Origin of the sequence: Nocardia carnea NBRC 14403, assembly GCF_000308515.1 — a bacterium.
Lineage (GTDB): Bacteria > Actinomycetota > Actinomycetes > Mycobacteriales > Mycobacteriaceae > Nocardia > Nocardia carnea.
In genome coordinates, this window is sequence record NZ_BAFV01000113.1 from 1 (window position 1) to 41,196 (window position 41,196).

General features: G+C 68.0%; 36 protein-coding genes. 19 read left to right on the forward strand and 17 right to left on the reverse strand.

The window, feature by feature from the left end; translation table 11 throughout:
* The 5 genes from ON22_RS28150 to prpD all read right to left on the reverse strand — a co-directional run.
* Window positions 1-1,343, reverse strand: a 1,343-nt coding sequence (locus ON22_RS28150) for an MDR family MFS transporter (RefSeq protein ID WP_043740831.1), incomplete at its 3' end; no start/stop codon positions are given.
* On the reverse strand, window positions 1,336-1,827 hold the full coding sequence (locus ON22_RS28155; protein ID WP_033242811.1) for a MarR family winged helix-turn-helix transcriptional regulator: 492 nt from the start codon (window positions 1,825-1,827) through the stop codon (window positions 1,336-1,338). The genes ON22_RS28150 and ON22_RS28155, both read right to left, overlap by 8 nt.
* A 591-nt stretch (window positions 1,828-2,418) precedes the next feature.
* Entirely contained in the window at window positions 2,419-3,597 is a 1,179-nt protein-coding gene (locus ON22_RS28160) for a bifunctional 2-methylcitrate synthase/citrate synthase (protein WP_081595899.1), read from the reverse strand.
* Window positions 3,597-4,511 carry a methylisocitrate lyase gene (gene prpB / locus ON22_RS28165; RefSeq protein WP_033242812.1) on the reverse strand — a complete coding sequence of 305 codons (915 nt, stop codon included), beginning with the start codon at window positions 4,509-4,511 and terminating at the stop codon, window positions 3,597-3,599. Before prpB ends, ON22_RS28160 begins: the two co-directional genes overlap by 1 nt.
* Window positions 4,511-6,013 carry a 2-methylcitrate dehydratase PrpD gene (gene prpD / locus ON22_RS28170; RefSeq protein WP_033242813.1) on the reverse strand — a complete coding sequence of 501 codons (1,503 nt, stop codon included), beginning with the start codon at window positions 6,011-6,013 and terminating at the stop codon, window positions 4,511-4,513. The genes prpB and prpD overlap by 1 nt, the downstream gene beginning before the upstream one ends.
* Window positions 6,014-6,165: 152 nt before the next feature.
* On the opposite strand from prpD, the gene ON22_RS28175 reads away from it, so the two are divergent.
* The 9 genes from ON22_RS28175 to ON22_RS28215 all read left to right on the forward strand — a co-directional run bounded on the left by ON22_RS28175 (window position 6,166) and on the right by ON22_RS28215 (window position 13,414).
* Complete coding sequence (locus ON22_RS28175) at window positions 6,166-7,599, forward strand: short-chain fatty acyl-CoA regulator family protein (RefSeq protein ID WP_174375637.1); 1,434 nt, start codon at window positions 6,166-6,168, stop codon at window positions 7,597-7,599.
* A 44-nt stretch (window positions 7,600-7,643) separates the two neighbouring features.
* A complete protein-coding gene (locus ON22_RS28180) occupies window positions 7,644-8,780 on the forward strand; it encodes an NAD(P)-binding domain-containing protein (RefSeq protein WP_051158193.1) in 1,137 nt (378 codons plus the stop codon).
* Window positions 8,781-8,870: 90 nt separating this feature from the next.
* Window positions 8,871-9,215 carry a YciI family protein gene (locus tag ON22_RS28185; protein WP_033242815.1) on the forward strand — a complete coding sequence of 115 codons (345 nt, stop codon included), beginning with the start codon at window positions 8,871-8,873 and terminating at the stop codon, window positions 9,213-9,215.
* Window positions 9,212-10,435: an RNA polymerase sigma factor gene (locus ON22_RS28190; RefSeq protein ID WP_033242816.1), complete on the forward strand. Its 1,224-nt coding sequence runs from the start codon at window positions 9,212-9,214 to the stop codon at window positions 10,433-10,435. The genes ON22_RS28185 and ON22_RS28190 overlap by 4 nt, the downstream gene beginning before the upstream one ends.
* On the forward strand, window positions 10,432-11,049 hold the full coding sequence (locus tag ON22_RS28195) for a maleylpyruvate isomerase family mycothiol-dependent enzyme (RefSeq protein WP_033242817.1): 618 nt from the start codon (window positions 10,432-10,434) through the stop codon (window positions 11,047-11,049). Before ON22_RS28190 ends, ON22_RS28195 begins: the two co-directional genes overlap by 4 nt.
* Before the next feature lie 239 nt (window positions 11,050-11,288).
* On the forward strand, window positions 11,289-11,792 hold the full coding sequence (locus ON22_RS28200) for a hypothetical protein (RefSeq protein ID WP_231508306.1): 504 nt from the start codon (window positions 11,289-11,291) through the stop codon (window positions 11,790-11,792).
* Window positions 11,782-12,558 (forward strand): MarR family transcriptional regulator, encoded by a 777-nt coding sequence (locus ON22_RS28205; protein ID WP_033242818.1) that lies wholly within the window; start codon window positions 11,782-11,784, stop codon window positions 12,556-12,558. Before ON22_RS28200 ends, ON22_RS28205 begins: the two co-directional genes overlap by 11 nt.
* Complete coding sequence (locus tag ON22_RS28210; RefSeq protein ID WP_231508307.1) at window positions 12,555-13,022, forward strand: roadblock/LC7 domain-containing protein; 468 nt, start codon at window positions 12,555-12,557, stop codon at window positions 13,020-13,022. Before ON22_RS28205 ends, ON22_RS28210 begins: the two co-directional genes overlap by 4 nt.
* 20 nt (window positions 13,023-13,042) lie before the next feature.
* Complete coding sequence (locus ON22_RS28215) at window positions 13,043-13,414, forward strand: hypothetical protein (RefSeq protein ID WP_033242819.1); 372 nt, start codon at window positions 13,043-13,045, stop codon at window positions 13,412-13,414.
* 44 nt (window positions 13,415-13,458) lie between these two features.
* On the opposite strand, the gene fadD11 is transcribed toward ON22_RS28215, so the two are convergent.
* From fadD11 to ON22_RS28250, 7 genes are read right to left on the reverse strand one after another with little or no spacing between them, the layout of a single operon-like run.
* Window positions 13,459-15,282, reverse strand: coding sequence for a fatty acid--CoA ligase FadD11 (fadD11, locus tag ON22_RS28220; RefSeq protein WP_033242820.1), 1,824 nt, complete (start codon window positions 15,280-15,282; stop codon window positions 13,459-13,461).
* Window positions 15,283-15,298: 16 nt separating this feature from the next.
* A complete protein-coding gene (locus ON22_RS28225; RefSeq protein WP_051158194.1) occupies window positions 15,299-16,234 on the reverse strand; it encodes an alpha/beta hydrolase in 936 nt (311 codons plus the stop codon).
* Window positions 16,231-17,106, reverse strand: a complete 876-nt coding sequence (locus tag ON22_RS28230; protein ID WP_033242821.1) for a short-chain dehydrogenase/reductase — start codon at window positions 17,104-17,106, stop codon at window positions 16,231-16,233. Before ON22_RS28230 ends, ON22_RS28225 begins: the two co-directional genes overlap by 4 nt.
* The gene (locus ON22_RS28235; RefSeq protein WP_033242822.1) at window positions 17,103-18,581 is read right to left on the reverse strand and encodes a flavin-containing monooxygenase; all 1,479 of its coding nucleotides are present in this window, start codon (window positions 18,579-18,581) and stop codon (window positions 17,103-17,105) included. Before ON22_RS28235 ends, ON22_RS28230 begins: the two co-directional genes overlap by 4 nt.
* The gene (locus ON22_RS28240) at window positions 18,578-19,087 is read right to left on the reverse strand and encodes an SRPBCC family protein (protein ID WP_051158195.1); all 510 of its coding nucleotides are present in this window, start codon (window positions 19,085-19,087) and stop codon (window positions 18,578-18,580) included. Before ON22_RS28240 ends, ON22_RS28235 begins: the two co-directional genes overlap by 4 nt.
* A 21-nt stretch (window positions 19,088-19,108) precedes the next feature.
* Window positions 19,109-20,140: a PDR/VanB family oxidoreductase gene (locus ON22_RS28245; RefSeq protein WP_033242823.1), complete on the reverse strand. Its 1,032-nt coding sequence runs from the start codon at window positions 20,138-20,140 to the stop codon at window positions 19,109-19,111.
* Window positions 20,137-21,018, reverse strand: coding sequence for a metal-dependent hydrolase (locus ON22_RS28250; protein WP_033242824.1), 882 nt, complete (start codon window positions 21,016-21,018; stop codon window positions 20,137-20,139). The genes ON22_RS28245 and ON22_RS28250 overlap by 4 nt, the downstream gene beginning before the upstream one ends.
* A 98-nt stretch (window positions 21,019-21,116) precedes the next feature.
* On the opposite strand from ON22_RS28250, the gene ON22_RS28255 reads away from it, so the two are divergent.
* Window positions 21,117-21,740: a TetR/AcrR family transcriptional regulator gene (locus ON22_RS28255; RefSeq protein ID WP_051158201.1), complete on the forward strand. Its 624-nt coding sequence runs from the start codon at window positions 21,117-21,119 to the stop codon at window positions 21,738-21,740.
* A 114-nt stretch (window positions 21,741-21,854) separates the two neighbouring features.
* Here ON22_RS28255 and ON22_RS35005 read toward each other — a convergent pair whose 3' ends face one another.
* The gene (locus ON22_RS35005) at window positions 21,855-22,481 is read right to left on the reverse strand and encodes a hypothetical protein (RefSeq protein ID WP_051158196.1); all 627 of its coding nucleotides are present in this window, start codon (window positions 22,479-22,481) and stop codon (window positions 21,855-21,857) included.
* A 462-nt stretch (window positions 22,482-22,943) separates the two neighbouring features.
* Here ON22_RS35005 and ON22_RS28265 point away from each other — a divergent pair, with 462 nt between their 5' ends.
* Together ON22_RS28265 and ON22_RS28270 are read left to right on the forward strand one after the other, a co-directional pair.
* Window positions 22,944-24,338 carry a glucose-6-phosphate dehydrogenase gene (locus tag ON22_RS28265; RefSeq protein ID WP_197039635.1) on the forward strand — a complete coding sequence of 465 codons (1,395 nt, stop codon included), beginning with the start codon at window positions 22,944-22,946 and terminating at the stop codon, window positions 24,336-24,338.
* The gene (locus ON22_RS28270; RefSeq protein ID WP_081595901.1) at window positions 24,335-24,895 is read left to right on the forward strand and encodes a gluconokinase; all 561 of its coding nucleotides are present in this window, start codon (window positions 24,335-24,337) and stop codon (window positions 24,893-24,895) included. The genes ON22_RS28265 and ON22_RS28270 overlap by 4 nt, the downstream gene beginning before the upstream one ends.
* A gap of 8 nt (window positions 24,896-24,903) precedes the next feature.
* On the opposite strand, the gene ON22_RS28275 is transcribed toward ON22_RS28270, so the two are convergent.
* Window positions 24,904-26,070: a lipase family protein gene (locus ON22_RS28275; protein WP_425339827.1), complete on the reverse strand. Its 1,167-nt coding sequence runs from the start codon at window positions 26,068-26,070 to the stop codon at window positions 24,904-24,906.
* A gap of 504 nt (window positions 26,071-26,574) precedes the next feature.
* The gene (locus tag ON22_RS28280; RefSeq protein WP_033242826.1) at window positions 26,575-28,065 is read right to left on the reverse strand and encodes a flavin-containing monooxygenase; all 1,491 of its coding nucleotides are present in this window, start codon (window positions 28,063-28,065) and stop codon (window positions 26,575-26,577) included.
* Window positions 28,066-28,102: 37 nt separating this feature from the next.
* Here ON22_RS28280 and ON22_RS28285 point away from each other — a divergent pair, with 37 nt between their 5' ends.
* The gene (locus ON22_RS28285) at window positions 28,103-28,768 is read left to right on the forward strand and encodes a TetR/AcrR family transcriptional regulator (RefSeq protein WP_051158197.1); all 666 of its coding nucleotides are present in this window, start codon (window positions 28,103-28,105) and stop codon (window positions 28,766-28,768) included.
* Between the two features lie 64 nt (window positions 28,769-28,832).
* Window positions 28,833-29,993: an alpha/beta fold hydrolase gene (locus ON22_RS28290; RefSeq protein WP_033242827.1), complete on the forward strand. Its 1,161-nt coding sequence runs from the start codon at window positions 28,833-28,835 to the stop codon at window positions 29,991-29,993.
* Here ON22_RS28290 and ON22_RS28295 read toward each other — a convergent pair.
* On the reverse strand, window positions 29,959-30,552 hold the full coding sequence (locus ON22_RS28295) for a TetR/AcrR family transcriptional regulator (protein ID WP_051158198.1): 594 nt from the start codon (window positions 30,550-30,552) through the stop codon (window positions 29,959-29,961). The genes ON22_RS28290 and ON22_RS28295 overlap by 35 nt on opposite strands.
* Window positions 30,553-30,651: 99 nt before the next feature.
* Here ON22_RS28295 and ON22_RS28300 point away from each other — a divergent pair, with 99 nt between their 5' ends.
* The 4 genes from ON22_RS28300 to ON22_RS28315 all read left to right on the forward strand — a co-directional run bounded on the left by ON22_RS28300 (window position 30,652) and on the right by ON22_RS28315 (window position 35,064).
* Window positions 30,652-31,797, forward strand: a complete 1,146-nt coding sequence (locus ON22_RS28300) for an FAD-dependent oxidoreductase (RefSeq protein ID WP_033243088.1) — start codon at window positions 30,652-30,654, stop codon at window positions 31,795-31,797.
* 42 nt (window positions 31,798-31,839) lie between these two features.
* Window positions 31,840-32,580, forward strand: coding sequence for a hypothetical protein (locus ON22_RS28305; protein WP_033242828.1), 741 nt, complete (start codon window positions 31,840-31,842; stop codon window positions 32,578-32,580).
* A gap of 591 nt (window positions 32,581-33,171) precedes the next feature.
* Window positions 33,172-34,011 (forward strand): DUF2382 domain-containing protein, encoded by an 840-nt coding sequence (locus ON22_RS28310; protein ID WP_033243089.1) that lies wholly within the window; start codon window positions 33,172-33,174, stop codon window positions 34,009-34,011.
* A 198-nt stretch (window positions 34,012-34,209) separates the two neighbouring features.
* Window positions 34,210-35,064: an alpha/beta fold hydrolase gene (locus ON22_RS28315; protein ID WP_033242829.1), complete on the forward strand. Its 855-nt coding sequence runs from the start codon at window positions 34,210-34,212 to the stop codon at window positions 35,062-35,064.
* Between the two features lie 70 nt (window positions 35,065-35,134).
* On the opposite strand, the gene ON22_RS28320 is transcribed toward ON22_RS28315, so the two are convergent.
* Window positions 35,135-39,787, reverse strand: coding sequence for a cation-translocating P-type ATPase (locus tag ON22_RS28320; protein ID WP_081595903.1), 4,653 nt, complete (start codon window positions 39,785-39,787; stop codon window positions 35,135-35,137).
* Window positions 39,788-39,871: 84 nt separating this feature from the next.
* On the opposite strand from ON22_RS28320, the gene ON22_RS28325 reads away from it, so the two are divergent.
* Entirely contained in the window at window positions 39,872-40,969 is a 1,098-nt protein-coding gene (locus tag ON22_RS28325) for a DNA glycosylase AlkZ-like family protein (protein WP_033242830.1), read from the forward strand.
* Window positions 40,970-41,196: the final 227 nt, after the last annotated feature.

The following is a 41,196-nucleotide window of genomic DNA, read 5'->3' on the forward strand; positions in this document are numbered from 1 at the left end:
CCGAGTTCGGCGAAGCGGGCGCTGGACAGCTCGCCGACGCGGGTGGCGAGCACCGAGCCGAGCACCGAGACGCCGATCGCGCCACCGAAGGTGCGGAAGAACGCGACACTGCTGGAGGCGGCGCCGATGTTCTGCACACTCACGGTGTTCTGCACGGCCAGCACGAGGTTCTGCATCATCATGCCGACACCGAGACCGGTGACGGTGATGAAGGCGCCGATCAGCCAGATGTTGGTGGCGTGGTCGACGGTCGACAGCAGGGAGAATCCGATGACCAGCAGCGCGGCACCGGCGACGACGAACGGCTTCCACTTGCCGAATCGGGTGATCAGCAGACCGGACGTCACCGAGGCGACGAGCATCCCGGCGACCATCGGCGAGGAGAGCAGGCCTGCGGCGGTGGGGGAGTAGCCACGCGCGGTCTGCAGGTACTGGCCGAGGAAGGTGGTGGCGCCGAACATCCCGACACCCACGGCGATCGAGGCGAGGATGGCCAGCGCGGTGGTGCGTTCGGTGACGATCTTCAGCGGGATGACCGGGTCCTTGACCTTGGCTTCGACCAGTACGGTGGCGATCAGCAGCAGGACACCGCCGCCGACATACAGCGCCGATTCGGTGGACCACCAGTCGTAGTAGCCGGCTTTACCGGCGAACGAGACCCAGATCAGCAGGACCGACACGCCGGCTGTGAGCAGTGTGGCACCCAGCCAGTCGATGGATACGTTCTCTTTGCGGGCGGTGGGCAATTTCAGCGTCCGCTGCAGCAGGAACAGGGCGATCAATGCCAGCGGTACGCAGATGTAGAAGCACCAGCGCCAGCCCAGCGGGCTGTCGACGATGACGCCACCGAGGATCGGTCCACCGGTCATCGATACGGCCATCACCGCACCCATATAGCCGGAATAGCGGCCGCGTTCGCGGGGCGGGATGATGCTGCCGATGATCGCCTGCACGAGCGCGGTGAGCCCGCCCATGCCGATACCCTGCAGGGCGCGGGCGACCAGCAGCACGGCGACGTTGTGGCTGAGGCCGGCGATCACCGATCCGATGACGAAGATGACGATGGCGGATTGCACCAGCGTCTTCTTGTTGAACAGATCGGCGAGTTTGCCCCAGATCGGCGTGGAGGCGGCGTTGGTGAGCAGCGCCGTGGTGATGACCCAGGCGTAAGCAGTCTGCGATCCTTGCAGGTCGCCGATGATGGTGGGTAGCGCATTGGCGACGATGGTGGTGCTGAGCAGCGCCGTGAACAGCGCCGCGAGCAGGCCGGTCATCGCTTCGAGGATCTGGCGATGGCTCATGGCGAGCGGGTCGCGAGATGGCGGTGCCTCGGTATCAGACATCAGTTCTCTCTTTCGGAACCTGCGGATTCTCGCTCGTCGAGGCGCAGCGGGAACGGGCATTGAGGGAATTACGGAGTCGTCGTACGGCCAGATACGCCTGTTCGGCGTCGTCCTCGGACCAGTCGTCCAGGGTTTCCTGAAGATGCCGGGTATGGGCTTGTCGTGCCCGGTTCAGGAGATCCAGGCCCTCGTCGGTGAGCTGAACCAGCGCGGCGCGGCCGTCGCTGGGGTCGGCCCGGCGGACGATATATCCGGCGGCGACCAACTCGGTGATATGGCGGCTCAGCGCCGATTGGGTGATGCGCATATCGGCGGCGAGGTCGACCTGCCGGCAGGGGCCGGATGCGTCGAGGGTGGTGAGAACGGCGAGTCCGCCGGGCGGTAGCTGACCTGCGTCGGTGAAGAACAGGGCACTGCGGAGGGCTCGGCCGATTTGGAACATCTCACCGAGGAGGTGTTGAGCAGTATCGGATGAGATGGGCACTCGGACTCCAATAGGGGAATAGTTTCTTTCGCTAATCAACTTTAGAGCAGTTGCTTTCGCTAATCAACTAACTGGGCCCGGCGAACGGGCTCGTGAGGATGTGGCGTTGTGCACAACGAAGAAGCCGGGACGGCCGCCGCGTAACTCGGGCGCGAGGGGTGCTCCGGAGGCGCCAGGGTAGTACCCGGATCGAGTGCGCCGGGCGGCGGGGCGGTGCGGGAGCGCGGCGGTGGCGTGTTGGCGGCGATAAGCCTGGGCAATATGAAATACCCTGCACTGCACGAGAGTTGGACATTCCTGGCATTCGTCCCGTTCGGGGAATCCGTAGGTGCTGTCGACCGGTGCGCCTAACCGGACATACAAGACATGCTGCGCACCTATCTCGCGCGGGGATCGGGTAGGTGCAGTCGTGCCTGTCGGGATCGGTCCGCCGTGCCCGGGCGCGGCGGCCCTCTTGGTGTCGTAGACCTCAGCAGGGATAGGCGGAAGACGAGCAGCGCGACAGCCGCCCCGTCGCGCAGCCGCGCAGATGGCGGTGCTCGACGGGGCGGTGTGGGTGGCGAGGTGGTGGCGGTGGCCGGGATATACGGATCAGGCGACGACCGCGCGCTGCGGGACGCCGATGTACTCGCTGAGCGGGCGGATCAGCGCATTCGATTCGCCCTGTTCGATGATGTGCGCGGTCCATCCGGTGATCCGGCTCATCACGAATATCGGCGTGAAGGCCTCGGTATCGAATCCGAGCAGGTGGTAGGCGGGCCCGGCCGGAAAGTCGAGGTTCGGTTTTATGCCGGTGGCTTCGTCCATGGTGCGCTCGAGCGTTTCGTACATGCGCACCCACTTCTGCCCGCCGGTAGCGGCCGCGATATCGAGGAATGCCTGTTTCATGGTGGGCACCCGCGAATCGCCGTGTTTGTAGACCCGGTGGCCGAAGCCCATCACCTTCTCCTTCGCGGCCAGCTTGGCGCGCAGCCATTCCTCGGCCCGGGCCGGATCACCGATATCGAGCATATGGTGCAGCACGGCTTCGTTGGCGCCACCGTGCAGCGGCCCTTTGAGTGCGCCGATCGCCGCGGTGACCGCGCTGTAGATATCCGACAGCGTGGAGGTGACCACGCGGGCGGCGAAGGTGGAGGCGTTGAAACTGTGCTCCGCGTAGAGGATCAGCGAAACCTCGAACGCCCGCACCAGCTCCGGCGCCGGAATGCTGCCGAAACACATGTTCAGGAAGTTCTCGGCGTAACTCAGTTGTGAGTGGGGTGCGAGGGGATCGAGGCCGTGGCGGCGGCGGTGGTCGGCCGCGACGATGGTGGGCAGGACGGCGAGCATCCGTAAGGCCTTGTCGCGGTTGGCGTGAGCCGAATTATCGTCCTCGGCCGGGTCTTCGGCGCCCAGATAGCTGATCGCGGTCCGTACGACATCCATGGGATGGCAGGTATCGGGCAGTTTCGTCACCAGCGACAACAGCGATCGGTCGGCCCGCCGGGCGGCGCGTTCACGCTGCTGGAACCGTTCGAGCTCGGCGTAGGTGGGCAGTTCACCGTTCCAGAGCAGGTAGGCGACCTGTTCGAAGCTGCAGTGGGCGGCCAGATCCTGTACGGCGTATCCGCGGTAGGTGAGCGAGTTGGTTTCCGGTACCACCTTCGAAATCGCGGTGGTGTCCACGACGACCCCCGCCAATCCCTTGGAAATGGCCGGTATCGCGGTCACCGGCCCCTCGGAAGTGGGGCCACCGCCTGTTGTCGAACCGCCGAGCGATGCCTTGTCCATCACCGGCCCCTTTCCGCGGTGAAATCGTAAATACCGGAATCGAATTCGTTGTAGCTCTCGTACCGCAACAGTTCGTAGAGGCGGCTGCGGTGCTGCATCCGATCGAGCACACCGGACTGCGTTCCCTCGGCGAAGATCTCCCGCAGTCCCGCTTCGGCGGCATACATCGCCAGCCGCAGGGTCGAGACCGGATAGATCACCGCGTTGTAGCCGATAGATTCCAGCGTCGCGGCCGGAATCAGTTCGGATTTACCGAATTCGGTCATATTCGCCAGCAGCGGCGTCGATAGCGCCGCACGGAACTTCTCGAACTCGGCCGGGGTGCGCAGGGCCTCGGTGAAGATCAGATCGGCCCCCGCCTCGGCGTAGGCTTTCGCCCGCTCGATCGCGGCATCGAGGCCTTCGATCCCGGCGGCATCGGTGCGTGCACAGATTACGAATCCGGGGTCGCGGCGGGCCGCGACCGCCGCATGCAGCCGGCGGATCATTTCCTCGGTGGGCACCACCGCCTTACCGTCCAGATGACCGCAGCGCTTGGGGTTGACCTGATCCTCGAGATGACAGCCGGCCAGGCCGGCGTCTTCGAGCACGGTCACCGTGCGCGCGGCACTCATCGGCTCACCGAAACCGGTATCGGCATCGATCAGTACCGGCAGATCGGTGACCCGGGCGATCTGGTGGCCGCGCCCGGACACCTCGGTGAGCGTGGTGAGACCGATATCCGGTAACCCCAGATCCGCGGAGAGCACCGCGCCGGAGACATAGACGCCCTCGAACCCGATCTCCTGGATCAGCGTCGCCACCAACGAGTTGAAGGCTCCGGGAAATCGCTGGATACGGCCGGATTCCAGACCGGCACGGAACGCGGCGCGCTTCTCCGTTACCGGCCTCGGCGCCGCGAACAGGCCGGCCATCAGAACAGTCCTTCCGGGCTACCGGCAGCACGGGCGAGCACATCCGGCGACACGGTGAAGGTGAGTTCCGCCAACTCGCCGGCGGACAGCTCGCCCGCGCGCTGGACCACCTCGAGGAAGCGGTCCTGTTCGGGCGGGTCGACAACCCCCTCGGCCAGTGTGCGGAACTTGGCGATGTACTGGTCGCGGGCGAACGGCCGGGCGCCGAGTGGATGCGCGTCGGCGACGGCGAGTTCGCCGACGATCACCTCACCGCTTTTCAGCGTGATCTCGGCGCGGGCGCCGAACGCTTTCTCGGCGGGGTCGGTCGAGTGGTAGCGGCGGGTCCATTCCGGGTCTTCGGCGGTGGAGATCTTGTGCCACAGCGCCACGGTGTCCGGACGCTGTGCCCGCTCGGGTGCGTAGGAATGTTCGTGATGCCAGATGCCGTCCTGCAACGCGACCGCGAAGATGTACATCACCGAGTGATCCAGGGTTTCCCGGGACGCCGTGGGATCGAACTTCTGCGGATCACCCGATCCGGTCCCGATCACCACATGGGTGTGATGGCTGGTGTGCAGGACGATCGACGCGATCTGGTCCAGGTCGCCGATACGTTCCCGCATCCGGCGAGCCAGGTCGATCGGCGCCTGGCTCTGGTATTCGGCGGAATGCTCCTTGGTGTAGGAATCCAGGATCGCGCGCTTGGGCTCGCCCGGGCCGGGGAGCGGGACCGAGTACTCCGCGTCCGGACCGCCGAGCAACCAGGCGATCACACCGTCTTCCCCCTCCCAGATCGGGCCCGGTGCACCTTCTCCGCGCAACGCCCGGTCCACCGCCTCGACCGCCATCTTCCCGGCGAACGCCGGCGCGTAGGCCTTCCAGCTGGAGATCTCGCCCTTGCGGGATTGCCGGGTCGTGGTGGTGGTGTGCAGGGCCTGGCCGACGGCCTGATAGATCGTCGCGGTATCGAGCCCGAGCAAGGTGCCGATACCGGCGGCCGCCGAGGGCCCGAGATGGGCGATATGGTCGATCTTGTGCTCGTGCAGGCAGATCGCGCGCACCAGATCGATCTGGATCTCGTATCCGGTGGCCAGGCCGCGGATCAGGTCACGTCCCGACCGCCCGGCATGCTGGGCGACCGCCAGAATCGGTGCGATGTTGTCACCGGGATGGGAGTAGTCGGCAGCCAGGAAAGTGTCGTGGAAATCCAGTTCCCGCACCGCGACCCCGTTGGCCCACGCCGCCCACTCCGGGGAATAGCGGCCGCCGGCACCGTAAACGGTCGCACCCGGCCGATACGGGTGTGCGAGTGCCTGGGCCCGGGCATTGGCGACCGGGCGCCGGGTCAGCGCCGCCGCGGCGACCGCCGCATTGTCGATGATCCGGTTGACGATCATCTCCTCGGTCTCCGGCGCCACCTCGACCGGGTCGCGGGCAACCTCCGCAATACGCCATGCCAGATGCTGTTCGCGCGGGAACTCCGCGGCGGACCGGTGTGTGCGGACGAGATGATTCTTCACAGACGGCCTCCGGGGCTCGGCGGAAATTCGCTTGATTCGCAAGCTACTCATGGCGAATCAGTGATTCAATACCTCGCATTTGTCGATTTATGCGTAGGACGACCTGCAAATTTGCGGAAGTTGCGAATACCATGCGTGCTAGATTCGCGACCGTGCAGAAGATGTATGCGGGAGGCCGGCTGCGTGCATTGCGGGAGCAGCGCGGATTGTCCCAGTCGGCGCTGGCGAAGGAACTCGGGTTATCGGCCAGCTACGTCAATCAGCTCGAAAACGATCAGCGCCCGCTGACGGTCCCGGTACTGCTGCGGTTGAACTCCACCTTCGATCTGGAGATGGGTTTCTTCGCCCCCGATACCGATGCCCGGCTGCTCGCCGACTTGCAAGAGGTGTTCGCGGAGGACCCCGATGCGGCCGCTGTCACGGGCAGCGAACTCGACGATCTGTTGTCCCGGATCCCGGCCGCCGCTCGGCTGCTGGTGAGCCTGGACCGGCGGCTGAAAGCGGCCACCGGGCGCCTCGAACAGTTCTCGGCCGGGGTCGATACCGAGCCCGGTGAGCGGGGTGCCGCGATGCCCTATGAAGACGTCCGGGATTTCTTCTACGACCAGCGCAACCATATTCCGGCCCTCGATACCGCCGCCGAACGCCTGTTCGCCGAGAACCGGCTGACCATCGGCGGACTCGATCTGCAGCTGGCGCGAATTCTGCGCGAACAACACGATATCGCCGTGCGGATCCGGACCGACGACCCGAACCGGCCCGGGCCGAAACGCCTCTACGATCCGGGTGCCCGCCTGGTGTTGCTCGCCCGGCGGCTCGCACCCGGCCAGCGCGCCTTCCAGCTGGCCACCCAGCTGGCCTTCCTCACCCAGGGGCCGGCGCTGGACGCGATCCTCGCCGGGGCCGAGGCGATGCCCGCCGAATCGCGCCGGCTGCTGCGGATCGGCCTGGCCAACTATTTCGCCGGTGCCCTGATCCTGCCGTATACACTGTTCCGCGAGGCCGCCGAATCGCTGCGCTACGATATCGACCTGCTCTCGGCGCAATTCGAGGTCGGATTCGAAACCGTCTGCCATCGGCTGTCCACCCTGCAGCGGCGCGGGCAACGCGGCGTACCGTTCTTCTTTGTCCGGACCGACCGCGCCGGCAATATCTCGAAACGACAGTCCGCCACCGCTTTCCACTTCTCCCGCGTCGGTGGGAGCTGCCCGCTGTGGGTGGTGCACGACGCGTTCGCGACCCCCGGTCGGATCCGCACCCAGATCGCGGAGATGCCGGACGGTCGGACGTACCTCTGGCTGGCGCGGACTGCCGGTGAGAGCGCGCCCGGGTATCTCACGCCCACAAGGGAATTCGCCGTCGGTCTCGGTTGCGATCTCGCCCATGCCGACAAGCTGGTGTACTCCCACGGCCTGCCGCTGCACGACAGCAGCGCCGTGGTCCCGATCGGGGCGGGATGCAAAGTATGTGAACGCACCGACTGCGCACAGCGTGCGTTCCCGCAACTGGGCCGCCCGCTCGCCGTAGACGAGAACCGCGCCGCCGATATCCCGTACCTGCCCGCGTGGGGAAGCGCACCGCGCTGAACCGAGGCGCACCCTGTCACCGGCCGGGGCTAGCATCGGCGGTCATGGTGACCGACGCAGCGGGCCCGGCCGGACCGGATTTCCAGATCCTGGTGATCGGGGCCGGTCAGTCCGGTTTGTCGGCCGGTTATCATCTGCAGCGGCGCGGGCTGGTTCCCGGACGCGATTTCCTCATCGTGGACCACGCCCCGGGCCCCGGCGGAGCCTGGCAGTTCCGCTGGCCGTCGCTCACCCTGAGCACCGTCAACGGGGTGCACGATCTGCCGGGTATGTCGTTCGCGGAGAACCTGCCGCCCGGTGCCACCGTGACCGCCGACGTACCGGCCGCGACAGCCGTCCCGTACTACTACCGGCGCTACGAGGAACATTTCGGGCTGCGCGTCCACCGGCCGGTGACCGTCCGCGTGGTCTGCGATCGCCGCGAACGCGACGGGCTGCTGCACGCCGAAACCGATAATGCCGGAACCCTGCGCGTCCGGGGCCTGATCAACGGCACCGGCACCTGGGAACGCCCGTTCATCCCGCACTATCGCGGTGCAGACGTCTTCGCCGGCCGCCAGCTGCACACTCGCGACTATCGCGATCCGCAGGAGTTCGCCGGGCAGCACGTCGTGGTCGTCGGGGGTGGTATCTCCGCCGTCCAGTTGCTCGACGAGATCTCCCGGGTCACCACCACCACCTGGGTGACGCGGTCCGTGCCGGTCTTCCGCGAAACCCCGTTCGACCAGGACGCGGGCCGGCGCGCGGTGGCCATAGTCGAAGACCGGGTGCGCCGCGGGCTACCGCCGGGTTCGGTGGTGTCGGTGACCGGCCTGGTGCTGAACGAACGCCTGCGTGCCGCCCGGGATCGAGGTGTCCTGCACCGGCTGCCGATGTTCGAGCATCTCGAGCCGGACGGTGTGTGCTGGCCCGACGGGACGTTCCAGCCGGCACAGGTGATCCTGTGGGCCACCGGTTTCCGCAGCGCCCTCGACCACCTGGCGCCACTGGCGCTGCGGGGGCCCGGCGGCGGGATCACCATGACCGGCCGTTCGGCAACCGGGGTCGCGGCGGACCCGCGGATCCATTTGATCGGTTACGGCCCGTCCGCCAGCACCGTCGGCGCGAACCGGGCCGGTCGTTCCGCGGCCGTCGAACTCACCGCACAACTCGGCCTCGGGGACAGTCCGGCCCGCAGGTGATGGCGCGGCCTGTCCGACGGCGCGGAATCCGCCGGCCTGTCGGATTCCGGGTGGTGCCGATCGTCTAATGGGTGAAGGAGGTGTTCGAGCATGAAATACGTGCTGATGTTCTGTGAGACCGAGCAGTGGGAGAAGGACTGGGAGGCCCTGGACGATACCGCGCGCGAACAGGGATTTGCCCGGGTCCAGGCCTGGCTGGCCGAGTACGGCGACAAAATCCTGCACAACCGCAAACTCGCCGGCGGCGATACCGCGACCACGGTCCGGCTCGACGCGGCCGGCGGTGCCCTTGTTACCGACGGCCCGTTCGTCGAGGGCAAAGAGATCGTCAGCGGGTACGTCGAGGTGGAGGTCGCCGATCTCGACGAAGCGCTTGCCATGGCCCGGACCTGGCCGGGCTGCCCGCTGGTGGAGATACGACCGGTCCTGATGTGACCGGCGCCGATCCCGGCCGGGTGCTCGCCGCGGTGCTGCGCGAGCACGGCAGCCGGCTCGCCGCGTCGCTGGTCACCTTGCTCGGTGATTTCGCCGCCGCCGAGGATCTGGTGTCCGACGCGGTCGAGAAGGCGTTGCGCACCTGGCCGGTCGACGGTGTCCCGGACGATCCGCAGGCGTGGTTGTTCACCGTCGCCCGCCGCCGCGGCCTCGACATACTGCGCCGGGAAGCCAACTATCGCGACAAACTGCGGCAGGTGCGGTGGCCGGTGCCGGCGGAGACCGACGACCGGTTGCGGCTGATGTTCATCTGCTGCCATCCGGCGCTCCCGCGCGAAGCGCAGGTGGCGCTGACCCTGCGGATGGTGTGCGGATTGGACACCCGCCAGCTGGCGCGGGCGTTCGTGGTATCGGAAAGCGCTGTCGGCCAGCGCATCACCCGCGCCAAACGCAAGATTTCGCAGGCCGGTATCCCCTTCCGCACTCCCTCGGACGCCGAACTCGCCGAACGCCTGGACGAGGTATTGGCTGTCGTCTACCTGCTGTTCAACGAGGGCTACCTGGCGACCGAAACCGCCGGCGACCCGGGTCTGGCCGCCGACGCCGAATGGCTGGCGGCGCTGCTGGATCGGTTGCTGCCCGGCGAACCGGAGGTGATGGGGCTGCTCGCGCTCGTCCGGTTGCATCGGGCGCGTGCCGGGGCGCGTTTCGACGGTTCGGGCCGTATCGTGCTGCTTCGCGACCAGGACCGCACCCGCTGGGATCACGCCGCCATCGGGCGGGCGATCGACCTGCTCCTCGCTGCCGGCCGGCTGCGACGGCCGGGCCCGTACCAGGTGCAGGCGGCGATCGTGGCCTGCCATGCCGAGGCGCCGGACTGGGCCGCCACCGACTGGCCACAGATCGTGGTGCTCTACGAGCTGTTGTCGGCGATGACGCCCTCACCGGTGATCCGGTTGCATCAGGCGATAGCCCGCGCGCAAGTGGAGGGTCCGGAAGCGGCATTGGCGACTGTGGACGAACTCGCCGCCCAACTCGCCGGGTACCACTTGTTGCACGCCACCCGGGCCGAGTTGCTCCGCGAACTCGGTCGCGCGGACGATGCCGCAGTGGCGGACCGGAAGGCGCTGGCACTTACGCGAAATCCGGCCGAGCAGGCCTTACTGGAACACCGCCTGCACCGGCCTGCCGCAGCACCGAGGGAAGGAGGATCGCGATGAATGTCATGGCTATGGCACGCGCCGAGCGCGATGATATCGCCGCCCTGCTGGCGACTTTGACGCCGCAGCAATGGGAGGCGCCGACCCTGTGTGCGGGCTGGCGAGTGCGCGATGTGGTCGCGCATATGGTGAGCTACGACCACTTGAATGCACGCGGTCTGGCCGGGCGGTTCGTCCAGGGCCGTATCGTGCACGCCAATCAGGTCGGTGTCGACGAGTTCCGCGCGTACAGCACCGGCGAACTGCTGGAATTCTTCGACCGCCATCGGCAACCGCGGGGACTGACCGCCGGTTTCGGCGGGATGATCGCGCTGGTCGACGGCCTGATCCATCACCAGGACATCCGCCGTCCGCTCGGCTTGCCGCGCAGTATTCCCGAGGACCGGTTGCGTTATGTGCTGGCGCGGACACCCGGCAACCCCCGGCTCGGCGCCCACCGGCGGATCCGCGGGCTGCGGTTGTCGGCAACCGATCTCGAGTGGTGCCACGGCCGCGGCGCCGAGATTTCCGGACCGGCCGAATCGCTTCTCATGGCAATATCCGGGCGGCACGGTATCACCGGTGAACTCACGGGCCCAGGGGTTCCGATCCTGGCGGCACGGATCGGCGACTGACCGTGCGGGCTTTCTGCCCGGGCAGTCCGAATCCGGCTGCCGCTGTGGAAAATTCCGATTCCGCAGTGCTGTGATCCGTTGAGCGCTACTTTTCGTCACGCCGCGAACGTGTCCTTTCCGGGTCGCACCCCGCTCCGAATGGCGCACTCGGGACGCACTACTGCGTTCGCACGACATAGTTCGCAAGTCTGTGTAGTGTTTCTGCAATCTGAAACACGCATGAACAAAGTAGGGGCGTAGTGATCGGTATCGATGGATGTCTGGAACGCATCATGGACATCCCGGGCGCGCGCAGCGTGACCTTGGTCGACGGGGCGAGCGGGCTGGCAGTGGCCGGGGCCGGACGCCATGAACTGGTCGACCAGCACGAGGACGCAGCCACCACCACCGATGTCGTGCGCGCCGTACTCGGCTGTCCGGCGCTCGCGACCGGTGCCGACGACGACATCACCGAAATCATCGTGTGCGGTAGCGGGGGATACCACCTGATCGACCTGGTCCGCGGCGATTTCGAGGGGCGCCTGTTCGTGCACGCACTGTTCGACGAGGATTCCGGCAACCTCGCGATGGCCCGATTCCGGCTACGCGGCATCCTCGCGGACCTGACCGCAGACGATCGCGGACCGGAACCGGCGACCGAGGGCGGTCGTGCGCCGGCGGGACCGGCCGGGGGCGGCCATGGAACAGAACCGGACCAGGGCGGTCATGGGGTGGAACCGGCCGAGGACGGTTATGGGAACTGAGCTCGTGGACGAGCTGCAGCGGCTGGAAGACGAGGGAAGCACCGGCGTGCTGCACGCGGGCGACGGGGTTTTCCATCTCGCGGACGGCGCCATAGCCTCCGCCGAATGCCGGCGCACCACCGGGCTGGATCGGCTGGCCGCGGAAGCCGGGGTGGCCGCCGCCGACGAGTGGCAGCGCGCCGCCGCGGGTGACCCCGGGCCCGTGCTCGGCCGCCCCGTATTCGAAACCTTGGCGCTGCTCTCGGTGTTCGACGCCGCCTATTTTCTGCTGTCCGGGCCGGTGGTCGCCGAATTCCGGCCCGCGCCGCCCCATTGGCTGTCCCCGGTCTGCCATATCCGGCCGCGGGTATTGGTCCGCGAATGCGCACGACGTGGGGACCCGAATACCGGGCCGTGGCCGGCGCAGCTGGTCGACCGGTCACCCGTGGTGCCGGTCCGCCGGGTCCGCCGCAATCGTGTCGTACTCACCGGCGGCCAAGCCGAAGTACTCGCCGCCGCCGATACCCACCGCAGCGTCACCGTTATCGCCCGCGACCTCGGTCGCACCGCGTACGGCTGCCTCGAGGCAGTCCGCGACCTCACTGCGGCGGGGCTGATCGAACCCCCGGCGGACCGGCGAGCGCAGGCCTCGCCCCGGTACGCCGCCGAGCCGGTCCTGCGCCGGCGGATTCGGCAGCCGGTGCCGGTTCCCGAGGACGGCGAATGGGAGCCGGTGGATCAGCAACTGCTGCTCCGGCTCCGCACGGCACTGGAGGACCTCGCGTGACAGCGCGCAGGAAATTGCTCGGCGATCTGATGGGGAGGTTGACGAAAGTGCCGATGCCCGAACCGGACCCGGCGGTGCACGCAGAACTCGCCGGACTACGGGCCCGGGTGCCCGGGCTGATCGGGGCGCTCGTGGCGTCCAGCGACGGCCTGCTGGTCACCCACGACCTACCCGGACATATCGAACCGACCGGAATGGCCGCGCTCGCCGCGGCGCAACTGTCGCTATCGGACCGGCTGGCGGGTGTCGCGCACGGTGGCGGGTTCCAAGAGGTCGTGGTGGACGGGTCGCGCGGGCACGTCGTCATCTACGCGGCGGGCTGGGCATCGCTCACCGTGCTCGCGGAACCGGACGTGAACGTCGGCCGGTTGCATCTCGAATCCCGTCCGGTGGCGCGCAGTATCGCCGAACATCTCGCGGGCACCGCCCGTGATCCCGGCCGAACCAACGGAAGACCCGGATAACCCATCGAAAGGAAACACCTGTGTCCGATATGGACTTGGCGCTGAAGGATATGATGTCGATCGACGGCGCCGTCGGCGCGGCCGTCGTCGACTACAACAGCGGTATGGCGCTGGGGATGCTCGGCAGCTCGAAAGCCCTCGACCTCCACGTCGCCGCCGCCGGTAACACCGAGGTGGTGCGCGCGAAACTGCGGACCATCGAACAGCTCGGCCTGCAAGAGGATATCGAGGACATCCTGATCACGCTGAGCTCGCAGTACCATCTGATCCGCCCGATGACCGGCCGGAAATCGAAAGGTTTGTTCCTCTACCTCGCGCTCGACCGCGGCCGCGCGAATCTCGCGATGGCCCGGCACAAGCTGCGCGGTATCGAAGAAGACCTCGAGGTGTGACCCCCGCCGGATCGCGGTGTGTCACCGCGATCCGGCCATCGGTTCTATCGGCTCGCCGGTACCGCAGTAGTCGCGGGTTCGCGGACCTCGGCGGGTGGTTCGGTGCGGTAGAGATCGGTGATCCGGTCGGCGTACTTCTCGGCCACCACCGTGCGTTTCAGTTTCATGGTGAGGGTGACCTCGTCGCCGCCGGCTTCCCAGAAGACCGGCAGGACGATGAAGCGTTTGATCTGTTCGACGCGGGCGAGCCGTGCATTTCCGGCGGCGATACCCGCGGCGATCGCTGCCGGCACCGCAGGGGCGGCGGCGAGTGCGGCGGGCGTGGCATCCATGAGACCGTGCTGTGCGGCGTAGGAGCCGGCGGTTTCGGCGTCGAGGACGACGAGGGCGGTGTTGTAGGGGCGGCCGTCACCGATCACCGCCATGGCGCCGATGAGCGGCGTGGCTGCCTTGATGGTGTTCTCGATATGCGTCGGCGACATGTTCTTCCCCGACGCGTTGATGATGATTTCCTTCTTGCGGTCGACGACGGTGAAGTACCCGTCGGCATCGACGGTCACGATATCGCCGGTGGACAGCCAGCCGTCGGCATCGATCGCCTCCGCGGTTTTCTCCGGTAGGCCGCGGTATCCCTTCATCACCAGCGGCCCGCGTACCTGGAGCTCGCCGTCGGATGCGGTCCGGGCGTGCATACCCGGCAGCAGCGTCCCGACCGTACCCAGCCGGACATTGCGGGGGTGACTGACTGTGCCGATACACGACAGTTCCGACATCCCCCAGATCTCGGTGATCGGCACCCCGAGACCGGCGAAGAACCCCAGTGTTCCCGGCGGGATCGGCGCGGCACCCGACATCGCCCAGCGCATCCGGTCGAAGCCGAGTGCTGCCCGCAGACCCTGCAGGACCAGCGCGTCGGCGCGCTGCCATTCGGCGGCCAGATCGGCGGGGAGCTCACGGCCGGACAGGGCGTATTCGCCGCGGGTGGCGGCCACCGACAGCGCCCACTGCAGAGCGGCACGCCGTTCGGCGTCGGGCTCGGCGGCGACCTTGAAATCGACAGCGGCCCGGATCTTCTCCCAGACCCGGGGCACCGCGCCCCAGATGGTCGGATGCAGATCGGCCAGCGCGGCCGCGATTCCGGACGGGTCGGGGACACAGGTCACCTGGACGCCGAGCACCTCCTGTGCATAGAGCGCGGTGAGCCGATCGGCGATATGCGCCGAAGGCATATACGAGGTGATGGTGTCGCCGAATTCGATACCGAGCACCTCGGCCACCCCGTAGACCTGAAACAACAGGTTGGCATGGGTGGTCTCCACGCCCTTCGGGGCGCCGGTGGTGCCAGAGGTGTAGATCAGGGTCGCCACATCGCCGGGGCGCACGGCCCGCCAGGCCGCCTCGAAATCGAAATCCGCCGCGCCCGCGTCGCGTAACCCGGCCACCGGCAGAGTCCCGGCAGGGGCGTCGTCGAGACAGATCAGATGCTCGAAGGCGATCCCGCACTCACGCAACCGCGGCACATACTGTGGTTCGCAGATCACCACGCGGGCCCCGGCGTTGCCGAGAACGTATCCGAGCTGATCGGGCGGCAGGGTGTTGTACACCGAGAACGAGGTCGCGCCGAGGTGCTGAGCGGCCACCTCGAGTGGGTAGAAGTCCGGCCGGTTACCCATCATCAGCGCGACCGTGTCCCCGCGGCGGACGCCGAGCGCGGCGAGTCCGGCGGCGAATTCGCGGACCTGCCGGGCGTATTCCCCCCAGCTGACCGTGCGGGTGTCGCCTGGGGTGCGGAGCGCGACGGCGGCCGGCTCCACGGCGGCGATATGCTGGAACGCGGCGGGCAGGGTGTCGAAACGAACTGTGCTCACGGGGGAGTCTTTCGGATCAGACCGCGGCTGCGGTGGTATCGAGAACAGCGGCGGCGAAGCGGGCCGCGGACCGGTAGGCGAGCCGCGATTCCGGAATCAGAACGGGCAGTACCTGGAAGGCATGGATCTGGTCGGGCCACACCTGTAATTCGCAGACCGCGCCGGCGGCGGTCCACCGCTGGGCAAGGGCGAGAGCGTCACCGCCGAAGAATTCGGTATCGCCGGCGTGGATGAGCGCCGGTGGTAGCGGTTTACCGCGGGCGGGCAGCAACTCGTAGGGGTCGGGGGTGAAATGGGTGACCGCGCGCCGCGAGAGACCGGCCGACAGCAGGCCACACGCCCGCGCACCCTCGTAACCGGTGGCCACACCGAGGCTCAGATCCGCCATGGGCGAGAACAACACGACCCCGGCGGGTGCGGGCAGACCGGCGCGGGCCCGGGTGATGACGAAATCGGCGGCGAGGAATCCACCTGCGGAATCTCCCGCGACGACGATCCGCCCGGGCGCGTATCCCTGGCCCGCCAGCCACCGGAACGCGTGGTCGATATCCTGCGGCGCAGCCGGATGCGGATGTTCGGGCGCCAGACGGTAGCCGAGGGTGAACACCGGCAGCCGGGTCGCGGTGGACAGTCGCGAGGCCACTCCGCGATACCCGGACGCGGATCCGGCGACGAACCCGCCACCGTGCACATACAGCACGACCGCATCGGTCCGGCCGGCCCGCGGCCCGCGCACCCATTCCCCGGTGACCCGGCCGTCGCGAACCCGCTCGACCGTGGTGCCGGCCAAGGCCGGCGCCACCGCGCGCAACGCCTGGTCGATCAGTGTCCGCGCGAGCGGGAGGGTGCAGGCGTTCACCGGTGCGGCCGCGGCGAGCCGGCGCGCGGTCAGCGCCGACACCTGCCGGACGGTGCGGGCTTGCCACGAACCACGGACCGGCGATGCGGTCATCGCCGTTTCTCGATCGCGCGCACGATGTCTTGTACCGACGAATCGGCGGCCAGCCGGCTGTCGAGAACGGTGTTGATCACCCCGCGCAGCAGCGCGTAGGGCTGCCATCCGCTGGGCGCGATGGTGCGCGGCGCGCGGCGCGAGATCCCGTCGGCGATGGTGCGCGCGGCCTGTTCGGCGGTGATCCGCACGCTCAGCGGCCACGGCAGCAGATCGTTGATCCGGCGGCCGAGATCGTCGGCGTCGAGCATGGCGTGGGTCATCGGTGTTTCCACGAGACCGAAATAGGCGATTCCGGCGGTGGCGCCGGAGGCAGCCAGTTCGACCCGCAGCGCCCGGCCGAGCTGTTCGACCGCGGCCTTGCTGATCATGTACGGCGAACCACCCATACCCGGGGCGAACGCGGCACACGACGACACCACCACCACATGCCCGCCACTACGGACGATCTCGTCGAGCGCCGGATGCACGGTGTTGAACACTCCGGTGAGGTTGATGTTCAGCACCCGGTCGAAATCACCGGGTTCCATGGTGCGCAGGGTCGCCGGTACCGGGGTGACACCGGCGTTGGCGACGACGATATCGAGCCGGCCGAACTTGTCGGTCACCTCGCCGATCACCTGTTCCATCCGGTCCCGGTCGGTGACATCGGCGCCGATACCGTGGGCCCGCGCCCCCAGCTCGGCGGCGGCGCGCGCCGCGGCAGCCTCGTCGATATCGACCGCCACGATCACGGCACCACGTCGGTGCAGGATCCCCACGAGTTCGCGGCCGATACCCTGCCCCGCACCCGTGACCAGCACGACTTTGCCCCGGATATCGAATACCGGCCCGGTGAGCCGGTCCAGCGGGGCGGGTAGCGGCGGCTTCATGAGCTCATCTCGTAGGATTCGGCGTCGAAACGCTGGGTGCGGCGGCGGTATTCGAAACTCCAGCTCGGGTACAGCCCGGCATTGCGGCCGTCGGCAGTTGTGTAGTAGGTCTGGCAGCCGCCGGTCAGCCATACGGTATCCGCGCTGCGCCGTTCCATTTCCCCGACGAAGGCGTCCTGGGTTTCCCGGCGCACCTCCACCCGGCGGGCCCCGCGTGCGCGCAGGGTGCTCAGCGCGTCGACGATATAGGCGATCTGCGATTCCAGCATGAAGATGGCGGACTGGTTACCGGCCGCACCGAACGGGCCCAGGGTGCAGAAGAAGTTCGGGAATCCGGCCATCGCGGTACCCAGATAAGTCTGCGGTTCCTCGTAGTACAGCTCGGCGATGGAGCGGCCGTCGCGCCCGGTGATCCGTTCGAACGCAGTCGGGATGGGCGTGAAGCCCGTGCCGTAGATGATCGTATCGACCTCGATCTCGTCGCCGTCGCGGGTGACGATCGAGCGCGGCCGCACCTCCGCGATACCGTCGGTGACCACCTCCACGTTGTCCTTGTCCAGCGCCGGCAGGTAGGCGTCGGAGAAGATGGCTCGCTTACAGCCGATGACGTAATCGGGGGTTGCCTTGCGGCGCAGCCGCGGATCCCGGATCTGGCGCAGCAATTGGAGGCGGCCGAGCATCTCGAAGGGGTGCCGGAACCGGTTGTCGACGAAGCCGACCAGGCCGAAACTTTCGATCAGGCCGTACCACGTGCCGCGAACGGCCTTCTGCGCCAGCGGAAGACGCCGCAGCAGACTCCGTTCCACGCCCAGGGTGGGCCGATCCATCCGCGGCACGATCCACGGCGCCGACCGCTGGAACACCGTCAGTGCGGCCACCTGCGGCTGAATCTCCGGAATGAACTGCACCGCGGACGCCCCGGTACCGATCACCGCGACCCGCTCGCTGGTCAGATCGTGGTCGTGGTCCCAGTGCAGGGAATGGAACGCGGTACCGGTGAAACTGTCCAGGCCCGGCAGATCGGGGTACTTCGCTTCCGCGAAGATACCGGCTGCCGACAGGAAGTAGTCCGCGGTGAGCGAGCCGCGGGAGGTGTCGATCCGCCAGACGGCGTCCGCCTCGTCCCAGCGTGCGCCGGTCAGTTCGGTGTTCAACCGGATAGTGCGCACCACATCGTGTTCGGTGGCGACGCGGCGCAGGTAATCGAGGATTTCCGGTTGCCGCCCGTAGGTTCGCGACCAGTCGGGGTTCGGGGCGAAGGAATAGCTGTACAGCTGGGACGGCACATCGCAGGCGCAGCCCGGATAGGTGTTGGCCTGCCAGGTACCGCCCAGATCGGCGGCGCGTTCGAGCACCACCACATCGTCGAAACCGGCCTGCCGCAGGGCGATCGCCAAACCGATACCGCCGAAACCGGCCCCGAGGACGACGATGCCGTGATGTTCGGCTACCGCGCCGGGCTCCACCGCGCTCATCGCCGTGCCCCCACCGCGTCGCGCCGGACCCGGCCGGTGATGCCTTCGGCGATGGATTTGGTGACCAGTCGGTTCACCGGGCTCGCTGCGGCCAGTAGGGGCCGCAGGAGCGGATTGCCTTCGAGGGCGAACGTCCAGACCAGCCGGGTCGCGGTACCCAGTGACAGTAGGGTGAGGTCCTCGGCGAAACGGTGCAGGCCCGGTACGGACGCGGAATCGACGGTGAAGGTCATCCGGGTGTTCTCCTCCCAGCGGTAGAAACGCTCGTCGAGACGGAGTGCGCCGCCGAGGGTGACCTGCCGGGTGGTGCCGGCGCCGAACGGGCGCGGCGAGGTCCAGCGAGCGGCCGTGATCACCGGCGACCACGACACCAGGGCGTCGTCGGCGGTGAGGGTTTCCCAGACCTGTTCCCGCGAGGCCGGGATATCGACGATATGGGTGTACCGCCGGGCCGTGGTGTTCAAGAAGGTGTCATCCGCCGGTTCGAGCGGGAATCCGGTACGCATTGTGCTGGTGGGCCTTTCGCTTCAGAGATCGAGAACCAACGGCCCGCCCGCGGACCGGGAGACACACGGAAGCATGTGGCCGGGGCGTTCGGTGTCGGTGAGGGTGCGGTCGCGGTGGTCGATATCGCCCGCGAGGACCTTGGTCTTGCAGGTACCGCAGAAACCCTGGCGGCAGGAGAAAACGGCGTCGGGGTTTATCCGGCGGATCGCATCGAGCGCGGATTCCGCGGCCCCCACCCGCACCTGCTTACCGGAGGCGGCGAGGGTGAGATCGAATTCCCGGCCGTCGACGATCAGTGGCGCCGAGAATCGTTCGGTGTGCAGCGAGCCGGCCGGGTTCAGCGTGAAGAAGCTGCGCTGGGCGGCGTCGAGAACCGCCGGCGGGCCGCAGACGTACACCGCGGCCCCCGGTGGCGCGTCCGCCAGGATCGCCGGGATATCGGGGGTGCCGAATTCGTCGTCGGGCCGGATATCGGTGCCGGTGGGGAGTTCGCCGAGGAACGGCATGGTGTCGCGGGAACGACCCAGATACACCAGCCGCCCGCGGTCGCCGGCCGCATGCACCATGGGCAGGATCGGGGTGATACCGATACCGGCGGCGACGAACAGGTAGGCGGGGGCGGTCTCCACAAAGGTGAACGCATTACGAGGACCGCGGATCCGTAGTGCCTCACCGCGGGTGAGGGTGTGCACCTCCCTCGAACCGCCGTCACCATCGGACAACCGGCGCACGGCAATGCGATAGCGCGAAAGATCCCGCGGATCACCGCACAGGGAGTACTGGCGTTGCCGCCCGGAGGGCAGGAAGACATCCAGATGCGAACCGGGACGCCAGACGGGGAGCTGCTGCCCGTCCGGACGCCGCAGGGTCAGCGAAACCACATCCGATGCCTCGGCGTGTACCGCTTCCACGGTGACGTCGATATCGAACCCGCTGCGCCGCAGCGGTTTCGGCGGAGAAAACGCGGGTGTGGTGAACACCTTCTTGTAGAGGTCCATGGCAACGCCGAGTATCTGCAGGCTCCGCGACGGCGCCGGTCCGGTGGTGTTCATCCGCGGGCCGCGGGGGAGTGCGCCAGATAGCGCAGGGCGTTGTCCATCGAACCCAGTTGCGAGGGGTGGAACCCCGGCCGCAGATAGCGCGGCATCTCGGTGAAGAACGTGGTGAAACTGGGAATCACACCGCGCACCGTCGCGCTGAGGAACTGCTGCCCCCAGAAGCGTCCCTTCGCCGGGCTCGGATCCTTGCGGTAGAGGTAGGCGGTGGACACCACGAACAACGGCAACAGCAGCCCACTGGCCAGCAGTCCGGTGCGGACCCGGCGCGCATAGCCGCCGTCGACGTGCATATAGGCGTCGAACACCACGCTGCGGTGCTCGACCTCCTCGGCACCGTGCCAGCGCACCAGGTCCAGCATGGTCGGGTCCATCCCGAGTTCCTCGAGCACCTTCGATTCGAGAAGCCATTCACCGATCACCGCGGTGAAATGCTCCATCCCGGCGAACAGGCCCATCCGCTCCTTGAGCCACTCCTGTTCGGCGCGGCCGGTGAGCCCGTGGTCGCCGAGTACTCGATCGACCAGCCAGGCGACCTTGGTGACATAGGATTCGACATCCAGCCCGATCGACTGCAGATGGCGACGTGCGCCCTCGTGGCTGCCCGCATGCATCGACTCCTGGCCGATGAACCCGGTGACCTCCTCCCGGAGCCGTTCGTCGTCGATATGGGGCAGTGCCTCGGCCAGGCAGGCCGCCATGGCGCGTTCGCCCTCGGGGAGGACCAGGTGCATCACATTGGTGACATGGGTCGCCAGCACTTCGCCGGGGATGTAGTGCATCGGGACGCCGGAGAAGTCGAAGTGCACGTCCCGCGCGTGGATCGCGTGGGCTTCCTCGCGATAGGTGCGCGGCGGTGCGCTGTCATCAGCCATGCCTGAACCGTACAATGCAACATATTGCCTTGCAATGTGGTCGCAACAAAATCTTCCGGATTGTTGCCGACCGGGTGCGCACTGCTAGCGTGTCCCGCGTGCCCGCTACCGCCCCCACCTCGAAAGACCCCCTTCCGGACGACCTCGAAGAACGTATCCTCGACGCGGCGCGACGGCAGTTCGAACGACTCGGCGTGAAGAAGACAACGATCGGAGATATCGCTCGGGAGGCGGCTGTCGACCGCGGGACGGTCTACCGGCGTATCGGCTCACGCGACGAACTGGTGCGTGCGGTCACCGCACGCGAGGTCCGCGTTCTACTCGACGAACTACACGGGATTGCCGCGCGGCACGCGACGGTCGACGCCGTCGTCGCCGACCTCTTCGTCACCGTGATCAACCGGTGGCGCGGCCACCCCATGGTCAACCGGGTACTCGCGGTGGAACCCGGCCGGTTACTGCCACAGCTCACCATCGAGGGCGGGGCGTTCTTCACGATGGCGATCAGCACGGCCACCACCGTGGTGGGTGATGCGATGCGCCGGCTACGGCTCCCGGATATCCCCGATCTCGCGACCCGGATCGAGATCGCCGCCCGGATCGTGCACTCGCTCATTCTGCAGCCGATCGGTGCGGTCGATCTCGAATCCCCGGACCGGCTCACGGAATTCGCCCACCGGCATATCGTGCCGCTGATCACCGGCGGGCATCCCGCCCACTGAGGGGCTCGGGCGGTACCGCGCACGACACCATGACACGAGTGTGCGCCGGCCGAATCCGGCCGGCGCACACTCGGATACTGCGATACCGGCCGCGTGTGACGCGGCCGGAATGGTTCAGCGGCTTGCGTAGACGACGAGAAGATCGCGCATGGCACGGATTTCGCGATTTGCCTCGCTCAATGCGGTACGCAAACGGAGATTCTCGTCGAGAAGGTCGTCGAGATCGCCCGTGGTCTCCGCGGTCCGGTCGGCGGTGCGGATATGCACGAGTTCGGCGCCGGCCGCCGTCGCGGATTCCGTCAGCGGCTCGGCTTGGGTATCGGCCGCGCCGATGGCCTCGGCCGCCGGAACCGCGGTGCTCTCGGTCACCGGAATCTCGGACTGTTCGACGGGTGTTTCCGTCTCCGTATTCTGTTCGGATTCCGGAGCTTTCGGCTCGGATTCCGGCACCGGAGTCGCGGCGGCGGGCGCCGGTTTCCGGGTCGCGGCCCGGCGGCGGCGTTTCTTCGGTGCAGCCGGTGCGGCCTCCTCTGCAGCCGGTGCGGCCTCCTCCTGGGTGGGCTCGGCTTCGGGAAGCCCCGCTGCCTTGAGCCAATTGGCGAGTGTGTTCGCCGCGGGCTGGCCACCTTCACGTTCGGAAACCGAAGTGCACGCGGCATTGACCGTTTTGCCTTGGGCGATAAGTTTTTTCACCCGATTGACGAGTTTGGTCTGTTCCCTTTTCGAGTAGCGCACTGCCATCCTCTACCTCCTGCACTCCGAGCGCTTGCTGCGAGAATTGAACCATTGTGCAGCCGTTCTCGTTCAGGCGGGGGCAATAGATTTCCGCAGAAGGGGTGTGCTGTCATTCGGCCGGCGCCCGCCGAGGACCTTTTCCGGCAATGATTTACGAAGGCAATCCGGCCACGACGGTCGCGCCGGCGGATTGGCCGGAGCCGGTGAATTCACTGTGGGTTCGTGAGGGAAACTTTGCGCCCGGCGCATACTCGGCCGAGTCGAGCGTCGGCCCTCAGCCGGTCGTCGAGGCGAAGATATTCCGCTACGCTGACGTGCCCGGTTTCCGTGGTCCCGGCGGCGATCGGGATCCGGCCGATCCACGTCTCGTCTTGGCAACAGACATTCACCCCATCCGGCCCCGGCTGTTAGTTTGGGGCTGCTTTCCGTCGATTTCCGGCACCACGAGCGTGCAGAGGAGGCAGGTGGATGCACGGCCCGGAACGCACGATGATCACCAGGCTGGTGGTGTTCGGGGGAACAGGTGATCTCGCCGGGCGTTATCTACTGCCCGGACTGGCCGCGCTGCGCGCCGCCGGCTATGTGGACGACGATTTCGAGCTGGTCTGCGTGGACCTGAAGGAATGGGACGATTCGCGGTTCGAAGCCTGGGCGCTGGACCAGCTCGATCGGCACGCGGCCGGGATACCGATCGAGGCGCGGCGGGCGCTCGTGGCCACCGCCCGGTACCGGCGTTCCGATATCGGCAATGCCGTCGAGGTGGCCGCACTTGTCGCCGGCGAGGGGCCCGTCGCGGTATATCTGGCGCTGGCGCCGAACCTGTTCCCGGTGGCGATCCGCACCCTGCACGCCGCGAAGATGCCGGCCGGGAGCCGGATCGTGCTGGAGAAACCGTTCGGTGAGGACCTCGCCACGGCGCAGCATCTGAACCGGCTGCTCGCCGATCTGGTGCCCGAACGGGCGGTGTTCCGGGTGGATCATTTCCTGGCCATGACCACGGTGCAGAATCTGCTCGGTAGCCGGTTGGCGAACCGGGTGCTCGAATCGATCTGGAACAGCGCGCATATCGCCAGAATCGAGATCGTCTGGGACGAGACCCTCACCCTCGAGAACCGGGCCGGCTACTACGACCGGGTGGGGGCGCTCAAGGATATGGTGCAGAACCACCTGCTGCAGTTGATGTGCCTGGTGGCGATGGAACCACCCATCTCGCTGTCCGAACGTGACCTGCGCGACCGCAAGGTGGATGTGCTGCGTACGGTGCGGCCGCTCGCGGACGCCGATATACCCCACCGGACCCGCCGCGGTCGCTACCGCGCCGGCACGATCGGCACCAGGGAGGTCCCGTCCTATGTCGACGAGCAGGGCGTGGACCCGCAGCGGGATATGGAGACTTTCGCCGAAATCGAACTGAGCCTGGACAATTGGCGCTGGTCGGGGACCACCTTCGTCCTCCGCAGCGGTAAGGCATTGGCCGAGGATCGCAAGGAGGTCGCGGTGCACTTCCGGCCCGTACCCTCGATGCCGTTCGGCCGCGACGGCGCTACCCGGCCGAATATCCTGCGATTCGGGCTCGACCCGGAATGCCTGACACTGTCCCTCACTGCCGCCGGTACCAGCGCGGACACCTTGGAGCCGTTGACCATGACGGCGCAGATGGCGCCGCCGGAGCTCCCTGCCTACGGGACTCTGCTGCTGAACGTCCTGGCCGGCGATCCCGCCTTGTCGATCCGGGCCGACGAGGCGGAGGAGGCGTGGCGGGTGGTGGCCCCGGTGCTCGCGGGCTGGGCCCGCGATCTCGCGCCACTGGAGGAATATCCCGCGGGTTCGCGAGGGCCCGGCGATATCGAGCGGGGTGGATGAACCCGGTGGACGTTGCGGGCGCCGCACCGCGTTCGCCGCTGCCGTGTGTCGTCGTGATGGGCGTTTCGGGCAGTGGGAAGAGTTCGACGGCCCGGTTACTCGCCCTACGCCTCGATGTTCCGTTCGCCGACGCCGACGATATGCATCCGCGGGCCAATATCGTCAAGATGCGGTCGGGCCGCCCGCTGGACGACACCGACCGGGAGCCGTGGCTGGCGGAGGTCGGTCACTGGTTGCGCGATCGGGCGGCGGACGGAACCGGGGGAGTGGTCGCCTGCTCGGCGCTGAAACGCCGTTACCGCGACAGTTTGCGGGCCGCCGCACCGCGAATATTCTTCCTGCTCCTGACCGCGGACCGCGCCGAACTGGTGGAGCGGATAACGGAGCGAGGCGAGCATTTCATGCCCGCCTCGCTGCTCGATTCCCAGCTCGCCGCGCTGGAACCGCTGGAACCGGACGAACCCGGTACGGTCCTGCACGGCACCCGCAGCCCCCGCCAAGCCGTCGATCTGGCGATCACGAGCCTCGACGAGGTCATCACGGGTGATCAGGGCTGACCGCGCAATCAGCAGCCCATGGGAACATCCTCACCGCGGAACCGGGCCTCCACGAAACTCCAGGCATCGGCAAATCCCGCGACAGCCGCCGTCATATGCTCGGCGATATCGTAGGTGGTCAGTTTCACCGGAGCCCCCGCTTTGCAGGCGCGGTCGGCGTACTCGGCCACCCCGTCATACGGAGTCAGCGTGTCGAAACGGCCGTGCCACAGGTAGGTGGGCATCGCCGGTACACCGTCGAAGTAGCGCAGGCTGTTCTCGTGCAGCACTTCCCGCGCTTCGGGACTGTCCATCAAGCTCTTCGAAGCCGCCATCTGCTCCGCACTGCGGAACGCGCCGTGGAACAGCAGGAATCGGCGGCAGGCGTCATGGGTGAACTCACGGAACCACAGACCGTTCTCGTTGAGTTGTTCCGATATCGGCAACCGGTGCGGATATTCGCGTTCCAACCCCATGGCCGCGGCGAAAGCCAGCCCGAAACCGGGATGCGGGGCGAACCCGAGCCCCAGCGCCATCTGTTCCAGATCGGCCGGGATCCCGCCCGCCACGGCTGCGTCGATCTCCAGTTCCGGGGCGTAGGTCGGTTGCAGGGCCGCGGCCCAGCCGGTGGCGAGCCCGCCGCCGGAATAGCCCGCGATGGCGACCGGGGCATCGGCCAGGCCGAGCTCGGCGACCTGCTGGACGGCGCGGATACTGTCGAGGGTGATCATGCCGCTGAGCCGGCCCGCGGCGTAGGCGACGGTGGGCCCGAGGTAGTCGGGTACGGAGATGGCCCAGCCCCGGCCGATCGGGAGCATCGCCCCGACTGCGTCCTGGAGTTCGCCGTTGAACAGCGACCGTGACGGATTGCAGCGGGTGCCGAGCGAATTGATCAGCGCCTGATAGGAGACCAGCGGCGGATTGTCGACGCCGACCGGCATGAGGACAGTGGTGACACCCAGAATGGGCTGGTTACGGGAATTGGTGGACCGGAAGGCGATCTGATGGCCCTCGGTCCCCAGGTAGAGGCCGGTATCGATGGTTCGGGTCCGGACCACATCGCCGGGCTCGAGGTCGCCCAGGTTATCGGGTTCGGCGTAGAAGGGGTCGGGGTCGGGCTGGGGATACAGCGGTTCGGCTTTCGCCTCGACGCCGAACAGCCCCACCGAGACGAGGGTCAGCAGCAAGATCAGGATTCGGGTGGAAACTCTGAGCACGATCTTCTTTCGGACAGCAGGAAACGACTCGGCGGCGGCCCAGGGGCACTCGTGGTGCCGTTCGGACCGTCGCCGAGGGGGTAGGCGAGGTATGCGGGCGACTGCCGTCGCCGCGAAACTGCCGCCGCGGCGGCCCGGAGGCAGCGAGCGCGGTGATCGCTCGAACGAACTGTCTCCGTTGGCTTGTGGCCGTGGCCCCAGTTCCGCGCTTGGCGGCTTACTTTACGACGCGCACCGATCGTAGCGGTCGCCTCGGCCCGCGTATACGCCCGATTCTGCGTGAGGTCACAAGGAACCGGGCGGCTCTTCTCCATCGGTCCCAAGATCAGTACGGACCGCTGCCCCGCCGTACGATCGGGTGCCGGTCGGTGGGTCGCCGCTGGTGAATCGCGGGGCGAACCGCCGGGGCGGCCCGGCCGCCTCTCATCTACGCCGGGCCCGCACATCCGCCGTGTGCCCGGCGGCGCAGCCCTGTGTGGGTGATCAGGCGGTAGCGCCGTAGGCGTAGTCGTCCAGCGGGAACCGCACCGCCTCGCGGTGGGCGTTCACGGTACTGGTGGGGCGCAGGAGCGCCGCTTCGCCGTGCTGATTGAAGTAGTAGCTGCGGGCGGTGGCGCAATCGCCGCCGTAGAACACCGAGGAATCGAGTTTCCCGGTCACCCGTTCCAGGAAGTCGGTGTTGGCGCGTTCGGTGACCTCGAAGGTCGTTTCGCCGCGGCGCCGCAACTCGCCGAAGAGCCGGCCCATATGTTTCATCTGCGCTTCGATGGTCGTGAAATACGACAGTCCGCTGTAGGAGTACGGGCTGTTCAGGCTCAGGAAGTTCGGGAATTTCGGCACCGTGATGCCCTCGTAGGCCTGGAAACGGTTTTCGCGCCAGAATTTTCCGAGGTCCACCCCGTCGCGGCCGATGATCTCGAAGGCCGGGAAGTTGGCGTCCCACAGATTGAACCCGGTGGCCAGGACCAGGGTGTCGATGGTGGTCCGGCCGCCGTCGGCGGTGACGATACCGTCGGCCTCCACCCGTTCGATCGGATTCGTTTCCAACCGGACGTGGGGTTTGTTGAATGTGGCGAAATAGTGGTTGGAGAACGTCGGCCGTTTACACCCGAAATCGTAGTGGGGTGTCAGTTGCTCGCGGACCCGTTCGTCGCGGACCTGGGCGCGTAGATGTGCCTTGGCCAGCAGCGCGGCGGCCTTGTTCAGCGGCCGCGCCTGTTTGTAGTGCAGGACGCCGACCACCATCAAGGCCTCCAGCATGGTCGTATTGACCATCCGGGCCGCCTTCTGCGTCGCGGGAATCCTCGCGAAGAGCCGCTGAACCGTGCCGGGGATCGCTGTATCGATCTTGGGCACCACCCAGATGGGAGTGCGCTGGAAAACGGTGAGTTCACGGGCGCGGGCGGCGATCTCGGGCACCAGTTGCACACTCGTGGCGCCGGTGCCGATGATCGCGACCCGCCGATCGGTGAGATCGTAGGAATCGTCCCAGGCGGTGGTGTGGATGATCTTGCCGGCGAAGGTGTCGATACCCGGGAAGGGCGGGGTGTAGGGCTGCGAGAGGAAACCGGTCGCGGTCAGCAGATAGCGGGCGGTGAGCGTTTCTCCACCGGCCACGGTGACCGCCCAGTGCTGTTCTGCGGCGTCCCAGTGGGCGCTCTCGACCGCGGTGCCGAAGCGCATCCGTTCCCGGAGCCGGTACTTGTCCGCGACGTGGTCCGCGTATTTCTTCAGTTCGGCACCGGGGGCGAACAGCCGCGACCAGAACGGGTTGGGTTCGAAGGAGTACGAGTAGGTCACCGAGGCGATATCGACGGCGAGACCGGGGTAGTGGTTGACGAACCAGGTACCGCCCAGATCGGCTTCGCGTTCGAGTATCACGAAATTGCCGAGGCCGAGACGGTCGAGTTCGATCCCCGCCCCCATACCACCGAATCCCGCACCGATCACGACGGCGTCGTACCGAGGTGCCACGTCGAACCTCCCAGCGAACTGAACCACACATCACGGAATGACACATCATTCCGTTTGTGATGACCGTATCATCAGGGACGTGACGAAGCCACAGACGCGGGCCGAACGCCGCAAGGCGGAACTGCGGCGCGACATCATCGATACCGCCTTCGTCTGCTTCGCGGAGAAGGGCTACCACGCCACCGGTATCGCCGATATCGCCGCCGACCTCGGTATCGGGCACGGCACCTTCTACCGCTACTTCAGCAACAAACGCGACATCATCGACCATGTGATCGACGATCTGGCCGCCCGTATCGTCGAAGCGCTCGGCACCGAGAACGCCCCCGACGCGGCGAGCACGCTGGGCGAATACCGGCAGCAGATCGAACGGATCGGTGACGCGCTCACCGGCATCCTGCTCGCCGATCGCCGGGTGGCGCAGTTGCTGCTTTTCCACGCGCCCGGGATCGATGACGAGCTGACCCGGCGCCTGTACGGCCTGCTCGATACCGCCGACGCGCTCACGGCCGGATACCTCGATCACGGGGTGGAGCTGGGCTATCTGCGTGCCGATCTGGATACCCGCAATACCGCCCGCGCGGTCACCGGCATGCTGCTCGCCGGAGTGGTCCACGGCCTGCGCGACCCGGACGAACGGGCCATCGCGGAGTTGAACGAGGCCATCCGCCGGCTGCTGATCGACGGGGTCGCCAAGGGGTGACCGGCGCCGGTACGGCCGGTCGGCGCACCGTGCGGGGATCCGATGGACGCATACAGTGGAGTCCATGTCGCCGATGGACGAATGGCATCCGTCCACCGTCGCGGACTGGAGCGATGAACGCCGCCGGACCCGGTTGCGCGAAACGCGCCCGAGTTACCGGTGGAAGGCATTGTCGCGCACCAGACAGGCGTTGCTTCGGGTTGCCGTACTACTGACGATCGCGCTGGTTGCCTTCGCGCAGTACTGGGAGCACGATGTGGCCCCGGAACGGCAGCGCCTGGCCCGTACCGAACCCGCGCTGCTACCGGTCGCCGGACCGGCCGACCCGGATCTGCGGGATACCGCGGTGATCGATTTCGTCGGGCTGGGTGGGCTCAACGCCAGCGATACCGCCGCCGCATTGCCCGCGCTGCGCGAGATGGGGGCGGTCTGGGCGATCCGCTACGACAATCACGGTATCGATACCGAGGTGATCGCCGAACTGGTCGTTCGCGCGGCCGTCATGTCGGGGGTGCGCAATATCGTGCTGGCGGGGCACAGTATGGGGGGAGTGATCGCGCTGGAGGTCGCGCGGCATATCCACACCGGCAGCGACCGGCGGCTACTGGCGGTACTGCTGGATTGCACACCCCTGGACCTCGATGCCGTACGCCCCGAAAGCCGGGGCCTCGGTGAGGATATGGTCCGGTGGATGGGCTGGCTGCCCGGTGCCCGGGAAAGCCGCGGCCTGCGGATCGTGGTGGAGACCTATGCCCGGCGCGAACGGTTCCTCGACTACACGGGCGTCCCGGGTATCCGGCTCGACCAGTTGGGCGCGGCGGTCGAACAGGTGTTGCGGGACAAGATCTTCAACGCCGATGCCGCCAGCAATGGGCTCATCGAATCCCAGTTCCTGGCCATCGTGGCCGGCGGTGCCACCGACGACCTCCGGCAACTGTCCGGTGCGGCGCGCGGTAAACCACGCCCGGCCATCGTCTTCCTCCGGCCACACGATGCCACCCGCGACCGCGTCGTCGACGTCGCCCACACCCATCAGGTGCTGATCGGCAAGGTCGGCGGTGTGGACGGCAATCTGCTGGTGGTGAAGCCGCGTGGCACCGAGCACGCCGATCCACGGCAGCATCCGGACCAATACAACAAGGTGATCGGCCAGCAGGTACTGCCCTTCGTGGAGCGGTACCGGGCGCAGATCACCGCCGCGAGTTCGGCGGCGCCACCGCGGTGACCTCCGACTCCGCGGTACCGGTGAGGTAGCGCTGAACTGTCGGACCGAGCCACGCGATCACCTCGTCCCGGGACATGGTGACCAGCGGCGGAAAGCGCAGGACGAACCGGCACAGGGCCATGCCGAGGATCTGCGTGGCGGCCAGGCCGGCGCGGACCGGGGCCTCGTGTTGATCGTTGTCCGCTGCCGTGATCACGGGGCCGAGCTGGCCGGCGAAGATCGCGCGCATCCGTTCGGCGACGGCCTCGTTGGTGACACCCGCCCGCAGCAGGATGAGCAGGGCCTCGTCCCGTTCCCAGCGTTCGAGGAAGTGCGCGACGAGTGCGGTACCCATATGTTCGCGCGAGACGGCCGACAGGTCCGGTAGCTCCAGATCGAATTCGACGGCCGCGGCGAAGAGTCGCTCCTTGTTGCCGAAGTAGCGCATGACCATGGCCGGATCGATCGAAGCGTCCGCGGCTATCGCGCGGATGGTGGCGCGTTCGTACCCGTCGGCGGCGAAACGCTCACGCGCCGCCGCGAGGATCGTCTCTTTCGTTTCCGCTGCCGATCGCTTCATGTCAACGAGTGTAGGCCAACAAATGTTGACATTACTTCCCGGGCGGCTCTATCGTTGATGCCAACAGTTGTTGACTTCATGGAAGTGCAGGTGAGAGGCATGACCACACCCCAAATCGACGTGATCGTCGTGGGCGCCGGGCCGGTCGGCCTCACCGCCGCGATAGTTCTCACCCAGCACGGGTACCGGGTTCGGGTCGTCGACGATCAGGCCGCCGGTGCGAACACCTCCCGCGCCGCCGTCGTACATTCGCGCACCCTCGAAATCCTCGAGCCCTACGGCGTCGTCCCGGCACTGGTCGACCGCGGAGTGCCGATCCCGCGCTTCACTATTCGCGACCGGGACCGGGCTCTGGTATCGGTACCGTTCGCGGGCCTGCCCACCCCCTACCCCTACACGCTGATGATCTCGCAGGCCGATACGGAAAGATTCCTGCTGGCCCGAGCGACCGAACTCGGAGTCGTCGTGGACCGCCCGGCCACCGTGACGGCCATCGTCCAGGACGACAATTCGGTCACCGCGACGTTGTCCGGCGGCGAATCGGTATCGGCCCGCTATCTGATCGGCGCGGACGGGATGCACAGCACCGTGCGCAAGCAGGCGGAGATCGGATTCACCGGCGGTAGTTACGCGGAATCGTTCGTCCTGGCCGATATCCGCTTGACCGGAGGTATCCCACGCGACGAGGTGATCCTCTACTTCTCCCCGGCGGGCCTGGCAGTGGTGGCGCCGCTACCCGGCGATATGTACCGGGTGGTCGCTGTCGCCGACGACGCACCACACGATCCGGATACCGGGTTCGTGCAGCGGCTGCTGGACGACCGTGGCCCGCGCGCCGTTCCGGCGGTGGTCACGGAGGTGGTGTGGGGTTCGCGCTTCCGCGTCCACCACCGCCTCGCCGACAGTTATCGGCGCGGCCGGATCCTGCTTGCCGGTGACGCCGCCCATGTCCATTCGCCGGCCGGTGGCCAGGGAATGAACCTCGGTATCGAAGACGCCGTGACCACCGGCCGGATGCTGTCCCGGGTGCTGCAGGGAGAGGCCGCGACGCTGCTCGACGGGCATGCAGCCGCGCGGCGCACCACCGCCCGCGCGGTGATGTCGACCGCGGGGCGGCTCACCGATGCCGCCACGATGCCGGCCGCCGCTCGCCCGATACGCAATATCGGGCTGCGTATCGCCGGAGCCGCGCCGATCGTCCGGCGCCGGCTCGCCTACCGGTTGTCCGGGCTCGATCGCCGCTGAACCGGAACCCGAACCCGAACCATTCATCCCGAGGAGCCTGCCATGCGCGTCGTCAACGAACACCAGGCAATCAAAGCCCGCCTCGCAGATCCCACCGGTAATGGGTTCCTGCTGCTCGCCGCCGAGATCGGTGACTGGGCCGGGCCCCTACCGCGACCTTCGTCGGCACGCCGCCGGATCCTGGCACGGATCGGCCGGCCGCTCGAGCGGCTGGCCGCCCGGCACGATGTACTCGAGGTGACGGCCTTCCGTGCCGCACTACGCCCTCCGGGGGAAGGCGCGCAGATCCTTCGGGACGCCGGTGTGCCACCCGCCCGCTTCGATATCGTCGTGCTCGTCAGGTCGGAATCGGTGGCCGGCCTCGCTGCCATCCGCACCGATCCGGACTGGCTCGAGCCGGTCGGCCTGCTGCAAGAGTCGGCCCGCCGCACCCATCTCGTCGCGGCGAGCGGTCCTGCCCGGATCGCCGATGTCGACCACGGCCCCGACCACTGGTTTCTGTTCAACTATTTCTACGGCGACGATCCCCGGACGGTGCACGATATCTGGGAGTACACCGCCGGCTGGTTCCAGCGGAAGACGGCGCTGCCGAATTCGGCACCCATGCGCCCGCTACCGGGTGAGCCCGCCGGCTACACGTTGATCAACCACGCATCGTGGCCGGCGCTGCGCACCTTCCTGCCCGGACTACTGCTGCGGCCGACATTCCGCTCCTTCGTCCTCGCGAATTTCGCCGCGAACGGTATCGCCGCTCAGCCGATCATCTACCGGCGACTGCACTGAGCAGCCCCGCCGTGCACCCACTTGTTCCAGCCGGGATCAGCCGTGGGCGGTGCGGATCGATCGCTGTTGTGGGCCTGCGCTCGGACGCCGATCCGGAGCGAATGTTCCCCGAGGGGCGTGATGGCGGTTATATGGATTGCCCGGAGATCGCCAGGGCATCCCGCGGATGTGGATCTCACGGCGCTTTCTACCGTGCCGGAAGCTCGTGGGCATCGGTAATACTACGGCGCGGCCGGATCACAGGGCTGTGAACTGCCTCGAATCTCGTCTACCGATTCCGCATAACGCCGCCCGCTACGGCCGGGAGCCGGAAAATTTTCCGGCGGCCCTGTTTGCCCGGAAACGTCCCGGGTAGTTGCCGGGATGTAGCCGATCGGCACTCCGCACTGAGTGCCCGGCGGTTACCCGAAAAGAGCCGATGCCGCGCCCGATGCGGAACCGAACACCGGGAGCGGCGAGCACGCCGAATCGCGGCGGCGACCGGCACCCGGGCCGGGGACAGCCACCCCCGAAGCGCCCGGATCCGGGACCGGTCCGCGTGACGCGACTCGGTTCGCCGATCACGTATCGGACGAGAAGCTAGGAGGAGTCATGGCTCAACAGGTGGAAGAACTGATCGGAGACGCCGTCTACGATCTGGACGGCGACAAGATCGGCAAGGTGAAGCGGGTCTACGTCGACAATTCTTCCGGCGCCCCGACCTGGGCGTCGGTGAGCACCGGACTGTTCAAGGACGATTCACTGGTACCGCTGGCCGGCGCCCAGCTGCGGCAGGACACCAGCGAACTGCAGGTCCGGGTGCACAAGGAAGCGGTCAAATCCGCGCCGCATCTGGAACACGACGGCCTGATCAGCCGCGAATCCGAGGACGAACTGTTCGTCCACTACGGGATCGACCCCGGTCACGCCGGCTGGGAGGACTACGGGCGGCACGCCGAGCGCCCCGGCGGTGAGACGACCGGTATGGGCACAGCAGCCGGTATGGGTACCGCCGCCGGTATGGGCACCGCTGCGGGTACGGGCACCGCTGCGGGCATGGGCGGAACCACCGCATCGCCCGCGGACCGGGAATCCATGGTGCGCTCGGAGGAACGCCTCGACGTCGGCACCGAACAGCAGGAGTCCGGCCGGGCGCGGATGCGTAAATACGTGGTTACCGAGGAACAGTCGGTCACCGTGCCCACCAGCCACGAGGAGGTGCACGTCGAACGGGAACCGATCACCGACCCCAATGCGGTGAATGCGGACCTCGGTGACGAAGAACGCGAGGTCACACTGCACGAAGAGCGGGTGACCGTGAACAAGGAATCCGTCCCGGTCGAACGGGTCCGCCTCGCGGTCGACGAGGTCGAGGACGAACAGACCGTCTCCGATACCGTCCGCAAGGAACGGATCGAGACCGAAGGAACCGATCGCGACGACCGTCGCTGAGTCACACACGCCGAGGGATCCCGGGTGACAGACCCGGGATCCCTTTTCGTCGAAAACCCCGCCCTGCTCTGTATTCGTCGACCGTCGTAGCGGAGAGCAGATGTCCCGGTGTGCGAACGCGCCATCGGCTGCACCGATGACTTTTCGGTGCAGCTGCCGTCCCTACGTCCGGATGAACCGGCAGACAGGAGTGCAGGCATGGCAGGACCGTTGAAGACCTCGGTGCGGGCAAACGGTGTCGCTCTCGGCGTCGAGAGCTTCGGCCGCGACGACGATCCGCTGGTCGTGCTGGCCGGTGGCACAACACTGTTGTCCTGGCCCGATGTGCTGTGCGAGCAGCTCGCCTCGGCCGGGCGGCGTGTGGTCCGCTACGACTTGCGCGACTCCGGCGCATCGACGACCCTGGACCCGGAGAACCCGGCATACGACCTGCGGGATCTCGTCGCCGACACGGTCGCGCTGGTCGAGCTACTCGGTGCCCGGACCGCCCACCTCGGCGGGTTCGGCGTCGGCGGGATGGTCGCTCAGGTCGCCGCGCTGGACCACCCGGACACGTTCTCCGCACTGACCCTCGTCGCCACCCGGCCGGTGGCCCCGGGCCCCGTCGACGAGGACCTGCCCGATCACGATCCTGCGGTCTTGGGGGCGATCTTCTCCCGCCCACAGCCGGACTGGACCGACCGCGACGCTGTCGCGGCGTTCGCCGCCGAGGGTGCAGAGCCGATGGGCGACGATCCGCAGCAGGCGCGTGCGACGGCGGCCCGGATCTGGGACCGGACACCGTCGAGCGATCCCGCGGTACACCAGGCGAACCAGCTCGGGATGGTGTTCTCCCGGATCGACTGCGCCCCGCGCTGGCGGGAGCGGCTCGGTGAGCTCGATATGCCTGCGCTCGTGGTGCACGGCCGCGCCGACCCGTTCTTCCCGGTCGGCAACGGCGAGGCCCTCGCCGCCGAAATCCCCGGGGCGCAGCTACTCGTTCTCGATGACATGGGTACCGCCTTGCGCGACGCTTCGGCCGAGCGGGTCGCTGCCGCCATGCTCGCCCTGTAACCATCCGGACAAGAGGCATCTCGAACCGGCGGATCGCACGACACAGCCCTGTGGTGGGCGGCGATACCGGTTACGCATCCTGCTCGACCTCGGCGGGTTCGGCGTTCTCCGCCTCGGTGAGCGATTCCTGTTCGCCGCCGGGCAAAGCCGGGGTCTCGGCGCGACTCGTTCCCACGCCGGGAAGCAGCCGTGGGAGCAGGGTGGAGCCCGCGGTGGCACCTGCCGCCGCTGTGGTCGCGACCGACCAGCCGATCGGGCCGAGCGGGGTACAGCCGAAGTAGGCCCCCAGCCCCGGTGTCATGACGACGATCCCCAGCACCGCACCGCTGGCGGCGGTGGTGACCCAGACCAGTGGGCTGCGGTAGCCGGCGACCAGGGTCTGGCCCAGCTGGGTGCCGATCAGCGCGACCAGCCCGATGGTGTCGGCGCGCCGCTGGGTGCCGGTATAGCGGCCGACCAGCCACGCGGCGGACGCACCGGTCGCGGTCGCGACACCGCGGACGGCGATCGTCCGGATGAGATCGGATCCGAGGCTGGCCGGTGGGATGGCGGCGAGCTGACGTGCCCGCTCCTCCACCCAGTCCGGGTCATCCTGTGTTTCGACACCTTCCTGGCCACCGGCGAGGGCGAGCGCCAGGGCCGGGAACATATCGGTGAGCAGGTTGACCAGTAGGAACTGGCGGGTGCCCAGCGGTGCCCGGCCGCCGACCGCGGTCCCGAACAGGGTGAACGCGATCTCGCCGGCGTTGCCGCCGACCAGCACCGCGACCGAATCGGCGACCCGCTGCCACATACTGCGGCCCTCGACCAGCGCGTGCAGCAGGGCCCGCGGGTCGGGTTCGGTGAGTACCAGATCGGCGGCATTGCGGGCGGCCGCCGATCCGTGCGCGGCGATACCGATCCCGATATCGGCGGTGCGGATGGCGGCCGCATCGTTGCTGCCGTCACCGGTCATTCCCACGACATGGCCGCTACGGCGCAGCGCCGTGACGATCCCGACCTTCTGCTCCGGGTCGATACGGGCGAATACGGTGCTGCGTTCGATCAGTTCCCGCCGCTCGGTGTCGTCGAGTTCGTCGAGGTCGGCGCCCGTGGTGACTGTGCCCACGGTGATGCCGAGCTGCCGGGCGACCGCGGCCGCGGTGACCGGGTGGTCGCCGGTGATCATGCGGACACCTACGCCGTTGTCCTGCAGCGCGCGAACGAGATACGGGGTCTGCGGGCGCGGTGTATCGGCGATTCCCAGGAACCCGAGCAGCGTGAGTTCCTCGACGGCGTTCTCCATATCCTGCGGATGTTCCGGCAGGTCGCGGCGGGCCACCACGAGGACCCGCAGACCCTGTTCGGCGAGGTCGTGCACCGTGGCATCGGCGCGTTCACGCAGCTCGTCGGTCAGCGCCGGATCCGGTTTCGTACCGGTACGCACCCGCGTGCAGCGCGGCAGGACGACCTCCGGTGCGCCTTTGACCATGAGCCGCAGTTTGTGCGCGGTCTGACCGAAGGCCGCGGCGTATCCGCGGTTGGATTCGAACGGGATCTCGTCGAGGGGGTCCCAGCGGTGCGCATCGGATCCGAGTGTTTCGGCGGCGTCGAGGACGGCTCGATCGGTGGCATGCAGCACCGGCCCGTCGTCGGGTTCGGGGCAGGCCCGGGCGGCGGCCCGCAACAACCGCTGCGCCGTGGCGGAATCGCTGTCGGGCCGCCATTGCTCGTCGAGATCGGCGAGTGCGGTGAGCCGCAACCGGCCCTCGGTGAGGGTGCCGGTTTTGTCGAAGCACAGTTCGTCGACCCGGCCCAGGGCCTCCACCGCGCGGTTGGCGCGGACCAGCACCCCGTAGCGGGACAACCGCCGCGCGGCCGCGAGCTGCGCCACCGTCGCCACCAGGGGCAACCCTTCGGGTACCGCAGCCACTGCCACCCCGACACCGTCGGAGATCGCCGCGCGCAAGGTGCGCCCGCGGAGGCCGCCGAGCGCGGTCACGATCGCGCCGCCGGTCAGTGTCAGCGGTAGCGCGCGATCGGTGAGCGAGCGCAACTGCGCCTGCACACCACCCTTGTCCGGTGGTACTGCACCGGCGGTTGCACGGCCGGCCTGGGTATCGGCGCCGACCGCGACGACCACCGCCACCGCGGAACCGCTGACCACAGTGGTGCCTTCGAAAACGAGGCAGGCGCGATCGCCGACAGCGGCGCCCGGCGTGGCCTCGACGCCTTTGGGGACCGTCACCGATTCCCCGGTCAGCCCGGATTCGTCCATCTCCAGGTCCTCGGTGCGCAGCAGTCGCGCGTCGGCGGGCACCACCTCGCCCGCACGGACGACGAATACGTCCCCGATCTCCAGGCAGTCGGCGGGCACCTCGGGCCCCGCCGGTTCCGCGGCGCCGATGTCGGCCCGGTCGATCACCCGGCCGGTCAACCGCTCGCCTTCGAGGAGTTCCTGCAATTCGTTCTCCGCGGCCTGCCGCTGACGGGCGGAGATCATGGCGTTCACGGCGAGCACGGAAGACAGCAGTACGGCATCGGAAGGCGCACCGAGAATCGCGGTCGCCACCGCCCCCACGCCGAGCACCGGAGTCAGCGGATCGGCCAGTTCGCGCCGCATATGGCCGAGATAGCCGGTGACCGGCGCGAGCGCGTTCGTTATTGCACCGCGGCCGGCAGGTTCGCCGGTCTGCCGCTGCGCCGGGTCCGTCGGCTCCGGCAACCGGGACAGCACCTCGTCCGGTTCGAGCGCATGCCAGGGCAACAGCGGTGCGGGCGCGCCCACGATATGCGGCCGGGCGGCCCGCAGCCCGGTCACCGCGCCGTTGAACAGTCCCGCGAAATTCGCCGCGATCATCGGTGCGGTCCGGGACCGGGTGGCCGGTGCGGCGGCCAGGATCAGCCCGGTGAGGCTGCACGCCGACAGCGCCAGGGTGCGACCGCGTTCGCTGACCTGCCGCGCGGGCCCGACCGCCGCCAGAGTGCGCCGCACCTGCTCCAGGTTGCGGCACAACAGATCCGCCGACCACGGCACATGGATACCGCCGCCTTCGCACCCGATGAGACCGATCGCGACATCGGCGTGGTCGAGGGCCTTGTGCGCCCGGGTACTCAGCACCGCCACCGCGTGACCGTCCTGCTGCAGGCGTTCCACATGCGCGCTCAGCGATCCGCGCGCGGAGACGAATTCGTCCGCGAGCCCGCGTAATTCGGCGGCGTCGCGGTGGCCGGCCAGCACGATGCGCAGCCCCGCGCGGCGGGCGGCGTTGAGCACCCCGTGCGCGCGCGGATCCAATTCGCGGCCGACCAGTACCCGTCCGACGGCCTTGTCGCCGTCGCGCAGTTCCCGTTCGACGGGGCGGCTGGTGCTGCCGCGATCGCGTGTTCCGGAATGCGGGTGCACGAGCCGCAGCGGATGGCCGTCGGCGCCGGTATCGTCCTCCGGTTCCCACAGCAACCGCTGCGCGGTACTCCAGACCCGCGCGTCCGGCCACTCCGGATCCGAACTCTCGGCCTCGAGTACCACCCGCCGGGTGGTCGCCAGGGATTCGGCGTCGACGACCACCGCCGTCAGCCTGTCGAAGCGACGCCACGCGCCCGGGTGCAGCGTCAGGACACCGGCGGCGGACAGGGTCGTGGATACGGTGGCCGAATAGACCTCCCGCCCGGCCCGCGCCGCTTTCGGAGCGCCGAGGATGAGGGCGTCGGCGATATCGCCCGCCCGGCCGAGTCCGGCGAGGGCGGTGGCGCCGGCGAGTGCCGCGGCGGAGGTTTCGTCGGCGACCCGCTCCACCGGCCCGCGCGGCATATCGGCAGGGCGGGTGAACCGCGGTAGCGGTTTGTCGACCCGGAAATGCTCGGCGTCGACGATATCGGCCTCCCATTCGCGCCACTGCGCATGCCGGGCCATGGCTTCGGTGAGGGCGAAACCGCGCTGGACGGTATCGGCCACCAGATTGGTCACGCCGCCGGCCGCGCCCTCGCCGAGCGCCGAACCCGCGGCATTGGCCACCGCCAGCAGCAGATCGGTGCGGGTACTGCCGAGCCGCTCCTCGAGGTGCCGGCGCAACCGGGGCTGGGCGTCGGTGAACGCCGCCACCGATCGCACACCGCGCATGACCCCGCGCAGCGGCGGTACGGTGCCGGCGGCGGAGATCGCGATCGCGCAGATATCGCCGGCCACCTCGATCGCGGCTGCGATCACCGGTTCCCGGTCTGCCGGGAACTCCACGGCGCGGCTCCAGCCCGCGTCGGCGACCTCGGATTCGCGTTCGACCTCTTCGATCTCCGCGAGCAGCCGGTCGAGGTCGGCGCCGCTGGACAGCGCCGTCACGATCCGCCCGGTCACGGCGTTGACCCGCCACCACTTCACCCCGCGCAACCGGCCCAGATGCTGTTCCAATGCCCCGGTGACCGCGGACCGGTGGCTGTCGTCCAAGCCCTGGACCTCGATGGTCGCCATATCGTCGGAGAACGCGATCCGGCGTTGCGCGCGCCGGTCCCGTGGGTCGAGCAGGGCGGTCAGATCGTCGCGTAGCCCGCTGTTCTGGCCGGGGAGCAGGGGCGCGATACCGGAGGCCACCGTCGTGGCCATCTTCTCCGCGGTCCGCACCGGGGTTTCCACCACCTGCATCCCGGTGTCGACTGCCCGCTGGGCACCCGAACGCATCGCCCCGGTCACCGTGGCGACAGGTGTGGTGATCAACCGTGGAGACAGCAGCGAGCGCACAGTGGGGGACATACCGGGGCGCTACCCGGCAGACGCCGCCGCAAACGCGCCGGACGGGCTCGCCGGGATGTCGGAGGGTGTCGATAGTCTCGCCGCATGTCTTCGGCATGGTTGCGCGCGAACGCGGTGTCCTGGTCCCTGCCCCGTACTCCCGGTACGCTCGCCGGCGCCCTTGCCGATATGGAGTTCGTCCAGGCCGATCCGATCCGGTCACCGGCGCGCGCCCAGGATCTGATCCTGCGCCAGCGTGTCCGCGGTTACCGGGCCGGGGATCTCGATCGCCGCTATCGCGAGCTCGGCATCGACGAAGATTTCGTGTACGCCTACGGCTACACGGTGCCCCGGCTGCGTCCGCTCCTGCACCCCCGTCGTCATCCGCGGGCGACGAACGGCGCCTACCCGCACGACACCCACTCGGCCGAGGTCCTGCAATTCGTCCGGGACCGCGGGGTGGTGCATCCGCGCGAACTGCAAGAGCATTTCGGCCATCGCGGGGTGGTGAACGCCTGGGGCGGCACCTCCTCGGCGACCACGGTGTTACTCGAGGAGTTACACCGCTACGGGTTGCTGCGAGTGGCCGACCGTGTCTCCGGTATCCGTCGCTACGAGGCGGCGCGGGCTGCCGTGGAACCGGTGTGGGACCCGGCCGCGCGGCGCCGGGCGCTGGCGCTGCGTATCGCCCGCACCCTCGCACCGGCCGCGGAATCGACACTCACCGCAACGGTCAACCGGACCATACGCCCGATCGGCGACGCCACCGGCTCGGCCACGATCCGTGAACTACTTGCGACCGGTGAACTCGCCGCCCGCGTCGTCGACGGCGTGCGCTATCTGTGGCCGGCCGATCTGGTTCCCGCGGACCGCCCGGCGCCGGCCCGGGTCCGTTTCCTGGCACCGTTCGACCCGCTGGTGTGGGACCGGAAACGATTCGGCGCGATCTGGGGATGGGATTACCGATTCGAGGCCTACACACCCGTAGCGAAGCGGGTCCGCGGTTACTACGCGATGCCGATGCTGTGGCGCGACCGAGTGATCGGCTGGGCCACCTGCGCGGGTGCGAACAGCGAGGTCGACGTGGGTTTCGTCGATGGCGTTCCCAGGAGCAAGGCCTTCGCGACCGCCCTGGACGCGGAGATATCCCGGTTACGGGACTTCCTCCGCCCGGACCGGGAAAAGAGCCCCACCGCGCGCTGAGCCCTGCACTCGATCCCCTCGATCACGCCGCCCGCCGGTACCGGCGATCCGAGTGAGGAGTCCGCAGAACGCCCTCTCCCGCGTCCAAGGGGGCATTGTTCGCGGGCGAATATCGGCGGAGGCATTGATGACCTGGCGGGTGCCGAGCTGTGCCACACGAAAGCATCCGGCCTGGATCGCGCGAATCGGTCGACGCCCATCGGCCAGGGCCCGCTACTTGCTGCTGC

Bases quoted from the DNA above. Each gene is read 5' to 3' on its own strand.
- ON22_RS28185 (WP_033242815.1), top strand. From the start codon at position 8,871: ATGAAATACGTGCTGATGTTCTGTGAGACCGAGCAGTGGGAGAAGGAC.
- prpB (WP_033242812.1), bottom strand. From the start codon at position 4,511: ATGGCCGGCCTGTTCGCGGCGCCGAGGCCGGTAACGGAGAAGCGCGCC.
- ON22_RS28300 (WP_033243088.1), top strand. From the start codon at position 30,652: ATGACCACACCCCAAATCGACGTGATCGTCGTGGGCGCCGGGCCGGTC.
- ON22_RS28320 (WP_081595903.1), bottom strand. From the start codon at position 39,787: ATGTCCCCCACTGTGCGCTCGCTGCTGTCTCCACGGTTGATCACCACA.
- ON22_RS28290 (WP_033242827.1), top strand. From the start codon at position 28,833: ATGTCGCCGATGGACGAATGGCATCCGTCCACCGTCGCGGACTGGAGC.
- ON22_RS28240 (WP_051158195.1), bottom strand. From the start codon at position 19,087: ATGCGTACCGGATTCCCGCTCGAACCGGCGGATGACACCTTCTTGAAC.
- ON22_RS28225 (WP_051158194.1), bottom strand. From the start codon at position 16,234: ATGACCGCATCGCCGGTCCGTGGTTCGTGGCAAGCCCGCACCGTCCGG.
- ON22_RS28310 (WP_033243089.1), top strand. From the start codon at position 33,172: ATGGCTCAACAGGTGGAAGAACTGATCGGAGACGCCGTCTACGATCTG.
- ON22_RS28160 (WP_081595899.1), bottom strand. From the start codon at position 3,597: ATGGACAAGGCATCGCTCGGCGGTTCGACAACAGGCGGTGGCCCCACT.
- ON22_RS28305 (WP_033242828.1), top strand. From the start codon at position 31,840: ATGCGCGTCGTCAACGAACACCAGGCAATCAAAGCCCGCCTCGCAGAT.
- ON22_RS28315 (WP_033242829.1), top strand. From the start codon at position 34,210: ATGGCAGGACCGTTGAAGACCTCGGTGCGGGCAAACGGTGTCGCTCTC.
- ON22_RS35005 (WP_051158196.1), bottom strand. From the start codon at position 22,481: ATGGCAGTGCGCTACTCGAAAAGGGAACAGACCAAACTCGTCAATCGG.
- ON22_RS28205 (WP_033242818.1), top strand. From the start codon at position 11,782: ATGGGAACTGAGCTCGTGGACGAGCTGCAGCGGCTGGAAGACGAGGGA.
- ON22_RS28235 (WP_033242822.1), bottom strand. From the start codon at position 18,581: ATGAGCGCGGTGGAGCCCGGCGCGGTAGCCGAACATCACGGCATCGTC.
- ON22_RS28230 (WP_033242821.1), bottom strand. From the start codon at position 17,106: ATGAAGCCGCCGCTACCCGCCCCGCTGGACCGGCTCACCGGGCCGGTA.
- ON22_RS28270 (WP_081595901.1), top strand. From the start codon at position 24,335: ATGAACCCGGTGGACGTTGCGGGCGCCGCACCGCGTTCGCCGCTGCCG.
- ON22_RS28295 (WP_051158198.1), bottom strand. From the start codon at position 30,552: ATGAAGCGATCGGCAGCGGAAACGAAAGAGACGATCCTCGCGGCGGCG.
- ON22_RS28325 (WP_033242830.1), top strand. From the start codon at position 39,872: ATGTCTTCGGCATGGTTGCGCGCGAACGCGGTGTCCTGGTCCCTGCCC.
- ON22_RS28195 (WP_033242817.1), top strand. From the start codon at position 10,432: ATGAATGTCATGGCTATGGCACGCGCCGAGCGCGATGATATCGCCGCC.
- ON22_RS28265 (WP_197039635.1), top strand. From the start codon at position 22,944: ATGCACGGCCCGGAACGCACGATGATCACCAGGCTGGTGGTGTTCGGG.
- ON22_RS28250 (WP_033242824.1), bottom strand. From the start codon at position 21,018: ATGGCTGATGACAGCGCACCGCCGCGCACCTATCGCGAGGAAGCCCAC.
- ON22_RS28285 (WP_051158197.1), top strand. From the start codon at position 28,103: ATGACACATCATTCCGTTTGTGATGACCGTATCATCAGGGACGTGACG.
- ON22_RS28180 (WP_051158193.1), top strand. From the start codon at position 7,644: ATGGTGACCGACGCAGCGGGCCCGGCCGGACCGGATTTCCAGATCCTG.
- ON22_RS28245 (WP_033242823.1), bottom strand. From the start codon at position 20,140: ATGAACACCACCGGACCGGCGCCGTCGCGGAGCCTGCAGATACTCGGC.